This is a genomic window from Pyramidobacter piscolens W5455 (assembly GCF_000177335.1).
In the GTDB taxonomy this organism is placed as follows: domain Bacteria; phylum Synergistota; class Synergistia; order Synergistales; family Dethiosulfovibrionaceae; genus Pyramidobacter; species Pyramidobacter piscolens.
Genome location: NZ_ADFP01000121.1, coordinates 1 through 56,833 on the forward strand (window position 1 = coordinate 1; position 56,833 = coordinate 56,833).

At 55.0% G+C, this 56,833-nt stretch carries 58 protein-coding genes, 1 tRNA gene and 1 pseudogene (1 of these 60 cut by a window edge); 54 read left to right on the forward strand and 6 right to left on the reverse strand.

From position 1 onward, the window contains the following. Both HMPREF7215_RS09945 and HMPREF7215_RS09950 read left to right on the forward strand, forming a co-directional pair. Positions 1–459 (forward strand): annotated as a pseudogene (locus tag HMPREF7215_RS09945) (ferredoxin); the annotation flags it as partial. A 255-nt stretch (positions 460–714) separates the two neighbouring features. Continuing rightward, on the forward strand, positions 715–1,221 hold the full coding sequence (locus tag HMPREF7215_RS09950) for a sigma-70 family RNA polymerase sigma factor (RefSeq protein ID WP_009165736.1): 507 nt from the start codon (positions 715–717) through the stop codon (positions 1,219–1,221). 481 nt (positions 1,222–1,702) lie between these two features. Here HMPREF7215_RS09950 and HMPREF7215_RS09955 read toward each other — a convergent pair whose 3' ends face one another. Further along, entirely contained in the window at positions 1,703–5,104 is a 3,402-nt protein-coding gene (locus HMPREF7215_RS09955; protein WP_009165738.1) for a sulfatase, read from the reverse strand. A 104-nt stretch (positions 5,105–5,208) separates the two neighbouring features. Between HMPREF7215_RS09955 and HMPREF7215_RS09960 the strand changes: the two genes are divergently transcribed. Next, positions 5,209–5,400, forward strand: a complete 192-nt coding sequence (locus tag HMPREF7215_RS09960; RefSeq protein WP_009165739.1) for a hypothetical protein — start codon at positions 5,209–5,211, stop codon at positions 5,398–5,400. Between the two features lie 139 nt (positions 5,401–5,539). Here HMPREF7215_RS09960 and galE read toward each other — a convergent pair whose 3' ends face one another. Continuing rightward, entirely contained in the window at positions 5,540–6,544 is a 1,005-nt protein-coding gene (gene galE, locus HMPREF7215_RS09965; protein WP_009165740.1) for a UDP-glucose 4-epimerase GalE, read from the reverse strand. A 785-nt stretch (positions 6,545–7,329) separates the two neighbouring features. Between galE and HMPREF7215_RS12525 the strand changes: the two genes are divergently transcribed. The 40 genes from HMPREF7215_RS12525 (at position 7,330) to HMPREF7215_RS10175 (ending at position 44,041) form a co-directional block, all read left to right on the forward strand. After that, positions 7,330–9,936: a DNA-directed RNA polymerase gene (locus HMPREF7215_RS12525; protein ID WP_009165742.1), complete on the forward strand. Its 2,607-nt coding sequence runs from the start codon at positions 7,330–7,332 to the stop codon at positions 9,934–9,936. A 513-nt stretch (positions 9,937–10,449) separates the two neighbouring features. Beyond that, on the forward strand, positions 10,450–10,731 hold the full coding sequence (locus HMPREF7215_RS13675; RefSeq protein WP_040551107.1) for a hypothetical protein: 282 nt from the start codon (positions 10,450–10,452) through the stop codon (positions 10,729–10,731). 5 nt (positions 10,732–10,736) lie between these two features. Then, positions 10,737–11,474: a DUF2815 family protein gene (locus tag HMPREF7215_RS09980; RefSeq protein ID WP_009165744.1), complete on the forward strand. Its 738-nt coding sequence runs from the start codon at positions 10,737–10,739 to the stop codon at positions 11,472–11,474. Further along, positions 11,475–11,894: a PDDEXK family nuclease gene (locus tag HMPREF7215_RS09985; protein WP_009165745.1), complete on the forward strand. Its 420-nt coding sequence runs from the start codon at positions 11,475–11,477 to the stop codon at positions 11,892–11,894. After that, on the forward strand, positions 11,878–12,354 hold the full coding sequence (locus HMPREF7215_RS09990) for an N-acetylmuramoyl-L-alanine amidase (protein ID WP_009165746.1): 477 nt from the start codon (positions 11,878–11,880) through the stop codon (positions 12,352–12,354). Before HMPREF7215_RS09985 ends, HMPREF7215_RS09990 begins: the two co-directional genes overlap by 17 nt. Next, positions 12,344–12,640, forward strand: a complete 297-nt coding sequence (locus HMPREF7215_RS09995) for an HU family DNA-binding protein (RefSeq protein WP_009165747.1) — start codon at positions 12,344–12,346, stop codon at positions 12,638–12,640. Before HMPREF7215_RS09990 ends, HMPREF7215_RS09995 begins: the two co-directional genes overlap by 11 nt. A 150-nt stretch (positions 12,641–12,790) precedes the next feature. Then, on the forward strand, positions 12,791–14,404 hold the full coding sequence (locus HMPREF7215_RS10000; RefSeq protein ID WP_009165749.1) for a DnaB-like helicase C-terminal domain-containing protein: 1,614 nt from the start codon (positions 12,791–12,793) through the stop codon (positions 14,402–14,404). Beyond that, on the forward strand, positions 14,404–14,580 hold the full coding sequence (locus HMPREF7215_RS13340; RefSeq protein ID WP_009165750.1) for a hypothetical protein: 177 nt from the start codon (positions 14,404–14,406) through the stop codon (positions 14,578–14,580). Before HMPREF7215_RS10000 ends, HMPREF7215_RS13340 begins: the two co-directional genes overlap by 1 nt. Positions 14,581–14,586: 6 nt before the next feature. Continuing rightward, entirely contained in the window at positions 14,587–16,557 is a 1,971-nt protein-coding gene (locus HMPREF7215_RS10005) for a DNA polymerase (RefSeq protein ID WP_009165751.1), read from the forward strand. 167 nt (positions 16,558–16,724) lie between these two features. After that, on the forward strand, positions 16,725–17,384 hold the full coding sequence (gene thyX, locus HMPREF7215_RS10015) for an FAD-dependent thymidylate synthase (protein ID WP_009165753.1): 660 nt from the start codon (positions 16,725–16,727) through the stop codon (positions 17,382–17,384). Then, positions 17,374–17,868: a hypothetical protein gene (locus HMPREF7215_RS10020; RefSeq protein WP_040551109.1), complete on the forward strand. Its 495-nt coding sequence runs from the start codon at positions 17,374–17,376 to the stop codon at positions 17,866–17,868. The genes thyX and HMPREF7215_RS10020 overlap by 11 nt, the downstream gene beginning before the upstream one ends. An 80-nt stretch (positions 17,869–17,948) precedes the next feature. Further along, complete coding sequence (locus HMPREF7215_RS10025; protein WP_040551110.1) at positions 17,949–18,185, forward strand: hypothetical protein; 237 nt, start codon at positions 17,949–17,951, stop codon at positions 18,183–18,185. A gap of 11 nt (positions 18,186–18,196) precedes the next feature. Continuing rightward, positions 18,197–18,433 carry a hypothetical protein gene (locus tag HMPREF7215_RS10030; RefSeq protein ID WP_009165755.1) on the forward strand — a complete coding sequence of 79 codons (237 nt, stop codon included), beginning with the start codon at positions 18,197–18,199 and terminating at the stop codon, positions 18,431–18,433. After that, entirely contained in the window at positions 18,423–18,782 is a 360-nt protein-coding gene (locus HMPREF7215_RS10035) for a hypothetical protein (RefSeq protein WP_040551111.1), read from the forward strand. The genes HMPREF7215_RS10030 and HMPREF7215_RS10035 overlap by 11 nt, the downstream gene beginning before the upstream one ends. Then, the gene (locus HMPREF7215_RS10040; RefSeq protein ID WP_009165757.1) at positions 18,775–19,533 is read left to right on the forward strand and encodes an exonuclease; all 759 of its coding nucleotides are present in this window, start codon (positions 18,775–18,777) and stop codon (positions 19,531–19,533) included. Before HMPREF7215_RS10035 ends, HMPREF7215_RS10040 begins: the two co-directional genes overlap by 8 nt. Then, positions 19,518–20,147 carry a hypothetical protein gene (locus tag HMPREF7215_RS10045; RefSeq protein WP_009165758.1) on the forward strand — a complete coding sequence of 210 codons (630 nt, stop codon included), beginning with the start codon at positions 19,518–19,520 and terminating at the stop codon, positions 20,145–20,147. Before HMPREF7215_RS10040 ends, HMPREF7215_RS10045 begins: the two co-directional genes overlap by 16 nt. A gap of 230 nt (positions 20,148–20,377) precedes the next feature. Then, positions 20,378–20,737 (forward strand): hypothetical protein, encoded by a 360-nt coding sequence (locus HMPREF7215_RS10050; RefSeq protein ID WP_009165760.1) that lies wholly within the window; start codon positions 20,378–20,380, stop codon positions 20,735–20,737. A gap of 195 nt (positions 20,738–20,932) precedes the next feature. Beyond that, the gene (locus HMPREF7215_RS10060) at positions 20,933–21,148 is read left to right on the forward strand and encodes a hypothetical protein (protein ID WP_009165762.1); all 216 of its coding nucleotides are present in this window, start codon (positions 20,933–20,935) and stop codon (positions 21,146–21,148) included. A 301-nt stretch (positions 21,149–21,449) separates the two neighbouring features. Further along, positions 21,450–23,054 (forward strand): portal protein, encoded by a 1,605-nt coding sequence (locus HMPREF7215_RS10070; protein ID WP_009165764.1) that lies wholly within the window; start codon positions 21,450–21,452, stop codon positions 23,052–23,054. A gap of 160 nt (positions 23,055–23,214) precedes the next feature. Next, the gene (locus HMPREF7215_RS13345; protein ID WP_009165765.1) at positions 23,215–23,367 is read left to right on the forward strand and encodes a hypothetical protein; all 153 of its coding nucleotides are present in this window, start codon (positions 23,215–23,217) and stop codon (positions 23,365–23,367) included. Beyond that, positions 23,367–24,110 (forward strand): capsid assembly protein, encoded by a 744-nt coding sequence (locus HMPREF7215_RS12530; RefSeq protein WP_009165766.1) that lies wholly within the window; start codon positions 23,367–23,369, stop codon positions 24,108–24,110. The genes HMPREF7215_RS13345 and HMPREF7215_RS12530 overlap by 1 nt, the downstream gene beginning before the upstream one ends. A gap of 56 nt (positions 24,111–24,166) precedes the next feature. Then, on the forward strand, positions 24,167–25,162 hold the full coding sequence (locus HMPREF7215_RS10080; RefSeq protein WP_009165767.1) for a phage capsid protein: 996 nt from the start codon (positions 24,167–24,169) through the stop codon (positions 25,160–25,162). Between the two features lie 78 nt (positions 25,163–25,240). Continuing rightward, entirely contained in the window at positions 25,241–26,014 is a 774-nt protein-coding gene (locus HMPREF7215_RS10085; protein ID WP_009165768.1) for a hypothetical protein, read from the forward strand. Positions 26,015–26,028: 14 nt separating this feature from the next. Continuing rightward, positions 26,029–26,616 carry a tail tube A gene (locus HMPREF7215_RS10090; protein WP_009165769.1) on the forward strand — a complete coding sequence of 196 codons (588 nt, stop codon included), beginning with the start codon at positions 26,029–26,031 and terminating at the stop codon, positions 26,614–26,616. Beyond that, positions 26,613–29,210 (forward strand): phage nozzle protein, encoded by a 2,598-nt coding sequence (locus tag HMPREF7215_RS10095; RefSeq protein WP_009165770.1) that lies wholly within the window; start codon positions 26,613–26,615, stop codon positions 29,208–29,210. Before HMPREF7215_RS10090 ends, HMPREF7215_RS10095 begins: the two co-directional genes overlap by 4 nt. Positions 29,211–29,213: 3 nt before the next feature. Next, the gene (locus HMPREF7215_RS12535) at positions 29,214–30,527 is read left to right on the forward strand and encodes a phage tail fiber domain-containing protein (RefSeq protein WP_156797525.1); all 1,314 of its coding nucleotides are present in this window, start codon (positions 29,214–29,216) and stop codon (positions 30,525–30,527) included. Positions 30,528–30,537: 10 nt separating this feature from the next. Next, complete coding sequence (locus HMPREF7215_RS12540) at positions 30,538–31,527, forward strand: collagen-like domain-containing protein (protein WP_009165772.1); 990 nt, start codon at positions 30,538–30,540, stop codon at positions 31,525–31,527. Positions 31,528–31,550: 23 nt separating this feature from the next. Then, positions 31,551–31,829: a hypothetical protein gene (locus HMPREF7215_RS10110; protein WP_009165773.1), complete on the forward strand. Its 279-nt coding sequence runs from the start codon at positions 31,551–31,553 to the stop codon at positions 31,827–31,829. Beyond that, positions 31,819–32,625, forward strand: coding sequence for a hypothetical protein (locus HMPREF7215_RS10115; protein ID WP_009165774.1), 807 nt, complete (start codon positions 31,819–31,821; stop codon positions 32,623–32,625). The genes HMPREF7215_RS10110 and HMPREF7215_RS10115 overlap by 11 nt, the downstream gene beginning before the upstream one ends. After that, the gene (locus HMPREF7215_RS10120; protein WP_040551114.1) at positions 32,626–33,603 is read left to right on the forward strand and encodes a radical SAM protein; all 978 of its coding nucleotides are present in this window, start codon (positions 32,626–32,628) and stop codon (positions 33,601–33,603) included. Then, positions 33,591–34,277 (forward strand): hypothetical protein, encoded by a 687-nt coding sequence (locus HMPREF7215_RS10125; protein WP_009165776.1) that lies wholly within the window; start codon positions 33,591–33,593, stop codon positions 34,275–34,277. Before HMPREF7215_RS10120 ends, HMPREF7215_RS10125 begins: the two co-directional genes overlap by 13 nt. 21 nt (positions 34,278–34,298) lie before the next feature. After that, on the forward strand, positions 34,299–34,613 hold the full coding sequence (locus HMPREF7215_RS10130) for a hypothetical protein (RefSeq protein WP_040551115.1): 315 nt from the start codon (positions 34,299–34,301) through the stop codon (positions 34,611–34,613). A gap of 143 nt (positions 34,614–34,756) precedes the next feature. Further along, positions 34,757–35,194: a hypothetical protein gene (locus HMPREF7215_RS10140; RefSeq protein ID WP_198004599.1), complete on the forward strand. Its 438-nt coding sequence runs from the start codon at positions 34,757–34,759 to the stop codon at positions 35,192–35,194. A 117-nt stretch (positions 35,195–35,311) separates the two neighbouring features. Then, positions 35,312–35,554 carry a putative DNA maturase A gene (locus tag HMPREF7215_RS10145; RefSeq protein ID WP_009165780.1) on the forward strand — a complete coding sequence of 81 codons (243 nt, stop codon included), beginning with the start codon at positions 35,312–35,314 and terminating at the stop codon, positions 35,552–35,554. After that, the gene (locus tag HMPREF7215_RS10150) at positions 35,554–36,042 is read left to right on the forward strand and encodes a hypothetical protein (protein WP_009165781.1); all 489 of its coding nucleotides are present in this window, start codon (positions 35,554–35,556) and stop codon (positions 36,040–36,042) included. Before HMPREF7215_RS10145 ends, HMPREF7215_RS10150 begins: the two co-directional genes overlap by 1 nt. Next, positions 36,011–37,786: a phage terminase large subunit gene (terL, locus tag HMPREF7215_RS10155; RefSeq protein ID WP_009165782.1), complete on the forward strand. Its 1,776-nt coding sequence runs from the start codon at positions 36,011–36,013 to the stop codon at positions 37,784–37,786. The genes HMPREF7215_RS10150 and terL overlap by 32 nt, the downstream gene beginning before the upstream one ends. Beyond that, complete coding sequence (locus tag HMPREF7215_RS14085; RefSeq protein WP_009165783.1) at positions 37,761–37,997, forward strand: HNH endonuclease signature motif containing protein; 237 nt, start codon at positions 37,761–37,763, stop codon at positions 37,995–37,997. Before terL ends, HMPREF7215_RS14085 begins: the two co-directional genes overlap by 26 nt. 11 nt (positions 37,998–38,008) lie before the next feature. After that, entirely contained in the window at positions 38,009–38,629 is a 621-nt protein-coding gene (locus tag HMPREF7215_RS10165; RefSeq protein WP_198004600.1) for a virion core protein, T7 gp14 family, read from the forward strand. Continuing rightward, positions 38,626–40,587 (forward strand): hypothetical protein, encoded by a 1,962-nt coding sequence (locus tag HMPREF7215_RS10170; protein WP_009165785.1) that lies wholly within the window; start codon positions 38,626–38,628, stop codon positions 40,585–40,587. The genes HMPREF7215_RS10165 and HMPREF7215_RS10170 overlap by 4 nt, the downstream gene beginning before the upstream one ends. Further along, the gene (locus tag HMPREF7215_RS10175; protein WP_009165786.1) at positions 40,541–44,041 is read left to right on the forward strand and encodes a hypothetical protein; all 3,501 of its coding nucleotides are present in this window, start codon (positions 40,541–40,543) and stop codon (positions 44,039–44,041) included. Before HMPREF7215_RS10170 ends, HMPREF7215_RS10175 begins: the two co-directional genes overlap by 47 nt. 824 nt (positions 44,042–44,865) lie before the next feature. Here HMPREF7215_RS10175 and HMPREF7215_RS10180 read toward each other — a convergent pair. Together HMPREF7215_RS10180 and HMPREF7215_RS13350 are read right to left on the reverse strand one after the other, a co-directional pair. Next, positions 44,866–45,234 (reverse strand): hypothetical protein, encoded by a 369-nt coding sequence (locus HMPREF7215_RS10180; RefSeq protein ID WP_040551117.1) that lies wholly within the window; start codon positions 45,232–45,234, stop codon positions 44,866–44,868. A gap of 425 nt (positions 45,235–45,659) precedes the next feature. Next, positions 45,660–45,983 carry a hypothetical protein gene (locus tag HMPREF7215_RS13350; protein WP_009165787.1) on the reverse strand — a complete coding sequence of 108 codons (324 nt, stop codon included), beginning with the start codon at positions 45,981–45,983 and terminating at the stop codon, positions 45,660–45,662. 654 nt (positions 45,984–46,637) lie between these two features. Here HMPREF7215_RS13350 and HMPREF7215_RS10185 point away from each other — a divergent pair. The 7 genes from HMPREF7215_RS10185 (at position 46,638) to HMPREF7215_RS10210 (ending at position 50,350) form a co-directional block, all read left to right on the forward strand. Then, complete coding sequence (locus HMPREF7215_RS10185; RefSeq protein ID WP_040551118.1) at positions 46,638–46,958, forward strand: hypothetical protein; 321 nt, start codon at positions 46,638–46,640, stop codon at positions 46,956–46,958. 71 nt (positions 46,959–47,029) lie between these two features. Then, complete coding sequence (locus HMPREF7215_RS10190; RefSeq protein ID WP_040551119.1) at positions 47,030–47,392, forward strand: hypothetical protein; 363 nt, start codon at positions 47,030–47,032, stop codon at positions 47,390–47,392. Positions 47,393–47,405: 13 nt separating this feature from the next. Further along, on the forward strand, positions 47,406–47,663 hold the full coding sequence (locus tag HMPREF7215_RS10195; protein ID WP_009165790.1) for a hypothetical protein: 258 nt from the start codon (positions 47,406–47,408) through the stop codon (positions 47,661–47,663). 330 nt (positions 47,664–47,993) lie between these two features. After that, positions 47,994–48,413 (forward strand): type II toxin-antitoxin system PemK/MazF family toxin, encoded by a 420-nt coding sequence (locus HMPREF7215_RS10200; protein WP_009165791.1) that lies wholly within the window; start codon positions 47,994–47,996, stop codon positions 48,411–48,413. Between the two features lie 145 nt (positions 48,414–48,558). Beyond that, positions 48,559–48,816, forward strand: coding sequence for a hypothetical protein (locus HMPREF7215_RS13355; protein ID WP_009165792.1), 258 nt, complete (start codon positions 48,559–48,561; stop codon positions 48,814–48,816). Positions 48,817–48,893: 77 nt separating this feature from the next. After that, positions 48,894–49,229: a phage antirepressor KilAC domain-containing protein gene (locus tag HMPREF7215_RS14090; RefSeq protein ID WP_415752562.1), complete on the forward strand. Its 336-nt coding sequence runs from the start codon at positions 48,894–48,896 to the stop codon at positions 49,227–49,229. A gap of 110 nt (positions 49,230–49,339) precedes the next feature. Next, positions 49,340–50,350, forward strand: a complete 1,011-nt coding sequence (locus tag HMPREF7215_RS10210) for a tyrosine-type recombinase/integrase (RefSeq protein ID WP_009165793.1) — start codon at positions 49,340–49,342, stop codon at positions 50,348–50,350. 76 nt (positions 50,351–50,426) lie between these two features. On the opposite strand, the gene HMPREF7215_RS10215 is transcribed toward HMPREF7215_RS10210, so the two are convergent. Further along, positions 50,427–50,513: transfer RNA gene (locus tag HMPREF7215_RS10215), tRNA-Leu, on the reverse strand. Between the two features lie 706 nt (positions 50,514–51,219). On the opposite strand from HMPREF7215_RS10215, the gene HMPREF7215_RS12910 reads away from it, so the two are divergent. Both HMPREF7215_RS12910 and HMPREF7215_RS10225 read left to right on the forward strand, forming a co-directional pair. Then, a complete protein-coding gene (locus HMPREF7215_RS12910; protein WP_198004601.1) occupies positions 51,220–52,662 on the forward strand; it encodes a phosphoethanolamine transferase in 1,443 nt (480 codons plus the stop codon). Positions 52,663–52,791: 129 nt separating this feature from the next. Further along, a complete protein-coding gene (locus tag HMPREF7215_RS10225; protein ID WP_040551121.1) occupies positions 52,792–53,142 on the forward strand; it encodes a hypothetical protein in 351 nt (116 codons plus the stop codon). 156 nt (positions 53,143–53,298) lie between these two features. Here HMPREF7215_RS10225 and cysS read toward each other — a convergent pair whose 3' ends face one another. Beyond that, a complete protein-coding gene (cysS, locus tag HMPREF7215_RS10230) occupies positions 53,299–54,723 on the reverse strand; it encodes a cysteine--tRNA ligase (RefSeq protein WP_009165798.1) in 1,425 nt (474 codons plus the stop codon). A gap of 143 nt (positions 54,724–54,866) precedes the next feature. Here cysS and HMPREF7215_RS10235 point away from each other — a divergent pair, with 143 nt between their 5' ends. Both HMPREF7215_RS10235 and ribD read left to right on the forward strand, forming a co-directional pair. Then, positions 54,867–56,594, forward strand: coding sequence for an excinuclease ABC subunit UvrC (locus HMPREF7215_RS10235; RefSeq protein ID WP_009165799.1), 1,728 nt, complete (start codon positions 54,867–54,869; stop codon positions 56,592–56,594). Further along, positions 56,591–56,833, forward strand: partial view of a bifunctional diaminohydroxyphosphoribosylaminopyrimidine deaminase/5-amino-6-(5-phosphoribosylamino)uracil reductase RibD gene (gene ribD, locus HMPREF7215_RS10240; protein ID WP_009165800.1) — the 5' end (the start) only. It continues 852 nt past the right edge of the window; the window shows 243 of its 1,095 coding nt (coding positions 1–243); it begins with the start codon at positions 56,591–56,593; the stop codon falls past the right edge of the window. Before HMPREF7215_RS10235 ends, ribD begins: the two co-directional genes overlap by 4 nt.

Sequence of the window (56,833 nt, forward strand, 5' to 3'; positions counted from 1 at the left end):
GGAGCCCCGCACATGTGTCCCGGCTCGATGGCGCGCGCCATTCAACGCGGCGCGGCGGAAGCGCCCGAGACGGCGGGCGCGCCGGCCGATCTGCGCAGCCTCCTCAGCCAGTGGCCCGTGCAGATCAGGCTGGTCCCCGTCAACGCGCCGTATTTCAAAAACGCCTCGCTGCTGATCGCCGCCGACTGCACGGCTTACGCCTACGGCGCCTTTCACCGCGACTTCATCAAAAACCGCGTCGTGCTGATCGGCTGCCCCAAGCTCGACGAAGGGGATTACAGCGAGAAGCTGACCGAGATCATCAAAAACAACGACGTCAAAAGCGTTACCATCGTGCGCATGGAAGTGCCCTGCTGCGGCGGCCTCGAAAAAGCTGCCCGCGCCGCGCTGATGAACAGCGGCAAGTTCATCCCCTGGCAGGTCGTCACCATCGGCGTGGACGGCCGCGTGATCGAATAGCTTTTCGCGTAAGAAAAAATTTACCGCCGCAAACCAAAGACGGCAGAGACGCCTGAACGAATCGGCGCGTCTCTGCCGTCGTTTTTTTCGACAAATGTTTGCTTTGTAATGACGATGAGTGAATTATCCTTTTTGACTTTGATGAAGTCTAGTTGTATATTTATCACGATTAAAGCACTCTTTGTGATAAAGTCGGAGCAAGCCCCGCAGCTTCCGGCGTTTTGGACCTCACAAGAGGAGAAAGGATAACGATCAGTGGAATGCGAACGATGCGCTGCGAGCAAAGAGCAGCTGAACGAAACCGCTCTGCGCTTTTTGCCGCTGGCGAAAAAGATTGCCTGGCAGTATACAAGGCGCGGCGCCGAATACGAAGATTTGGTACAGGAGGGCATGATCGCGCTTTTCGAACTGGTGCGGCGCTATGACGAGGAACGACCGCCCCAGCGGCTGAGCCTGTTCATCTGGTACCGTCTGCGCGGCCGGGTCCGCGACGCGGCCGCGCGGCTGCGCCGGGATGGCGCCCACGATTCGCTGGAACAAAAATTCGAGGACGACGGTTTCGACGTTCCCTACGAAGAGGGCCGCTACGCCGTCTTCGAACTGCTCGAAAGCCTGCCGCCCCGCGAGCGCGAGCTGGCGCGCGGCCTGGCTTCCGGCCTGACGCAGAAGGAACTGGCCCGCCGCTGCGCCATCAGCCAGCAGGCCGTGAGCAAACGCGTGCGCTGTCTGCGCGACAAGGTGCGGCGCGCTCTGGCAAGCTGAAAATGAAGAGGCGTAACGCCGGCTTTTGATAGGGCTGATTATGAAAAAATCGAGGCTGGCTTTGAGTTTTCATATATTTTGTCTTCCCCGTGAGAATGATTTGACAAAAATTCATAACTTGAGTAATAACACGTAGAAAGAGCGATGCTCTTTTGGCAAGTGCCCTGCCGCTTTGAGAGCAGATCGTCATGAAAGGCGCGCTGCCGCCTGAAGCGCAGCTGCAGTGAAAACGGGAGGGGCTGTGGCCCCTCTCTTTTTATCTCTGACTTTGAGCCCCGCATTGGTGGAGAAACTCAATTTTTACTGCGTGGATTTTGTCTGTACCAACCATTTGAAAATATGTTCGGCAAAAATCCTGGACTTGTGCCCAGCAGCTGCGATTCCCTCTTGCCGGAACAAAAATGCCAGTTGTGGATCACTCTCAACACAGACGGATAAAAAGCGGCGAACCTCGCTTCATTCGAGGTTCGCCGCTTTGCTTTCACCGTTTGAACGCGGGGTCTTTGCGCGAGGCGGAGAGGTCGGCGTAGGTGTTGAAGGCGACGCTGTCGACGACGCGCCGTCGTTTTTTGTCGTAGACGACGATGTTCATGCCCAGCGACTGTGCGGAATACTCCGTGCCGTCGATCCGGACCGACGACTCGGAACCGGCCTCCATTCCCGTGCTGACGAGCCCGATCTTCAGCCCCGCGGCGTCGACGGTTGTGTCGATGCGGCCGGGCGTGCATTCTTCGTAGATCTTTTTGCCGCCGTCGCTGACGGCCGCGTAGCTCCAGCGCCGCTTGCCGGACAGCGACAGGTCGAGCCCCAGCGGCGCGAAGAGCTTGCGGTGCGTTTCCGTCAGGCGGCGCGCGCCTTCGTCGAGCACGGAGATCAGCACGACGTAATCGGGATCGGCCAGCCGCCGCAGATAGCGGCAGAAGTCTGTTTCCAGAAAAAGCGGCGTCAGGTCGACGGACTGCACGCGTTTTTGCCCCTGCGCGTCGATAAATCCGACGTCGGCGCACGGCCCTTGCGCCGTCAGGGCGGAGATCACGCCGTCGAAACCGGCCGACACGGCGCCGTCCAGCGGCGCGGCACCCGCGCTTTCTGGACCGCCGATCAGTTTGATTTTGAAGGCCTGCTCCCACGGCGTCTGGAAGTAAAGCCGGCCGCCGGAGCGCGCGACGTATGGCCCGTCGGGCCATGAGGCGAGAAACGCCCCCTTTTCGATGGGAACGCGATGATCGACGGGGCGGTGGCGCAGTTTGGGCGTTTCGCCGCCGGGATGCCGCGTCGTCGCGGGCGCGCCCGCGAGCAGCGGCGCCAGTTCGTCCAGCGGTACCGGCGCGGCGCTTGCGGCGCGGTCGATCACTTCGCCGCAGGCGGGATCGAAGACGACGAAGTTCGTGCCCTGCTGCGCCCAGGAGTATTCGAGGCCGTTCACGCGGATTGACAGTCGTGCGCGGGTACGCGACTGGGCGGTGGTGGCCTCGTCATACGTGTTGAGGTCGAGGTAAACGCCGCCTTCCTCGCCGTCGAAGTGCAGCGCCGTGCCGGGCTCGCCGCGCTGAAGCGTGAGGATCTGACCGTCCCGCATGGCCAGAAGGCCGGGCTCCCGCCCCGGGGCGTTGACGGCGGCGAGGATCAGCGCCTTCGACCGCGACAGCTTGCGCACATAGGCGTAGAAGTCCTGCTCCTCGCGCAGCGGCGCGCTTTTCGCCGCGGGGAGGAGGCTGAACGGGCGCGCGTTTTCCGCGCCGTCGCGCCGCCACCCCGCTTCCAGATATTCAAAACCGGCTCCGTCCAACGGCGCGGCGGCCCAGCGGAATTTTTGGTCGGATGCGCGGCGCAGCTCGCGCGGCGTCAGTTCGACGGTCTGCCCGCCGCGGCGGGCGCGCAAAATCAGTTCTTTTGCGGACAGGCGCCCGTCCAGCAGCTTGCAGAAGAGCGTGTCCCGATGGCAATAGACTTCCATCGCGCCCGCGAAGGCCACGCAGGGCGCGCCGCCGTCCAGCACGGTGCGTTCGTCCTGCGGCACGCCGCCGTTCCCGGCTGCGTACGGCCACTGCGCCGCCGTCCGCAGCGGCGTTTCATGGGCGGCGACCGGCCGGTCTTTTCCGTCGACGAATTCCAGCCGCAGGCGGTACGTTCCTTCCGGCGGCACGGGGATCGACGCCTGCAGGTATTCGGCGTCCTGCGGCGGCAGGTTGCGCGGCAGCGGGAACGTGCGCGCATATTCCGGCATGTTGCGGCCGTCGGCGGCGCAGACCGACGCGCGGATCCGCAGCGGCGCATCTCCCGCGCTGGACAGCAGGCTGTCGCTTGAATTGAAGACCGCGCACTGAAAATCGCCGCTGCCGCCGGTCCTCATAAACAGTTCCGGTTCGGAAAAGACGATCTTCGGCGCGCCCTTGGAAAAGTCGTTCGTTTTCGGCGGCGCGTGCCGGGCGAAAGAATCTTTGGGACGCTTGAAGAACCGGTTGTAGCGCGCCGACGTCTTGCCCAGTTCGGCGACGTAAGCCTTTTCGCCCAGTTCCTCGATCATCGTCGGGCACGCGCTGAACAGCGACGTGCCGATGCCGAAACGGCGCCCGGGAAGATTTGCGCCGATGGCTTCGAGAATCGTCGGCGCGAAATCCGGCGCGCTGAAAAGCCGTTCGCCCTCGCGCTCCGGGCGCGGGATCGCGTTGATGAACAGGTTGAGCACGGCGCGTCCGTCCCCCAGCGGACGCCCGGCGATGGCGTCGCCCATCCAGAGATGGTCGCCGAGAACGACGATCGTCAGGTCGCGGGCGAACGGCTGCGCCTGTACCCAGTCGATGAACTCGCCCATCATCAGGCTGCTGGCGCGGATCACGTCGCGAAAGTCGTGCCAGCGCGTTTGTGGGCGGACGTCGGGGTCGAGAAAGTAGTATGTGTCCGGCCCGTGCGTGTCGAGCGTCTCGACGAAAAAAGCGTACGGCGCGCCCGAAGCGGCGCGCAGCGCCAGATCTTCCTTGAGCCGCTCGTAGAGATAGCGGTCGCGCAGTCCCCAGCCGTTGCCGCGGTTCTGTTCCACGTCGGAGCGGTATTGGCTGAACCAGCGCAGATCCTTGACGACGGGGCGCTCCGCGTGCGTGCGGATCAGATTTTCGATGCCGCCGAACGAACAATCGCTGGAGAACATAAACTCCAGCGCGTAACCGCTGCGCTCCAGCACCTCGAAGATACTCAGCGCGCCGGGCAAAAACGACTCGTAGTCGCCGTAGTCGTTGTGGCCGATCGGCAGTAGCAGCGGCAGCCCGAAGTCCGAGGCCGTCACGCCCGCCGTCGTCCAGGTCGTGCCGCGCACCTGGCGGAAGCCCGTGAAATGGAGATGGTCCTTCTGCAGCCGCGCCAGCTCCGGCAGCAGCGGCGCGCCCATGACCACGGCGTCGTTGAAGGTGTCCTCGATCGACTCCATGTGGATCACCAGCAGATTGCGCTTGGCGCCGGGGAACGACCAGCGCGTGTCCGCCGGTTCGGGCACGGCGTCGAACAGCGTTGTGCTCTGGAACTGACGCAGTACGAACCCGGCCACGCCGACGCTCTGTTCCGCGTACAGCGCGAAACCCGCCAGCGCCAGCGCCGCGACGAGGCCCGCGCCGCGCCGGCCGCGCCGCAGGCAGAAACGGCAGAACAGCCCGTACAGAATCACGACTGCCGCCGCGCCCGCGCCCGCGGCGAAAATGAGACGGCGCAGATGGGCGTCGACGCCGCCCGTCAGCGGCACGTCCAGATGAAACAGGATCTGTTCCATCGACACCGGCCCCCAGACCCGGCGCATCAGCGCCAGAGCCGCCGTTCCCGCCGCCGCGAGAGCGAAGACGGCGGTCAGCGCCGCACCCTTGAAAAAGCGCGCATGATCTTTTATGAACGACATGAATACGATCTCCTCATTGAATGTGACGTTGCGGAACGGACATAGTTTATCACAGGGAGACAAAGGACGCGGACTTTGGCGCAAAGTCGCCGGAAGTCCGCTTCGTGCCCTTGGCGACGAGCGGCCGCGAAGTGGGGGCGCGGCGTCGGGAAGATCTGGACGAAAAACTGCGGCGCTGCATCGACGGACTGTCCAAGGAAGAGCTTCGGCAGGAGCTTTGCAGCCTTTTGCGCGGCTGCGAAGAGACATGGATATTTGAACGATACGTGCGCGGCCGCCTTGACCTTGACTGGTGAGCTCCCGCATCGAAAGCCGGCGGGGGCTTCGAGTTCCCGCCGGCAGTTCGGGATAGACGACGCCGCGCCCGTCGCGTTTTGAATCATTCCTTCAAAACGCGACGGGCGCGGCGTGTTTTTGATGAGCTCTTTGATGTTTTTATCGCAGCGACTTCTTCGTCCAGTTCCAGGAATCGCGGCACATGTCGTCGAGCGATTTTTGCGCTTTCCAGCCCAGCAGACGCTCGGCCTTGCTTGCGTCGGCCCAGCACGCGGCGATGTCGCCGGCGCGGCGCGGCGCGATCGCGTAAGGGATTTCGACGCCGTTGACCCGCTCGAACGAACGGATCAGATCAAGCACGCTGCTGCCGTGCCCCGTGCCGAGGTTGAACACCTCGGCACCTTGGTGCGAAGCGGCGTAATCCAGCGCCGCCGCGTGCCCTTTGGCCAGATCGACCACGTGGATGTAATCGCGCACCCCCGTGCCGTCGGGCGTGGGGTAGTCGTCGCCGAAGACGCGCAGCTGCGGCAGCTTGCCCGCCGCCACCTGGCACAGATACGGCATCAGATTGTTGGGGATCCCCTGCGGCTGCTCGCCGATCAGCCCCGACTCGTGCGCGCCGATCGGGTTGAAGTAACGCAGCAGCACCGCCGCCATCCCCGCGTCCGCGGCGGCCGCGTCGCGCAGGATCTGTTCGATCATGAACTTCGTCCAGCCGTAGGGATTCGTGCAGCCGCCGGCCGGCATGTCCTCGGTGAACGGAACCGTGTTCGTCATCCCGTACACCGTGGCCGACGAGCTGAAGATGAAGCGCTTGCAGCCGTGCGCCGCCATGACTTCCAGCAGCGCCAGCGTCGTGTCCAGATTGTTGCGGTAGTAGAGCAGCGGCTTGGCCACCGATTCGCCCACCGCCTTGAGCCCCGCGAAGTGGATCACCGCGTCGAGATCGTGCTCCGCAAAGAGACGCGCCAGCGCCGCCTTGTCGGCCACGTCGATCCGGTAAAACGGCACGCGCGCACCCGTAATCCGCGCCAGCCGCTCGATCACCGCCGCCGAGCTGTTGCTCAGATCGTCGGCGATCACCACCCCGTGTCCCGCCGCGATCAATTCGACCGCCGTATGCGACCCGATAAAACCGGCCCCGCCGGTAAGGAGAACGTTCATGGTTGTTTCCTCCAGTGAAAGATTGTCAGCCGCCACACATCACGCGAATTCCGGCCTCTGCCATAAAATTATACACTGAATCGAAACTTTTTCACCGGCGCCGAAGAAAGCGGGCTCATGACGTTCCTTTCAGCTTCGCGCCGAGATCCTTCATGTCCTGGCGCTCGTCCTTCCCGCACCGGTGATCGGTCAAGTTTCTTCGTCCTTTTTCAAAAGGCGGCGGGCTACCCCACAGTCAGAGAGAAAATGACATTTTTCCTGTGGAGCTCAAATCCGAGGCCGACACGGCCGACAAGAGCCTCAAGAAATTTAATGACGACCAGAAGGTACGCCCATCTTTGGCCGGACGATCTCTACGGAATGACGAAATTGTTGGAATAAAGCTTGAGTAAAATGTCGTAAAAAATAAAAGGACTTGTCGTAACTGCATTGACAAGTCCTTTGCAATTTGAAAAAATGGTGCCTAAGGAGGGACTCGAACCCTCACGTGGTTGCCCACGGGGGATTTTGAGTCCCTTTTCGCATTTTTTAGAACAATTTCCACAATAAAAACCTAAGAATTATTGTTTGCTTTTCAATGTGTTAAAACGACATATCGTATTTTTACAACAAAAAACGCCATATTTACAACAAGGGAGACGCCGGTAATAAGGTATCTCCCTTGTTGTTTATCTTAAAAGGCCAACGTATTTCCTGTATTTTGAAGTATCGCATAAAAGCATTGTAATCTATACAAATAGATTCCATAATGCTATACTTCAATTACAGTTTACAAGGAGGTTAAAATGAATACACATAACGAATTCTTATCACTACAACTTCCAGACGAATACGAAAAAGTTTTGGAAAGAGAAAAGACAATACGAAATCAACACATTGCCGATATTGAAGACAACAGCCGGAAAGCCTTCGAAGACGGTGTCTGGTCAAAACACAAACCGCTCCGTAGTCTAATGGCAAGCACGCTCCCCTTTATTACCGACTGTGCGCGCGCTGTCGCGAACAACCTCAAAAATACCGATGGCAAGGCCACCCCGCATAAGAACCATATCTTGAAATTTAGCAAGGAAGACATTGACGCATACTGTTATATCGCGTTGACGGTCATGCTCGATGAGAGCACTAAAGGGCGCTCTCTCACACATGTTTACGCTGCGATCGCGAGCGCCTGCGAAGAAGAAGCCCGAATCAATTTCTGGCAAAAAGCCGCGCCGCGTTTTTTTACAGCCGTCGTGAACCGTCAAAAGGAAAACACATCCGACCCCTTGTGGATCAAGCTTGGTCTTTCAGTCGCCATGAACCGTTATGCGAACGGCGTTTACGGCGGCAAACCGCACAAGGAGGCGCAGTGGGAAAAATGGTCTACCAGCTATCGCTACTGGATGGCGTCAACACTGGCAGCCATCGTTTTGAGCAAAACATCTTTATTTGATGTTATCCGTATTCCCTATTCCGGCAATAAAAACATCTCGGAAACAGGGTACAAACTCATGCCCAGTGCGCAACTACTTCAATGGGTAGGAAACGCCGATGCAGTTCTTGGGCTTAAAGGAGGCTTTTATTTGCCTTTGCCGATCCCTCCAAGACACTGGACAAACACGCAAAACGGCGGCTACTGGACGGTCTACGGCGGTCAACTCCCACTCGTCAAAAACCGCAATGAAGCGTATCAGGAAGAAATTCTCAACCAGCCGGAACAGTTCGCCACCGTCTTTGAGGCCGTCAACGCCGCCCAAGACACAGCGTGGCGTATCAACCAGCGCGTCTACACCGTTTTAACCGAACTCGTACACGAAGGAAAAGCTGTTGCAGGACTGCCGAGCGCTGACAAACTCCCCCTGCCGAACTGCCCTAAATGCGGCGCGAAAATCGTCGAAGGCGTCAAACATGAATGCCTGCAAAGCCCGGAAGTACTCGACAGTTGGAAGGGCCTTGCACGAGCCGTATATCGAAAAAACGCCAAGGCCATAGGCCAGAGGCTCCGCCTCGGCATGTCGATGGAAATCGCCGCACTGCTTCTAAACGACGAACGATTCTATTACGTATATCAAACCGATTTCAGAGGCCGCCTTTACCCGGTCGGCAATTTAACGCCTCAAGGGACTGACTGGGAAAAAGGCATCTTGGAATTTGCGGACGGCGTCCCATTGGGCGCACACGGCGCAAAATGGCTCGCTGTCCACGTCGCTAACTGTTGGGGCAACGACAAAGTAGATTACGACGAGCGCGTTCAATGGGCGAAAGACAACACGCAGTGGATTCGCGACTGTGCCAACGAACCCCTGATCCACAGAGAGTGGACCGAAGCCGATTCTCCGTTCATGTTCCTCGCCGCCTGCATCGAGTGGGACGGCTATTGCAGGGAAGGCGACGGTTACCTGTCCCATACCCCTGTCGGCCTCGACGGCAGCTGTTCAGGAATCCAACACTATTCAGCTATGCTCCGCGACGAAGTGGGCGCAATCGCGACAAACGTCAAATGCCTCCCCAATCAACATAAAAAGTCCGACATCTACGGCCTTGTCGCCGAAGAGGCCGTCAAACAATTCCGGGAAGACGCAACGGGGGCCGACGCAGACAAGGCCAAGTACGCCATGTTCCTTCTCGCCCATAACTTAATGGACCGAAAGATCACCAAACGCGCTGTCATGACACTCCCTTACGGTTCGACGTTTCAGACCGCCCGCGAGTACGTCTGCGAAGCTCTCAGCGAACGCACGGAAATCGAACAATATGACACCAAAGAAGTAAAAAGCCTGCTTATGTACGCGGCGACGACCGTTTGGCATGCTATCCCCAAAGTCGTAAAAGGCGCGCGGGAAGGCATGAAGTTCCTCAAGACCGTCGCCAACCTCGTTGCGAAAGCCAGCACCCCCGTCGCATGGGTAGCGCCGAGCGGTTTCGTCGTGCAGCAAAGTTACTATTTGACCGACATGAAGCGCATCAAGACACGGCTCCAAGGCAGCATCATCGTCAAAAACAAAATGCCATGTTGGGTAGCTTCGGGAGGTGCGGTTCTGTTGAAGGACAGCCACGATAGCCCTTACATCAACAAAGCCAAGCAGGTATCGGGGATTGCGCCAAATTTCATCCATTCTCTTGACGCTTCGCACCTGATGTTTTCTGTTTGCGCAGCTAAAAAATCCAGAATAACTTCTTTCGCTTTAGTTCACGACAGCCTTGGTGTTCATGCCGGTAAAACCGAAGAATTTGCTCAGATTCTCCGTGAACAATTCTGGCAATTATACACAAAACACAAACCTCTGGAAGATTTTGTCGAGCATATTAAACCATTGTTAATTTCTGGTGATGAGCGCAAACTCCCCAAAATACCGATGATTAACACATTTTGTCCCGACGATATTTTGAAAGCCAAGTTTCTGTTTTCGTAATCGCATATATAGTGCACCTTTTGCAAATGGCAAAGTTATTTTGACCAAAACACCGCCGTTCCTGAAAAAGGTGCACTAGTGAGAGAAGCAGTTTCACGAACGGACTTTGGAAAATGGTTTCCAAAGTGCTGCTTAAATTCTCATCTTCCTCGCCTGCAACCTTGCGTTACGAATTGGGGGGCCGTAATGCACGAGACGGGGAAGACGCCCGTGGGGGGTAGGGGGGGGCAATAACTTATATCTTAATAATTCAACAGGAATTACTAAGAATGAGTTAAAGCTCTTTCAATATTACCTATTTCTCCGACAAAAACCGTCTACTCGGATCGCTACCGCGATCCTCGTAACCAGACGGTTTTTGTAAAACCCTTGGTAACGACACCTTGGAGGTTATAAACCTAGGTATAAATTAAACCGTCTTAAACAATAACTTAACGGTTCATCGATAACGAAGATTGTTTAAGGATTGGTTTAATTATATTTAACATATCTCATTGTGTTGGGGGTGATGAAGTGATTCCGGTTCCCGTCGATCTTTATGCAAAATGTGCCAATGCGTCGATGCACAATGTGTCCTTAACGGTCATGCAGATTTTGAACAATATCCAAGACCTGTCGCATGACACGCAGTTGATGTCGTCGTGCGCCCTCTTCCTGTGTCTGGCCGAGCGCTATTCTATCCGGCCAACGGAGTTGATGAACCTCGCGTCGAATCTCATCAAAAAAGCAGGCGGTTATCCCAAGGCGACATTCGAAGCCTTGAAAGCGTATATGAAAAACGAATTGGAGGATTGACAACAGTGTTGAAAGAAAAAGTGGACAAGAACGGATTCAAACGGTTGGTCGGTACGACTCCCGCGGGCAAGGCGTTGTTTTGTCGCGTGTTCGAACCGGATTATCAGTTCGACGAGCGTGGCGATTACTCCGCGACAATTCTGCTATCGAAGGACAACCCCGAGGTCGCCGAACTGGAACGGCAGTTCGAAGCCCTGATGGCCGAAGCGGAAGCCATGGCGCAAGAGAACGCCGCCAAGAACAAAAACCCGAGAAAGCGCAATGAACTCCCGCCCCGTAAAGACGAGAACCACGGCGACTGGTTCGACAAGAACGGCGAGCCTACCGGCGAATACGCCATCCGGGCGAAAGCGAAAGCTTCCGGCACCAGCAAACAGGGCAAAGACTGGACATTCAGCCCGTTCGTCTGCGACGCGCAGGGCGTGCCTTTCCCCGAAGAGCCCAAGCGCCTTATCGGCAACGGCTCGACAATCAAGCTCGCCGTCACGGCGTTCCCGTACGCCAGCCCGATCGGCTATGGCATCTCCATCCGTCTCGACGCGCTGCAAGTTCTTGACCTCGTGGAATACAACAAGCGCGACGCCAAGACGTATGGCTTCGGAGAAGAAGAAGGGTATAGTGTCGCCAGTGCCGATGAGCACGATGAGACAGCGCAGTTTGCGGATGAGGACAAATACGAAGGCACTACTGCACAGCCTGTATCGTATCGCGAGCGCGCATCGCAGGAAACGGGGGATTTTTAAGTGATCCTGTTCCCTAAAAAACGCGGGCGGCGTCCGCACGAAGGCGCGGGCACTTCGCGCTTTCAGACTGAGGTCGGCGCGCAACTTGAATCATATGGTTTTTTCGGCTGCGATAAACCACCCAAGATCGAATACGCCGAGAAACACACGTATACGCCAGATTTTATCCTTCCGAACGAGACTATCATCGAAGTAAAAGGGTACTTCCCGCCCGAAGACCGGTCGAAGATGCTCCATGTCAAAGAATCCAACCCAAATCTCGACATTCGGTTTATCTTTTCCTCCCCGCGAAAAACACTTACCAAAACGTCTAAGACAACCTATGGCGAGTGGGCAACGAAGAACGGCTTTAAATGGGCCGAGAAAAAAATCCCGGTTGAGTGGCTGTACGAAGAGAAAGGAGATGTACACACTGCGTAAAATCGACTTGATCGTTATCCATTGCGCCGCGACGAAACCGTCCATGAACGTCGGCGCGAAAGAAATCAACATCTGGCACCGCCAGCGCGGCTTTTACAATCCCGCGAGCGGCCTTTCCATCGGTTATCACTATGTAATCCGCCGCGACGGCACGGTCGAAACCGGACGCCCCGTCAATCAGCCCGGAGCGCACGCCAAAGGTTACAACGCCAACAGTATTGGAATCTGCCTGATTGGCGGCCTCAATCAAGACACCGGCAAGCCCGAAGCGAACTACACTGAAAAACAATGGGAGGCGTTGTTGGCGCTGGTCGTCTCACTTTGCAAAGAATACGGCGTCACGAAAGTCGTCGGGCACAACCAGCTCGCCGTAAAAGACTGCCCGTGCTTCCGTGTGCCCGAGTGGCTGGACGGAAACAGCACGGCGTTCGAAGAAGGAGGAATCGAGATTGAATACTGACGAACTTATCAGGCAGTACCGCAAAAACAGCCGTTACCCCAAACCGCGCGCGCAGGCGCTCGCCGACATCGAGAATTTCCTCGCCGTCGTCGCCAAGGCGCTCACGGACGAAGAACGCGTAAACCTTCGCGGCGTCGGCATTCTGACGACGACACTCTCGGAAGTGGGAGACAAGACCTATAAAAACCCGCGTACAGGTGAGAGCTTCGTCAAAGAAGGGCATAAGACTCTCCGAGCAAAGTTCAAGCCTTCCAAGGCCATCTATGGGGCCTATGGATTGGCTTAAATGTCAAACAGCGCGACCGTTCAAGCGCACATTGCCTGTCCTGTCTGCGGGAGCCACGACGCGGCGGCATTATACTCGGACGGCCATTTGTACTGCTTCTCCTGCCAGAGCAACATAGCCGGAGAAGCGACGGGAGCGAAACGGACGCACATGCCCGCCGAACTGATCAAAGACATCGAATATCTGCCGCTGACAGCCCGCGATCTGACCATCGACACCTGTCGCAAATTCAGCTACGGCGTCGCTGATGACGGTACTAACGTCTGGCAAGTCGCGACCTACTATGACCAGAACGGGGAACCTGTAGCACAGCACCTCCGCGGAAAAGACAAAACATTCCGATGGCGCGGTTCTCCGCAGAACGTGAAGCTTTACGGCCAGCAGTTGTGGAACGACCACGGAAAAATGGTTATCGTCACCGAAGGCGAGATCGACTGCCTCAGCGTGTCGCAAGTACAGGGCAACCGGTGGCCGGTTGTTTCAGTGCCCAACGGCGTGACAAGCGCTGTGCGTGCATTCAAAGACAACCTTGAATGGCTTGAGTCTTTCGAAAAAGTCGTCATTTGCTTTGACATGGACGAACCGGGACGGAAAGCGGCGAACGAAGCCGCGCAGGTACTCAGCCCCGGCAAAGCCTTCATCATGTACTTGCCGCTGAAAGACCCTAACGACATGCTTAAAGCAGGCAAGACCGCCGAACTGATCAGCGCGATCTGGTCAGCCGCCCCTTATCGTCCGGACGGAATCGTTTCCGGAATCGAATTGTGGGATGAGTTGACGAAAGCGCCGGAGAAAGGCTACGCGACGCCGTTTCCCAAACTCAACACGATGACGGACGGCATCCGTAAAAAAGAACTGTGGCTCTTCACCGCCGGTTCCGGAATAGGCAAGTCAACCGTCGTCCATGAAATAGCGTACCATTTCATGACGCAGCACAAGCTGACCATCGGCGTTATGGCGTTGGAGGAGAGCAAACGTCGAGCTGCGGAAAGATATCTGTCGATCTACCTGAACAAACCGCTCCACTTGACCCGTGAAGGCGTCAGCGAAGAAGCATTGAAAGACGCTTACGACCACACCATCGGCCAAGAGGGGCGGTTTTATTTGTACGATCATTTTGGCTCCACCGACATTGACACGCTCATGAGCCGCATCCGCTATATGGCTGTTTCCTGCGCCATCGATTTCCTCGTCCTCGATCACATCAGTATCGTCGTGTCGGGATTAAGAGACGCCGGGGAGAGCGAGCGCAAACAGATCGACATGCTGATGACGGCGCTGCGCAGTTTGGTGGAAGACACAGGCATCGGCGTCCTCGGCGTCGTCCATCTCAAGCGCCCCGCACAGGGAGCTTCATGGAACGATGGCAAAAAACCGGCGCTGACCGATCTCCGCGGTTCAGGCGGCCTCGAACAGCTGTCCGATATGGTCGTCTCCCTGTCCCGCAACCAGCAGGATGAAGAGACAGGCAATTACAGCCGCCTGAACGTGTTGAAGAACCGCTTCACAGGCGTTGTCGGTACTGCCGACACCCTGCTGTATGACAACCGCACGGGCCGTCTCCTTGCAGTACAGGACAAAGACGACCCGTTCAGGGAGGAAAATCGAGGCAATGTTTTCGAAAACAACGTTAAAGAACAAGATACGCAGTGGCCGCTACGAGTTTCGGAACAGCGACGGGCGTCTGCGCCTGCACAAACTGACGCTGGGCGAAAGACTGAAAAAAGCGTTGAACAGCCTTTGGAAGGGGAGGTAGATTTCTGATGTTGCTTACTATTGTTGAAAAAGTGCTGGCGGCCGTGCAGCCGTTGATTCAGGCAAAAGCGGAAGTGATGGTATTCAACGCGCGCTGGGCGCCGGTGTTGTGGTGTTCTTGTTTTGCGTTTCTTGCTGTGTCCGTCATTTGCGCGGTTGCTTTTGCCGCCAGGCGTTTATCTTGATACGAAATGCTCATCTTCGACATTGAAACGGACGGCCTTCTCGACGCGACCACAAAAGTCCACTGCCTGACGATCTACGATACAGAGACTGACGAGTCTCGCCTTTACTCGTCGCGTGGGGATTACCCGCAAATTCCTGTTGGAGTAGAACGGCTGGCCGCTGCGGACTGTGTTTGCGGGCATAATGTTCTGGCGTTTGATATCCCCGCGCTGACAAAGGTTTACCCCTCTTTCGCGCCTAAAGGCGAAGTCGTCGACACTTTGACGATCTCCCGCCTTATCTGGACGAACCTTGCCGATTTGGATTTTACGGAGATACGTCGTGCCAAAACACCAGCTCAGCCCATGTTTTTCTTTCCGAAAAAGCTAGTTGGTTCCCATTCCCTCAAAGCGTGGGGGTACCGCCTCGGCGTGCTGAAGGGCGAGTTCGGCGAGACGACCGACTGGCAGGAATGGTCCGAGGAAATGTGCGCGTACAATAGGCAAGACGTTGTTGTGACCAGGGCGCTGTGGGAGCGGATACAGGAGCAGGACTACAGTCAGACGGCCATCGACCTTGAACACCAGTTCCAGAAAATCATCCTGCAACAAGAGCAGAACGGCTTTCCTTTCAACCAAGAGAAAGCCGTTCTTTATTATTCCCAACTCGCCAAGCGCCGCGAGGAACTGACGCAGGAATTGCAGCGCATTTTTCCTCCGGAAGATAAAGGCGACTGGTTTGTCCCAAAAGTCAACAACGCCAAGCGCGGCTACGTCAAAGGCGAGCGCGTTTGGAGAGCGCGCATCACCGCCTTCAACCCCGGCAGCCGCAAGGATATCGCCGAACGGTTGAGAGAGACGCGCGGCTGGGAACCGCAGGAGTACACCGAACGTGGCACTCCGAAAGTCGATGAAGAAGTTCTTTCGGCCCTCGACTGGCCGGAAGCAAAAGCCCTGAGCGAGTATTTCCTTGTGCAGAAACGTATCGGACAGCTCGCCGAGGGCAACAACGCGTGGCTCAAGCTGGTGGGGAGAGACGGCCGTATCCACGGCCACGTCATCACCAACGGAGCCGTTACAGGGAGGTGCACACATGTCAGTCCGAACATGGCTCAGGTGCCTGCCGTGGGCGTTCCTTGGGGCGCTGAGTTTCGCAGTCTGTTCTATGCTCCCCCCGGCTGGTCGGTTCTGGGCGCTGACGCTTCTGGCCTTGAACTGCGGTGTCTTGCTCATTTTATGGCTCGGTACGATGGTGGCGCTTACGCGAGAAAAATCCTCGAAGGCGACATCCACTGGGCCAACGCGCAGGCGCTGGGATTGGTAGCGGAAGGCGAAAAGAAAGACCCCGAGAACCCCTACCACATGTGGGCGCGAAACAAAGTCGCGAAACGATTTATTTACGCTCTGAATTACGGCGCGGGCGACCATAAGCTCGGCGAACTCGTCGAACTGACCGACGATCAGGCGAAAGCGCTGCTCGCCGCCGCGCCGAAGAGCAAGATCGACCAGACCAGCGCTCGACTTGCCAAACAGTTTCAGTATAAAACTATCACGTTCAAGGACATTGCGCAGAGTTTGAAAGGCGCAGAGCTTCGCGCAACATTCATGAAGAACCTCCCGGCGCTAGCGTCGCTGATCGAAGACGTGAAACGCGTTGCCAAAAAGCGCGGTTATCTCATCGGCCTCGACAAGCGCCGTTTGAACGTCCGTTCGATACACAGTGCTTTCAACACGCTGCTGCAATCGGCCGGAGCTATCGCCGTCAAGAAAGCCACCTGCGTTCTGTGGGACGACCTGACCACTGCTGGCCTCGCCGACAAAGTCCAGCAAGTCGCGCACGTTCACGACGAATATCAATTATTGGTGAAAGAAGGAGAGGAAGAACATGTTGGACAAATCGCCACCGCTGCGTTTGGAAAAGCCGGCTTATTCTTTGAATTCAGAATCCCTCTTGCGGGAGAGTTCAAATTTGGAAGAAATTGGGCTGAAACTCATTAGGGCGAGCGTTAAGGCTGCTACTCGATTTCTGACGGAAGATGTCGCGCGATACGACGCCATTCCCGAAGACGAATTATTCCGCGATCTTGTCGTCGTCCTCGGACTGCTCAGCTGTTTGAATAACGCTTTGAGCGGGGATGCCGTTGCGCCCGCGGAGGGCGATTGAAATGTTCGTCGTGCCAGTCGACAGCAGCAACCTCAGCGTACCTCGCTTGGCGAGGATTGCCCGCGTCTGCACGACGCCGTTAGAATGCCAGCCGGCGAGCGGCGCGGAAGAGGACGACGCGCGCCTTGTCCGCACACTGTATGAAAACGGCCATTGGAGCGTTTTCGAGCATGCCACAATGACCTTTTACATTGACGGCATCAGCCGCGCCTGTTCCTTGCAGCTCGCCCGTCACAGACATATTTCGCGTACCGAAATGAGCCAACGGTATGTCACGTTCACTCGAGTAAAAGACGAGACAGACCGCATGTTCCTCAATCGCGTCTGCGTCTTGCCGGAAGCGTACGACAGCCCCAAAGAACAGGCGTTGTGCGAAAGGGCTTTGCTTCGCCCGCTCGAAGCGTACCGGGAAGCGCTCGAAAAATATGGGATGAAACCCGAAGACGCGCGCATGCTGCTTCCGGAAGCAGCCAAGACGCGCATGTACGTTACGTTCAATTTGCGTACATTGTTGGAGCTTATGGAAAAACGCGGGACGAACAGATACGCGCAAAAAGAAATACGGGATTTGGTAAACGCCATGTGGGCGCAGGTGCCTTTGGACGTGTGGCAGATACTTGACCCGCTTGTACGGGAAGGGAGCAAGAAAAATGACCAGTGAAGAATACGTGAAGATGCAGAAAATGTGGCTCGAAGCTACCGGCGTCAAGAAGGGCAGCTGGGTAAGGGTGACACGAAATGCAGTAAGCGGTGAAAGCGGTTGGAACAATTTGTGGGACGCGGAGATGACTAAGAGCGTAGGGAAGGTTCTGCGTGTAACGGGGGCATGCGTTAGTTCTCTTGGAATCGAACTAGCGGAGCCCAAGACTGTCTCTTTCAGATTCCCATTCTTCGTCCTCGACCTCGCAGAAGCGCCGAAGCCGGAGAAGTACCAATTCAAGCCGTTCGAGCAGGTGCTTGTGAGAAACAACGATAATGAGGTATGGTGCGCCAACGTGTTTAGCAGATACGTCAGGGGCAGTAGTTATCCTTACGAGTGCGTAAATTGTGTGTGGGAGCAGTGCATCCCTTACGCCTGGCACGAGCATCTGCTCGGTACGACAAACGCGCCCGTGGACTTGACGAAGGATTATGACAAAGAGTAACGGTATGGACGCAAAATGAGAAACGTCGCGTACATCTACGACAGATTCCTCAATAAGGCCAATAAGTCCGAACAGGAGGGATGATGGTGTTTTCGTCACGTGATTTTGTTTGTGAAATAACCGCTGATTTACTCGCAGAAATCGACAGACTCGTCGAGCGCTTGAACACATTAAAAAACGCATGCAGCGAAAAGCCCCGCAACGATTATGATTTTGTCAATGTGAGTTACGCCGCAGCTGCAAAGCGCGCTTCGATCGACGTTTGGCGGGCGCTCAGCGAATGGCGGCGCAAGATGCGGAACACTGCGCCGTTTTAGGAGGCCGCGAAATGGTATGCCACGACAGCGCCGCCCGTTTGGGCAAGATCGCCGACGACATCTCCGACGCTCTGGTCGGACTTGGTGTTTCCAAAAGCCAGTTTGCTTGGTACATGCGCGTCCCATTCAGTACGGTCGCGCGCTGGTGCGGTTATGGGATTTCTCCACAGTCTCGTTATTTCAAGCGTGTCTGCAAAGAACTCGGGCTGGAACCGGAAGATTACGGATGGTATGAATATGGCGAATGATTTGAAGTGGCTCCCGCAGTTCACCGACGAAGAGCTGGTGGTGCTGCATCGAAAGTGCTTCGGCGACAACGTAGACAGCTTGGCTTCCCGAGACGACGAACATGGAGATTACACATTCTTCGAAGACGGCTGGGGAGGAGACGAAGAACCTGATCTTCTGTTGGAGACGGCGTACTATTACAACGACTTCGATTGCCCCAGGCCTGTTGATTGGTCCGGCAGTGACGTCGGTCTTCACGCGCGCTTTGTCGAATACATGTACAAACGTTTCGGCGCGCCTTATATCGTTGACTTTGCGCGTTACATGACAAACGGCGCTGATGTTAGGGAGTATCTTGAGTATGCCTGATGGCAAGTTGACGCTTCTTATCGACGGCGACATTATTGCCTACAAAGTCGCTTGCGCTTGCGAACACGCTATCGAATGGTCGGAAGGCGTTTGGACCCTCCATTCCGATCTCAAGGAAGCTAAAGCGCTGTTTCAGGAGCAGTACGAACAGATACGGGACAAGATCACGGCCGACGACGCGGTCTTCGCGCTGAGTCCCAAGCGCAATTTCCGTTACCGTATCTGGCCGGAATACAAGGCTAATCGAAAAGACAAGCGCCGCCCCTTGGTGCTGGAACAGCTCAAAGCATGGATGACGGAAGAGTACGAAACCTTCCTGCGCCCCGGTCTTGAAGCCGACGACTCACTCGGCATTCTCGCCACGTCGCCGTACATTATTGAAGGCGAGAAAATCATCGTCAGCGCGGACAAAGACTTCAAGACAGTCCCGGCTAAATTCTGCGACATTCGCGATTGGGAAGTCCGCGAGACGACAGAAGCGCAGGCCGATTACAATCATATGTTCCAGACCCTCACGGGCGACGCCTGCGACGGGTATAAAGGCTGCCCGGATTGCGGGCCGGTAAAGGCCCGGAAAGTTCTGGACGGCCTTTCGTCGTATCGGGAGATGTGGCCCGCCGTCGTCGAGGCTTACGCCAAAAAAGGTCTGGGAGAAGAATACGCGCTCGTCATGGCGCGGCTCGCTCGTATCTGCCGCCGCGGGGATTATGACTTCAAAAGAAAGGAAGTTATTTTATGGACTCCAATGTAGGTACTGTGCCTTTTGTGAAAAAGACATCGCCGTTCATTGTCGCTATCGCCGGTAACGGGCACGACGCTGGCAAAACCACCGTCGGTGATTTTATCGCCGATGTTTTGACGCGCGTTTACAGCCTCGACTCAATCCGCCTGCCGCTCGCTGCGCCGCTGAAAGAGTTCTGTACCAACTTGTACGGTGTGCCATTCAACTGGGTAAACAAAGACGAGTACAACAAAGAGATCGGCACTGTCCCGCGCAGTGTACTTATCGACGTCGGGCAGGCCCTCACCAGCCATTACCCGGCCATTTTCGTCGAAGCCCTATGCCGGCGCGTTAAAAGAGACTTTGCCAACGAAAATTTTTACACTCCGTCCATTGTTATTGTCGACGACCTGCGCTTTCAGGTCGAATTGGAAACGCTGAAGAAGTCCTTTCCCAATGCTGTCCTTTCGTGCTTTGTTGAGCGTAAAAAAGCAAAGAACGAGTTTAAAAACACGAGCATGGACGCAGACTTAGTGCATGAGACATCAGTACGCTTCTCCAATAATTCTGACTTGGGCAGGCTGTACACGTGCGCGTGCGATATCGCTAAGGAAATAGCTGGATGCGTTGGGGCCGTACTATAAAGCGCCGATTTGGAGGGATTGTATTGCTGTTACAGGACGAGTTTTATGACAAACTTCTCAGTTTTCGCGCGGATATCGAAGAACTTTACATAAAGACCACCGAAGGAAAGTTGGCCTATGCGTTGCGTTGCCTGTTCGACGCTATGGACGACGTTTTGGATATTATCAAGAGGGTAAACGAATAATGCAGCGCGATTTTGTCGGTACGTTTGTTGAAGGAGATGCCAAAAATGCTTGACACAGAGGTTTTAGAACTGCTGCCTACCAACAGGCTTGTTTCGCGTGTTGCTATTTATAGCGATCGTTTTTGGTGCGCTTACGAAAAAGTTATGGAAACACTGTCTAGATTCTGCAATGTTGCCGACGCGGCATTCGAACATAAGAAAAGCCTTATCAGCGAGATGGCACATTCCCCAAAAAAAGAGAAGGAGTGGTGTTCCGCTAAAAACGCACTTGTCGAGAATCTCAAAAATATGGCCGCTTGTTCGGGAGCCTTATTGATCGCGTTCGGGAAAGATACTCCGGAGAATATGGCGGCTGTTTGCACGGCTTTTTTGTCAACGTGGGATCCCAACAGATACAAAAAATGACGCATCCTTATATCTCTTTTTCGTACATGACGCGCGCCGAGAAGGAACGACTGTCGAAGTTGTTCCTCTCGGCGCGCGCTCAGCTGGAAGACATCTATTGCAGCCCTTACACGGATTCATCGTGTTTCGCCCTTATGATGCAGCGTCTTCTGAACAACGTGGACGACGTTATCGATGCTTTTGAGGAGGCTGAAATTGCCGGTGAATAACCAGTACAGCGCCGCGTTTTTGGAGCGGCAGTATCGTCGTGTGAATTATGCGCTCTCGTTTATAGAGTCTGTGAGCGACTCTATGAACAACCACAACGGCCCGGTCGACGAATTGTTCAAGCAGGTCGACACCGTTTACTCCGAAGCTTTGTGCCTCTTGAATATGCTGGCGAAAGCGACAAACCGCGTTGTGCGTACATAGCCGTCTATTCCGTTGTAAAAACAACGGATTACATAATTTCGTTGTTTTTACAACGGAATGCATTAATGAGGTAATTATTTAAAGGAGGGCATAATCGTGTGTTTTTCTAAGCCAAAGGAAATTCAGCCAGCGCCCGCGCCTCCGGCGCCCGAACCCGTGCCTGAAAGCGTCGCCCCGGCGAATACGGAAACGACGTCGACACGGGCACAGACAAAGATCAGGCGTAAAGGGCTGAGTTCGTACCGCACCGATCTCAACGTTTCGGGAGTTTCAGGCGGCGCGTCTTCCGGCAGTGGTCTGAATGTCCCGAGATAAAACGCTCGCCGCGCTCCGGCGAAGCGCGCGAACTACGTTCAAGGCGCGCTTCGAACTGCTCGCCGGTATCCGCGAAAGCTACTGCCAACGCGCCGAACAATGCTCGGCGCTGACGGACCCTTATTTATTCCCCAAAGATGGCGTGACGGGCGAGAAGGTCGCGTCTCCATACCAGTCCGTAGGCGCGGAAGGCGTGACCAACCTCAGTTCGCGCATTCTCAATATCATCCTTCCGCCGAACCGCCCGCCCTTCCGCCTCCGCGTCGAGAAAAACCCGGCGCTGCCGGAAGAGAAACGAAATTGGCAACAGATCGAAGAAGGCTTGGCACAGCTTGAAAAAATGGTGTGCGACCACATCGAAACGCTCGAAGACCGCGTCGTGATCGCCGAAGCCATCCCTCACCTGCTGGTGACGGGGAACGTCCTGCTGCACGTCCGCAAAGACGGCATTCGTCTGCACAGTCTCAGGAATTACGTCGTCAGCCGCGACCCCCGCGGTAACGTCGCCGAGATCATCGTCCGGGAAAAAGTCGATCCGCGTTTCCTTGCGCTGCCGTTAGCAACGTCCACGACGGACGCGCCGGAAAACGACCGCCGCCCCGAGGACAAAGCCAGCTACAAGGAACTGTTCACGCAGATCAAACGCACCGAAAACGGTTGGTCGCTGCAACAGGAAGTCGATGGTAAGTTTGTTAGCAAACACGGTCATTACAAGAAAGATGAATGTCCTTGGCTTCCGCTGCGCATGTATCGCGTTTCCGGCGAAAGCTACGGTCGCGGTTATGTCGAGAAGTATCTTGGCGACCACAAGTCCCTTGAAGCTTTGACCAAGGCCATCGTCGAAGGCGCGGCAGCGTGTGCCAAGGTCGTTTTTCTTGTTTCTCCCAACGGCACGCTCAAGGCCAAACAGCTTGAAGAGGCGGGTAACCTTGCCATTCTCACCGGCAGCGCCGCGGAAGTTTCGACCGTACAGGTACAGAAAGCCAACGATTTCCAAATCGCCAAAGCCATGGCCGATAACCTTCAACAGCGCCTCAGCCGCGCGTATCTGTTGAACTCGGCCATTCAACGCAACGCAGAGCGCGTTACGGCAGAAGAGATCAGGTATATGGCGCAGGAACTCGAAACGGCGCTGGGCGGGCTGTACTCGATGCTTTCGATGGAGTTCCAGCATCCTTATGTGAAACTCCGCATGAAGTATATGAAGGAAGACGCTCTTCTTCCTGATCTTGATCAACAGTATCAGGAAGGAAAAGTCGGCGTAAAGATCGTCACGGGCATCGACGCTTTGGGCCGGGGACAAGACGCCAGCCGCCTCACCGAATGGGCGGGGATCGTCTTCAAGACCATCGGGCCTCAGGTCGCCTTGCCCTACATCAACGCGTCGGCCTTTATGAAAGCCCTCGCCAACAGCATGGGTATCGACGGCGTGAGTCTGCTCAAGTCGCAGGAAGAGATCGAAGCCGAACAGGAACAGTCTCAGCAGAACCAGCTCCTTCAAAACGTCGCCCCCAACGCCGTCAACCAGATCGGCGCTTTGCTGGGCAAGCGCATGGACGCGGAGAATCAAGAACAGTCCCCAATCTCTTAACAGTTCAACTGTTCATTGGTTGGGCCGTTCATTAGGGCTGCGTCGTTCGTGGAGGGGCAGCATGCACCCGAAACGGAACCGCAACACGACGCCCCACTTCCCTGCCTCTCCTTTAAGGAGGGGCGGGGATTCTATTTTTATTCTACGGAGGAAAGATCAGATGGCGAACACGAAAAAAGCGGCAACGGTAGTGGCCGGCAACCCCGCCGAACTGGCGATCCAGCCTAACGTCCACGAGTACGAACGACGCGAAGACGATATGGGCAACGGCATCAAGCGTGTTACGTATTACGTCAAGAAAGACGAAGAATAATGGCGGAAGAGCAGATCGACGTTGCTGTCGAAGAGAACACGGGCGGTAACGCGTTCGGTTTCGACGACGGCGCGCAGGCCGAACAAAGCGAAGAGCAGTTCGAAGAAGGTCTCGGCGTCCCCGAGGACGAACCGGAAGAAGGTGCCGCGCAAGAAGAACAGAGCGAAGAAGAGCTTGTCGAGAAGCTGGCTGAAAATGCGGCTGAGGCGCAGTCTGTAGTCTCTTTCCTTGCGTCCAAAGGCATTGACTACGACAGCCTCGTTGCCGAGTACAGCCGTGACGGTAAACTCTCGGAGCAGACCTACAGGCAGTTCGATAAAGCGGGGCTGCCGCGCTCCATGGTCGACGCCTATTGTGCTGGCCAGCAGGCCCTGTACGAGTCCTGGGTAGATCACGTTAAGGGCATTGCAGGCGGCGAAGAGAACTATGCCGAGCTGATGAAATTCGCCAGCGCCACGCTGAGCGACAAGGAAAAAGAAGCCTACGACCTCGCCGTCAATTCCGGCGACATGGGAACGGCCCGCATGGCCGTCGAAGCGCTCTTGTACCGCTACAATCATGAGTATCCAGACGACGGCTACGATTATGAGGGGAACGACAGTGATTCTGCCGTCGCCGTCACGGGCTTCAAGACCCTCGACGAAGCTGTCGCCGCGCAGGAAGACCCGCGCATGTACACTGACCCCGAATACGCCAAAGTGTTCAATATGCGTTTAATGAAAACGCCGTTTTTGAAGCAGTAAAAATTTCCTAAAGGAGACTGATATCCATACCCGCAACCAACGTCCTCGCTAATCCGATGTGGCTCGGTGCAAACAACGGCACCATCCCCGCCAACGAAAACGCCGCCGAAGCGCGCGCCCTGTTCATCACCAACTACAAACTCGACGTGATGAAAGCCTTCGCGCGCAAGTGCATCTTCAAAGACCTGCACCGTATCCACACCATCGACCACGGCAGTTCCAGCACCTTCTACTACACCGGCACCGCCTCGGCGCACTACCACGACAAGGGCAAGATGATTCTCGGTACGAACAACCCCCCGATCAGCAAGACTATCATCAACATCGATGGGCTGCTGCTGGCCGACATCATGATCGACGACCTCGAAGACGCCATGATGCACCTCGACGTCCGTTCCGAGTTTTCGCATCAGCAGGGAGTGGCCCTCGCCAACGCCTTCGACGAACGGATCGCCCGCCTGTTCTACCTGTCGGCGCGCTCCGGCCCCAAGAACAAAGACCACCCCGGCGGCTCCGTGATCAGCGCCAAGGACGCCGAAACCAACGGCTCCGTTCTGGCCGACTGCATCTTCGCCGCCGCGCAGACCCTCGACGAGAAGGACGTCCCCGACGACGAGCGCTTCATTGTCGTCAAGCCCGCCCAGTATTACCTGCTGTGCAAGGTCAAAGACCTCATCAACCGTGATTACGGCGGCTCCGGCTCCATCAAGGACGTAGCTTTGCAGAGCATTGCCAACATGTCTCTCAAAAAGAGCATGAACCTGCCTAACGGTAAAAACATTACTACTGCCGACCCGCACGAGCATAACGACTACCGTGGCGACTTTACGAAATCTGTTGCTGTCGTGGGCAACCGCAACGCCGTGGGCACCGTCAAACTCAAGGACCTGACCACGCGCATGTCCGGCTCCGAAGTGAAGACCCTCTTCGAAGCGACCCTCATCACCGCGTCTTATGCCATGGGGCACGGAATTCTCGACCCTCGCGGCGCGGTCGAAATCGCCACCGGCGGCGCGGGCGCGACGCCCGTCGTCACTCCGAGCAATCCGTAGTAAAGCGCAGCGTAAAGGGGGCCTGATTCATTCCGGGCTCCCTTTTTTATTCAGACGAAGGGGGAGTTACTCATAGGATTGGCAACCAAGATTAAAGCCAATAATATCAACCGCGAAGAGCGCTTGAACAAGATTATCCGCAATAACCGGGAGCGTGCGTACCAAACCCTCAAAAAAGAAAAAGAACGAGCGGATGCCGCCCGTAAAGAATATAGAGAGCACGCCCGCCGCCTCGCCGCCAAGAAAGCTGTGCAAGCGCGCGAAAAGGAAAAGCCTCAGGAAGAGCATAAAATTGTTCAGCCCGTTTCCGTCGATCGCGAAACCGGAGCCGTAACGGCCAGTAAAACCCCGCGGCGGCTTGGGTTGAACGAAATCGAAAAGCGGGCTGTGCAGAAAGAGCTTGAAAAACGTTACGGCAAGCAGGAACAAAAGTTCCAGACAGTAAGAATGCAAGAACTCAATCGCGGTTACCGTCCGCAGCCCCAAGAACCCGGAGAGATCAGAAAGGGCCTGTCCAACAGGGCTGCTCTAGCCGCATCGTATAGGAGAGAGCATGAAACCTTGAAGAGAGGCGTGCCGCTTGTCGCGGCCGGTGCCCTTGCCGCAGGAGCGGGATTTGCTGGAGCTGGGGCTGCGTCCGCCGCCAAAGCTGCCGCCATAGGCAAGCTCAAGCGCGCTTCAACTGCCATGAGCGGGCGTATGGGCGAACAGGCGCAGAGAGTGGCCTCTCGCACTCACAAGTCTGTGGAGAAGCTTTCCAAGCCCAAACTTGCGGAAGTTGCGCGGCGCGTTCGCGTGGACGATAAAAGCGGCGTCATGAAAAGAATCTTCAAGAAAGCCATCCGCAACTAAACAAGGAGGAAGACATGCCCAATACCGCTACGGAACTCAGCGCCGTCAACATCATGCTCGAAACCATCGGGGCCGCTCCCGTAGCGAGCTTGGCCGGCGTGCAAAACCAAGATGTCATCGTCGCCAAGTCCGTTCTCGATCAGGTGGTCCGTGAAGTACAGGGAGAGGAATTCTATTTCAACACGGAAAAAGGCTTTCCTTTTGTCCCCGAGAACGACGGCACGGTACGTGTCCCTAACAACGTGACGCGCATCTATCCTTGCGCGGCTTTTTACGGGCCGAAGGATGTCGTCGTGCGTGGCAATAAACTCTACGACAAAGAAAATCATACCTATCGTTTCGAACACCCGTTCGAAGCCGACATAACGCTGTGCCTTGATTTCGACGCGCTGCCGAGCGAAGTGAAAACCTACATTACCATCAGAGCCGCCCGTAAGTTCGCTGTAACGTCCCTTGGTGACGATAACGTCGAACAGTGGACGGCGCAGGACGAAGCCCGCGCCAGAGCCACTATGATCGCCGCTGACACGGCGCAAGGCACGGCGCATATGGGCGTGCGCATGAAACTGGACCCGCTGATCGGAGTAGAACTCTCACGATGAACGTCGTCAAAACAATCCCCAACCTGATCGGCGGCATCTCGCAACAGCCCGCCGCATTACGCCTGAACAACCAGCTGGAAGATCAACTTAACTTTGTCAGCTCTCCCGCCGCCGGTTTGCAGAACAGACCGGCGCTCAAATACGTCAGTTCTTCCCCGTACACGGGGGGAGGCGCGTTTTTCACACTTGACCGGGACGAGCAGGTACGTCATAACTTGTGGATCGGCCCTGATGGTCTCAGAATCGAGGATTTACAGGGAAATGTAAAAACCGTCCAGTATCAAGGAAACGCCTTGGCATACCTGAGTCTTCCGGCAGGCGCTGACAAAAAAAACAGTTATCGCATTCTCAACATTGCCGACTCTTGCTTTATCGTTAACCGGACGAAAACGCCTCAGATAGATCAGAACAGCATTACGGAGAGCAAAAACCATGCGTTGATTCACATCAAACAAGTGGCGCTCGGAACCACGTGGTCCGTTACGCTCCAGGGAAAAAGCGTCAGTTACGGCTATTCGTCCGACACAAGCCTGTCCGTTTCGACGGAGCAGGTCGCCAACGAACTTGCGAACGCGTTGCTCGGCGATTCGACGATCAGTGCAGCTTTCAATATCGTCCACGCTTCGTCCGTCATTTCGATCGAAAGGAAAGACGGCGGCAGTTTCAGCATTGGCTTAAGCGACTCGCGCGGCAACACATACAGCTCTTTGACGACGTGGAAGAACAAGAACTTCACCGATCTCCCAACGATCGCCCCAGAGGGTTTCGCGTGTTGTATCAGCGGTTCTACCGGGAGCGCGGCGGATGATTATTATGTCCGGTTCGTCGCTTCCGGGGCAGCTTCCCGGCTGACGTGGCAGAACGCCGAATATCCTGTGGGCGGCGTCAAGAAACGTATTTACGTGCGCAGTTCGGAAGAGCCCTTGTTTACTGAGAACAGACTTGTCTCATGCACGAATTTGCACGGATTCACCACGCGGATCAAAAACGTCGGCGTGCAGGTTGTCACACCCACTGGGGGCACGCCCCAATATCGTTATTTGGTGGAATTTGAAACGAAATTCCCGGATAACGCGGGCAATCTTCGCTTCAACACTGGAACACAGACGATAACCGGCCTGTCCCGCGGTACGTGGGAAGAATGCGTTGCGCCGGACATTCCCAACAAGTTCGTTAACGCGACGATGCCACACCTCCTTGTTCACGATCTCGAAGAAGACATGTGGGTGTTCAAACCTGTCAACTGGGCGGCGCGTTCTTCCGGAGACGCTGAGTCAGCGCCGTGGCCGAGCTTCATCGGCAAAAAGATTACAGCGCTCTTCCTTTATCGGAATCGTCTTGGTTTCGTGGCGGGGGATTCCGTCTCGCTGTCCGCGGCGGGGGACCTTGAGCGCTTTTTCCCTGAAACCGTGCAGACGTTGACGGACGCCGATCCCATCGACCTTTCCGTGTCTGTCGATGACTATTCGGACATTCGCGCCACCGTCACCGTGCAGGATAAACTATTCTTTTTCAGCAACCGTCGTCAGTACACGTTCTCTTCGCCGGACGCGCTCAGCCCCAAAACAGCCGCTGTCCTGCCGTCCACGGCGTACTCGTGCCTCCCGGATATCGGCCTCCCAGTCGTCGGAGACAGGCTCTATTTCGCCACCGCCTACAGCGCGAAGATGCAGGTCAGGGAGTACGGCGTTGATCCTTATACCGACAACAAAACAGCCAACCCCGTTACCGCCCATGTCGCCCAGCTCATTCCCAAAGGCGCTAACATGTGCCTTGTTGCCTCCCCGACAGCGGATTGTCTGGCCTTTTTCAGCTCGGTTTACCCCAACACGCTGTTCCTGTACCAGTGCTATATCTCGGGCGGCAACAAGCTCCAAAGCGCGTGGAGCAGACAGACCTTCAACGCGACAATCCTGAACATGGCGTTCAGAGACAACGTTCTCTGGCTCGAACTACTGAAAAACAATCAGAGGATCATGTGCACGCTCGACCTTTCCACGCAGCAGACAAAACACAAGTTGCTTTACGAACCAGCGCTCGACTTCCAGACGACGTACGCGAACGTCGCGACAGTGACCCTCCCTTACACGCCCGACGCAGACAAACTGGTTGTCCTTGCGAAAGACGCAAAGAACCGTCTGATGCGTCTGACAACCACGCAGATCGACGGCAGGGCGGTCAACTTAGACAAAGAGTACTCCTATGTGGTTATCGGCGAAACATACACAAGGAAGGCCGTTTTCAGCGAAATCTGGCCAACAAAACAAGATGCTTCGGGCGCGACCGCCACACTCACCGACGGGCGTTTGCAGCTGCGTCGCTGGACGCTCAGTTACTTCATGACCGGGCCGTTCGTCGTAAGAGTGAAGAGTAAAGTCAACGACCGCTTTGTATTGTACAGGAGCAACCAGATCGTCGGCCGCCGTTCTTCCGTGCTTGACAGCTTGCCGATCGCCACGAACAGTTTCACGGTGCCGTGCCGCGGGCGCAACACCGAAGTGGAAGTCAGCGTCGAGAGCGACAATTACTTCCCTCACGATTTCCTCTCCATGGACGTCGAAGGGAATTACACCAAGAAAAACAAGAACATCTAAGAGGTGAGACGGATAGCAAGCACCCCATACAGCTACGCTATGTATAAGGGCGACGGCGCGAACAAGACGTTCAACGTTTCGTTCCCTTACATATCGAAAGCACACGTACATGCATGCCTTTACAGAGCCAATGCCGAAGACACACCCTTAACGATCGTGGAATGGTTGAGCAACGGCGCATTACGCCTTGGAACGGCCCCGCCCAAGGACGCTGACGTCAAGATATACCGCGACACGCCCAAAGACCACCCGCTGGTCGATTTCGAGGACGGCAACGTCATCCTCGCCGAAGACCTCGACCTGAGCGTCATCCAGAATCTTTTCATCACGCAGGAAGCCTACGATTATTTATCCCAGTCGGTAGACCCATACGTCAAGCAGGTCAACGGCCTCGTCGACGAGTTCAAGGTGACGTACAACGACTTTCTCGGCAAGTTCCAGATCGTCAAAGAATACGCAGCGTTCCTCGAAGACTGTTCGTCTGGAGTGCCCATCGGCGCGACCGTCATGTTCAAGAAAGGACAGCAGGAACCCGGCTATCTCCTCGCCAATGGCGCGCCGTATGACACGGCGAAGTACCCGTATCTCGCCGACTGCCTCGGCGCGGCCAACCTGCCCGACATGAGCCACACGCCCGTGCTTATCCCCGGCTGGGCGTGGTATGTCAAGGCGTATCACCGCCCCAACGTCAGAGGTGACCTCAAACGCTTGCAAATACTCGTCCACCAGCTCCCGTCGGACCAAGCCGCGTACGGCGCGTACAATTCCAGCGAGGACATACTCAACCTCTATATACCTCAAGGCATCCAAGGCATTCAGGGCCCCATGGGTCCCACTGGTCCGGCCGGGCCTCAAGGGCCGCAAGGCGAGCAAGGCCCGCGCGGCATTCAAGGCCCGCAGGGCGAGCAGGGGCTCCGCGGCCCCGAAGGCGCGCAGGGCGTCAAGGGCGATACGGGCGAGCAGGGGCCGAGAGGCTTTCAGGGCGAGCGAGGCCCTCAAGGCATCGCCGGTCCGCAGGGGCCTACGGGGCTGCAAGGCCCGCGAGGTCCGCAGGGCGAAGTCGGCCCCAGAGGCCCGCAGGGCATCAAAGGCGACAAGGGCGACCGCGGCGACCCCGGCCCGGAAGGACTGAAAGGCCCCACCGGCGATAAAGGCCCTACCGGCGACGCCCCTGTGGGGCTGTGCTTCGGGAATTTCCAGTACAACAACGACGGGCACCTGCTGTTTTCCGTTTACGGGCTCGAAGAAGGCAGCAACATCGTCGCCAGCTTCGACCACCGCGGGCACGTGATCATGGCGATCACGTCCGACATCTAGGAGGTAACGCATGTCTATTGTCAAAACCATCGATCTCGGCCCCGCGCGGGCCGTCTACAAAGGCGCGTGGGACGCAGAGGCCATCTACGAGTACAACAACATGGTGCGCCATCAGGGGAGCCTGTGGTGCTACGTCTCCACCGACGAAATCGCCGGGGACGAACCCCGTCCCTCTGCGGCCGACGAAACGACTTCCGCTTCCGGGCGCTGGATCGTCGTCGGCGGCACGGGCGAAAAAGGCGACAAGGGCGAACAAGGCATTCAAGGCGTTCCCGGCGTCAACGGCCTCGACGGCGCGCAAGGCCCCCGCGGCGAAATCGGCCTGACCGGCCCGCAAGGCCCAGCCGGCCCGCAAGGCCCAGCCGGTATCCAGGGGCCAAGGGGCACCGCTCCCGACCACGAGTGGAACGGGGCGAAACTGCGCTGGAAGAACCCTGACGGCACGTGGGCCGCATGGGCTGACCTCAGAGGCCCCCAAGGCGTCACCGGCCCCGAAGGCCCCGTCGGCGTACAGGGCCCCGTAGGCCCCAAAGGTAATACCGGGCCGACCGGACCGCAGGGCCCCAAGGGGGATACTGGCGCGACCGGACCCGCCGGCCCGAAGGGCCCCAAGGGGGATACTGGCGCAACCGGAGCCGCCGCCACCATCAAGATCGGCACCGTATCCACCGGAGCCGCGGGCAGCACCGCCGCGGTCAGCAACTCCGGCAACACCCAGAACGCCGTGCTGAATTTCACCATTCCCCGCGGCGCGACCGGGGCAAAAGGCACGCAGGGCCCAAAGGGCGCTACGGGGGCGCAAGGGCCTGTCGGCGTCTTCCGCATCGGTTCGGTGACGACGCTTGCCCCCGGAGCCAACGCTACCGTAGCGCTTTCCGGAAACGGCACAAACGGTTCTCCGTACTACTTCGCGTTCGGCATTCCCCGCGGCGCGACAGGAGTTTCGAGCGGCTCGGGCTGCACGGGTTACCACGAGTCATGTAATTGTGATGACCATTAAAAGCACAGAGGAGCGTTGGAAAAATGAGATGTGAAGTCCGACTTTCAAGTTACACCGACTGGGTGGGCGAAACAGTACGTTGCCTGCGCGACGGACAGAGCGTCGCCATTATCCCCGACGACGCGGAAACGCCGAATTGGGGGTACCGAGAAATTCTCAACCTTGGATTGGGACTGTACCATTTGGATCGCTCGTGCCCTGAATGGCGTAACAGCGTCTCTTTCGGTGAGATCAAGTGCGACGAAGAGGCGGTTTTAAACCTGTACCGTTCGATGACAGGAGGTGCCGCCCATGGCGCTTAGTTTTATTGAACTCTTGAACCGCAACAATTACCCCAAGACCATTGCAAAATTCGAGAACATCGAAGCATACCAGAGCGGCGAGTACACGGCCGTTCTGTGTGAAGGCACCATCGAACCCGACGTCCTTACGCACGACGGCCAGTTCGTCTACGACAAGATCAATACCGCCGTCGCGCACTACCACAACGGCGTCTACGTCAGCCTGTACTACTGGGGGCTGGGGATCAACGCCGAGTATCTCGACACCCCCATTGAGGGCAAGGTCGTCTACGCGCCGCTTCTCGGCTCCGGCCGCTACCTCTACACAGGCGCGAGGAAATACATCGTCGCAGACGCCCCCCTGCCCGCGGAACAGCCCGCGAACTACGGACTGCTTTACAAACGCGTCGTCTTCGGCGCGGAAAAGACGCTCGCCGACCTCTACAAAAACGCTTTCAAATACCGATACATGCGCGACGGTGACGCCTACATGGCGCTCAACGAAGTGGGCGCGGTCGAGAACATGCTCGAAGTCGTGAAAGAGACGGTGACATTGCGCGAGGTCGGTTCGATCTATTCGCGCCTCGACAGCCTGAACCTGCTGCTCTGCTACGTGCTCCAACGCATCCAGACGCTCCTCCCCGAGAACGAAAGGACGCTGCTGGCCGACGCCCTCGCGTCTTCTGCGCCTCTCGACGACGTCGCCCTCGCCGGGCACGAGCTGAAAGAGGTTCGCGACATTGCGCTGGCGGCGAGACAGGGCGTCGACGCGCTGCGGGCGTACACAGTCTACAACGGCGCGCATCTCGTCGTATAAATGCGCACCTATATCGTCCTCACGAACTCGGACTGTAACCTGGGGTGCTCCTACTGCTGCGAGTATCGTAAATGTACGGCGGTGTTCGACGTTGAAAATAATATCGACTATCTTTCACGGCGTCTGGAAGAGGACGCTCCGCAGGCGGGCGAAAAGGTGCTGCTGTACTGCATCGGCGGGGAATCGCTGCTCCATCCGCAAAAACTCGACGCCTTCTTTTCGCGCGTGAAAAAGCGCGTTGACCCGCGGTTTGCCATCGACACGAGATTCATGATCCAGACCAACGGCACGTTGGTGGCGCACTCCGAGCAGTCCGCGTTTTTGGAGAAGTGGCGGGACGTCGTCCGCCTCGGCTTTTCCATCGACGGCATGAAATACAAGCACGACCGCGACCGCTGCGGGAGTTTCGACGCCTGCATCAAGGGGCTGGAACACGCGAAGGCGCTCCTTTCGCCCGAACAGATCACGATCAAGGGCACGTTCACCGTCGAAGACATTCCCCGCTTCGCCGAAAACGTGAAGTACCTTTTGAGCCTCGGCGTGTCCAGCGTCAAGTCTAACTTCGACACCGGTGCGGTCATACCCGAATGTCTCACGCTGCTTCTGGCCGAGCAGATGTGCTCCGTCGTGGACTGGATCGCGGAAACGAAATGCCCAACGTGGTGGTCGGAGTTGAACGACCCCAGCGCGTTCGCCGATCTCGGCTGCGGCGTTGGGGACGGCAGCCGGTGCCTTGGACTGGACGGGCACGAGTACCCGTGCTTCGTTTTCGCCTCGAACAAAAACCGCCGCGCCCCCGTTTACAAGGAAGCCGACGAGTGCGCGACATGCGTTTTGAAGTGCTGCTGCGTGCCCTGCGCCGCCGCCATGGTGGCCGGAGGGCACGCCAAGCGCCCGTGGTGTGCCTATACGTGGGCGCGGACGATAACGAGAATGTACGCGAAATTGAGAAAGGTGGAAAAACCATGGCATACGTAACCTACAAGGACAGCTACGGCAACGACATCAAAGCCTACGCGCGCGTCAAGGTGGCGGGGCACGAAGTTGAAAATAACTCTAGGGAATGGCTGTTCGACATTTTTCTTGGCATGGACGAGCTGACAGGGACAGGCGCGCCCTACCGCTGCGCTTCGGGGTATTACCCCGTCTGCGTGCGCATCAACTCCGCGGGCGAACTCGACCTGCCCGCCGCGCGGCTGGAAGCCCTGAAAACGCAGCGCATCCAGCTGATCGAAAGCCACGCGGCGCGACAAGCGACAGAGATCGACGAGATGCTTCTGATGCTTACCCACGGTCCCGACACTTCCCCCGAAGTAACCGCCAGCGCCGTCGCGTCGCTGCGCTCGCACCTGAACGACGGCCCCCAGACGCCCGAGGAACAGGCCGCGCTCGTCAATCTGGTTGCAAACTACAACCAGCTCTCCGGCACAACCCATCCCCAGAGCTGCGGGATGAACCTCTTTATTTTCATGCTAAATCTAATCGATTTCCAACGTGCCCAGATCGCCGCCGACAAAGCGCTGCACATAGCCGCCGTGCAGGCCGCGACGACGGAAGAGGAAGTGAACGCCGTACCTTATATCTGGACAGCCCACGACACCCCCGTCTTCGACCCCGCCGTGACGTACACTTACACGCCGCAGGAGCCGTAAAACAAAAGGAGTACGCAATGTATGATCGAATCCGAAAAGCTTCAAGATTTGATTCCTTTTTTTGTCCTCGGTGGCTTGGGAGGAGCCGTAAGAGCGCTGAATGAGAACGAATCCTTGCGCACTGTCAGCATCCGGATTATTACCGGCTCATTCTTCGCCACCTTAGGCGGGTTATTGTCGGAAGTAACGGGCTTCCCCATGTCCGTACAATACGCATTCGCCGGTGGAATCGGCTGCTGCGCCAGCGAGATCATGCGCATGCTCCAAAAAAAGCTGCCCAAAGCCATCGGCAAGAAGATCGACAAAAAAGATGATTGCAAATATCTTTACGAATAACAAGAAGGCCTGCATCGTGCTCGGTGTAGGCCTTCTCGTCTATACGCTCGTCGGTCTCTGGGCGTGGTTCTTTTACCGCCCCTCGGCACCGGCGAAACACATCGGAGCCGTCGTCGAACAGCATAAGAGCGAGGTGAAAGAACTTGAACGAAGCGTGGCGGAAACGCGCAAAGAAACGGACGAAAAAGCGCCTCAGACTGAGCGCCTTGATATCGACGCTCTTGTTGATTGGTTTAACGACTGGCTGCTACGCCAAAGCTATTAAGCTGAATGACAACGAAGCATCGTTGACTCAAGAGGATTTGAACAATGTCAGAAACGCGCTCAGAGAAGCGGAACATATCAAACGATCTCTCCAACGCGAGCGCGAAGCCTATGACCGCCTCGCAGCTTCAAGAGCTTATCTCGACGCTGAGAGAGACGCCGAAACAGCTACCCTCAGAGAACAGATCAAGGCAATGCAGAGGCAGAAGAAACAGGACGCGCTTCCGCACTTATACGCTTTCGCCGAAGGCTTCGCGTCCCGGGAACGAAACAGTGACTACCGCATCGGGCTTCGTATGGAATGGAAGCTGTTCTGACGAAGACACCCCTTAAAACGCGCGCCAATGCCTATAACTTTGCTTCAGGCATACCCAATTGCCTTTAAAACAAGTTAGGGCCATTGGCATGCGAATTTCAGGCTCACGGAGGATTTCATGAGCAAAGCGACTTCGAAACAGATGGGGGACTTGCATGGCCTGACCGCCGCCGTCCTCTCCGAACAGATACAACAGATGAAACGCGGGGAAATCCCGCTTGACACCAAAGTGCTCGCCGCCGCCATCAAGTTCCTTAAAGACAACAACATTGAATGCACCGACGAGGACATGAAAAAACTCTTCGACATCAAAGAGCCGCTCCCTACTTTTGTCAGCGACCTTATGGACGGGGAAGCGTGATGCACAAATATTTCGCTACAATCCCCAACGAAGAGTTGAAGTATATCTCTTCCCATATCAGCAAGGCGAACAGAGACGAGATCGCCGTCTGGCTCGACAAGCACCCGGAAGAAATGAATTCGGCCGCCGTCAGTTTAGCCCTGCGCCTTACCGCGATCGACAGTCTAACGATGTTCGTCCTGTACGACGCCAAAGACCGCCCCGGGGCGTTCGGCTGCGTCTCTCCCAGAGGGGCCATGTCCTTCGTCATCTGCGAAGGCATCGACCGCAAGACTTACGTAAGGTGGCTCAGGCACAGCCGCGAGATCGTCGATCACTGCGCCCGCCTCGCCGGAGGCGAGATCGGCTGTCTCGCCGATTCCCGCAACGAGCTCGCCAAAAAATGGTTCGCCTTTGCGGGCCTCGAACGGCATGAAGAAACGACCGTGACCAAGGCGGGGGTGACATTCGTTTATTATGACCACAGAATACCCTTGGCAGAACAGTAAGCTCAAAGACTTTCGCGCGTTCCTGTACGTCGTCTGGAAGCACCTCAACCTTCCCGAACCGACCCCGCTTCAATACGATATCGCCAACTACCTGCAAACCGGGCCGAAGCGTAAGATCATCGAAGCGTTCCGGGGCGTCGGTAAAAGCTGGATAACGTCGGCCTACGCCTTATGGCGGCTCTATTGGAACCCACAGCTCAATATTTTGGTCGTGTCAGCGTCCAAGGAACGCGCTGATTCTTTCAGCACCTTCACGTTACGCCTCATTGATGAAATGGGCATTCTTAGCCCTCTCAAACCCGATTTCAACAAAGGACAACGCAACTCCAAGATTGCCTTCGACGTAGGCCCCGCCAGAGCCTCGCACGCGCCATCGGTAAAATCCGTAGGTATTTACGGACAGCTCACGGGAAGCCGCGCCGATGTTATTATCGCGGACGACATCGAAATATCGAATAACTCGTATACACAGATGATGCGCGACAAACTCAGCGAAGCCGTCAAGGAATTCGACGCCATCCTCAAACCGGCCGACGACGCCGAAATCACTTACTTGGGGACGCCGCAGGTCGAGATGAGCCTGTACAACGCCTTGCGAGACCGCGGATACAGTACGCGCATCTGGCCCGCCCGCGTCCCTTCGGCGGAAAAGCGGATCGGCTACGGCGACCGTCTCGCGCCATACGTGGCCAAGATGGAGGACGTCGGGCGTACTACCGACCCAGCACGGTTCAGCGACAACGACTTGCGTGAGCGCGAAGCGTCTTACGGCCGTTCCGGATTCGCGCTGCAATTCATGCTCGATACCACATTGAGCGACGCCGAACGCTTCCCCCTGCGGCTGAACGACCTTATCATTCTCCCGCTCGATAAGGACATGGCACCGGAAAAAGTCGTGTGGTCGAGCGGCCCGGAGCTGCTCATCAAAGATCTCGCCAGCACGGGCTTCGCCGGAGACAGCTTTCACCGCCCCATGGGCATACAGGGCGAGTTCCGAGAGTACACCGGCTCGGTCATGTTCGTCGATCCGTCCGGAAGAGGCATGGACGAAACCGCTTACGCCGTTGTAAAAACGCTCAACGGGCAACTTTTCCTCACCGCCTGCTGCGGGCATATCGAAGGGTACAGTTCAAGCGGCATGTCGAAACTCGTTAAGGTCGCTAAGGAAAACAAAGTCAACAAAATCCTCATCGAATCGAACTTCGGCGACGGCATGTTCGCCGAACTGTTCAAACCGTACCTGAACGACGAATACCCGTGCGCCCTCGAAGAAGTGCGCAGCACAAAGCAGAAGGAAGCGCGCATCATCGACACGCTCGAGCCCGTGCTCAACCAGCACCGCCTGATCGTAGACCGTTCCGTAATCGAGGAAGATTTCCACTCCATCGAGCGCTACCCGGAAGAACGCGCTAGGGAATACCTGCTCTTCTACCAAATGACACGCATCACGCGCGAGCGGGGGAGCCTTAACCACGACGACCGTCTTGACGCTCTCGCGGGCGCGGTCGCCTACTGGACGCAGGTCATGGGCGTCGACCGCGAAGCCAACATCAGGGAGCGCAATGAAGAAGAACTCAAAGCGACGATCGACATCATGACTGAACTCGACCGCGACGCGACGGCGTTCGACCTGTTCGTCATTTCAGGTGACGCCGTGAAAGCGCTGAAAGCAAAAGGAGGGAATGTTCGTCATTGGGTAGAACCCATGGCCGTCACATATGAAAAAAAGCGTCAAAATACGTGATTACGAGAAAGAATATAGGGAATACCACGGAAAGCCCGAGCAAATCCACAAACGCAGCCTGCGCAATCAGGCGCGGCGCGTCCTCGGGCTCAAAAAAGGCGACCCAAGGGAAGCCGACCATATCCGGCCGCTCGCCCGGGGTGGTTCGAACACGCGTTCCAATCTGCGGGCCGTTTCTTTACGGACCAATCGCAAAAAATACGACAAGTGAGGTGATTCAGCGTGTGTCTCGCAGTATCGGCCCTCTTGGGCATAGCCCAGACAGCGACGCAATTTATCGCTGAATCGCAAGCGGCCAATGCCCAGAACGAATACGCGGCGCTCAACGCGCAGTCGGCCAACGAAGCCGCCATTCTCAAATACACGCAAGAATTGAGCCGCCAGCGTGAAGAAGCGGCGAACGCGGCGCGGCAGCGCCAGAACGCGTATCTTACCGCGCTGAACAATCAGGGCACGGCGCTGGCTTCGTCGCAGAACGAAGGCAATAGCACCAACCTCACGCTGTTGGATTTGGCGCGCCAAGGTGCAAGGGAAATGTCTCTGATCGACGAAAACCAAAAGATTCAGAAACAGCAAGGAAAAGACAACCTTTACTCCATTCAACAGGAAGCGCAGTCCCGCATCAACGGCGTCCAGCAAACGTCCGGGCCGAGCATCCTCGGTGCGGCCATTTCCGGGCTGGGAGCCGTACTCAGCGCCAAAACAGGCAACGGCAAACACCCGTACAGCACACCGATGGGGAAAAAAGGCGAGAACGCTTCGCTCAGCATCACTTCTCATGCGAAAGGGACGCCCCGTCCTACGCTGAACGCTTTCTCTTCATGGACGGACCTGTATAAATGACACGAATTGTAAAAGACCTCGATCAGCGCGTCGTCACCTCCGCTTCCCGGAGCGTCACCGACAGCTACGCACGCCCTTATTACCACAACGATACGCGCTTGCAGTCCCTCGCGGGCGCGCTCGGCCGGTTCCTGCCCGCCTTCGTCGATTACGACCGTCAAAAGAAAGACGAGCAATACCGCAAAGAAGTGGCCGAAGGCTGGGCCTTGGCACAGAAGTACTCCGGCCGCGGCTACTCCGTCGAGGAGTTCCGTAGCATCGTCGAGAACGACGGAGCCGAGAAGTTCCGCCGTCTCACCAAAGCGCGCGAACACGGCGTCAACCAATTCCAAATGATGGAAATGACCGGCAGTCTCGCCGCCGACATGGACGACTGGTTCAAACACAAAACGTTCGTCGACCAGAACGGCAACGAGCTTCCAATCGCGGACGTGCAGGACCCAGCGGTTTTCGACCGCCTTTTCAACCAAGAAGTCTCCCGTAGAGTGCAGGAAAAGACGGGCGGCCAATACGACGCCCGCCTGTTTCAGGAGTACTTCACGCCGAGACTCGCCAGCATCCACAACCAAGTCACGCAGCAGTTCCTCCAAAAAAGGGCTTCGGCGCTTCTTTTCGAAACGCAGCAGAAATTTACCGAAGCCATGAACGCCGTGCTCGAACCGAACATGAACAGCAAAGCGTTTTACGGCAGCCCTTCTCAATGGATCAAAGACAATTCGCCAGTTTTGAACCACGCCCTCGACGTGTTCGCCTCGCAATCGAGCCGCGAAGAAGCGGCGGCCATGGGCGCGGCTTACCTCATCAGCCATTTCCACGAGGGCATGAGCGATCAGGCTAAAGAAACGTGGCGGTCATTTTACAAGAGCATCCCTTTGCTCCGGAACGACCCTCGGAACGTTGAAAAAATCGAAGACGCCCTCAATACGGCTAATTGGCAATGGAACCAAAAGCAGGAACGTTTGCGGTCAGAAGCACGCTACAACCAGCTGCAAGCGCAGAAGGCGCAAGAAGACGCCGTCCTCAAGGCCTTCTGGGAGAAAAACTTCAACCTCAATACCGAAGAAGGACGGCAAGGAGCCCTAGGCTTCATGCAGGCTTTTCCGAAACAAGCAGGGGCACTCAGCGCCGCTTTGCACACGCAGGCGTACATCTCACAAGCCAAACGGGAAGGGATCGCTTCTACAGGCAAAGCGGGCCTGCTAAGTGACGCCGAAACGGCCGATTTGCTGAGAACAGGGCAGATCACCGCCGAAGACAAAGAACTGTACGATCTCGCCCGCAACACGCTCAACGCCAAGATCGATGCAGAGATCGACAAGAACCCGAACTACCGAGGTTACCTCGGTGATCAGTACTTCGAAGTACAGGCCAACGGACAGATCAAACGCCTGTCGGCTGGTGAGGCGTACGTCGCCTCGTGCGTCAAGAACGGCGTCAAAGAGCATATCGCCAAAGAGATAGAAAAAACAGGCGTCAGGCAGCTGGCTCTCGACCCGGAAAAGAGGCGTGCCGTTATCGACCGCGCCATCATCGATTTTGTCCAGCATCGCCCCATCAACGCCGTCGTCGACGAAGAGATGAAGAAAGAGGGGTTCAAGTACCCTGTCGCCGACGCGCAGCGCTTATTCCGAGCGTCGGGCCTCGTCGCTACGTCGTGCGAACCGTTGAACGCCGTCGTGAGGGAAGTGGCCCTGGAAATCAAAAATAACCCGAACAGCGTGTTCGTAACTTACCCAGTCGCACTCGATCGCGGCTGCCTCCGGGAAACCGCGGGCGCCATCGACACGATCAACGAGTTCCTTCGGGAAAACGAATACTACATTGGCGATCAACGTGCGTGGAGTGTGGCAGACGTTTACGATCTCGTTCGCAACGCGAACCTGAGCCGTGCATTAGGAGAACAGAAGACCAATGTCAATAGAAACAGCGCAGAATCAAAACCAAATACTACAGAGTAACCCTGATGAAGATTTTGACGCATTCTTCGACCGCCTCACTTCGGAAGCACCTTCGGCAGTTAACGAGAAAGACGTTGTGAAAAACGCGCAGCCCGGCTTCGGCGATTACCTCGTCGATGCCGGGAAAGGCCTTGTTTCCGGTCCGTTCAAATTTGTCGAGAATACGACCGAAGGCATTGCCGCCCTCGGCGACGCCATTGTCGACAGGCCGCTCAATTACATGTTCGGCGAGGGCTCGGTTGATCTCTTCGCCGACAACGCCGATTTCGACTTTGTCCCCGACTGGCTCAAGCCGCAAACGGGAGTAGGCAACACCGCTCAAGCGATCGCTTCGTTCGTTTCCGGCTACATGACCGTAGGAGCCGCCATGAAAGGTGCGCAAGCCGGGGCGAAAATGGTCGGGGGAGGCTTGGAGGTCGCTGATAAAATCCTCGGTACGGACCTCGCCACGCTCTTTAACTCCAGCGAAAAGGCCAAGGCTTTCGCCGAGGTCGCCGCGGCGGGCGGCGCTATCGACTTCTTTGTCGACGGCAACAAAGGCGAGCGTCTTTCCAATGTCCTCGTCGACAACGATATCCTGCGCAACGGGCTGACGGAAGCGTTAATGTCCAAGGACGACGACACCGTCTTCGAAGCCCGCGTCAAGAACATGGTTGAAGGCTTCGTCATGTCCGGAGTGGCAGAGATGTTCGCGCGAACGTGGAAATGGGTGCGGAAAAGTTCTCACGCAGCGACGACGGCTGAAAAAGCTGCTATTCGCGCGGAAGCCGCGGACGATCTGCAGAAGCTCGCCAAAAGCATTGACGAAAGCGCCTACGTCCCCAAGGCAGGGGCATATCCCAGTGATGGCACTTTCGCCAAAGAAATCCTCGGCGAGCAAAACGCCGACAAAATCCTCAAACAGGCGCAGGGACTCAAACTCACCAAAAGCACCGCCATCAACCCGCGCACGCTGAACAGTGTTTCCGGAAAGCTCGCCGTTGATCTCGATGAAGATATTGTGGCGCACGCCAGCAAGTATAAATACCCAACTAAAGAACTACGGGAAAACGCCATGAACACAGCCATGGAAATACTGAACAGCGCTGACGAAGACGGCTATGGGACTCTCGCCAAAGAGGCCGCAGCAGCGGGGAAGAGGCTGACGGATAACATGGTCGCCATGTGCGCCGTCGTGCAGCAGGACTACACGCCCAAAACGCTTTTGTCCTTGGAAATCTGGAAAGACGACATCGGAAACGTCGCCAAGAAAGAGCAGTACGTCAACCAGCTGGCGCGCCTCATAGACAGCTTCGCCAAGCTCCACGACGTGAAGTACTGGACAGGGTATAGCCTGCAAGCCAACAAGCGTGGCATTTTCGAAGCAAAGAGTGTTACGAATGTTGGTAAAACATTCGGCATGAAAGAGATCAAAGACGCCTTGCTGGAAAAGGTTGACGACAAAAGTTTGATGGAACTCGGCAATTGTCTCAACGGCTGTCGGGATGTAGGACTGAGCGACGCCAAGACCAGCACGTTTATTATCCAGCAAGCCAAGAGAGCCCTCGGCGACAAGGAACCTTTGACGCCCTTGAAGATTCTCAATAGCTGGGTAAAGTTTTATTTCTACAACTCCGTTCTGTCCGGCCCTTCGACCCTTACGGCCAACGTTGTAGGCAACGCCATAAATGTCGGCCTGATCGACGGCTCCGATATTTTCTGGTCGGGACTTTACGGAAAGAAAGGCGCTTTCGGGCGCACGGCCGCCTATTACAAAGGTCTGGGTGAAGCGTGGGAACAGGCCAGTAAATGTTTCTGGGCGACCTTGAAAACCGGCAACCCCATTCTCGACGGCGCGACGCGCATCGACGGAGCCGGAAAGAACCTGTTCAAGGCGAATGCTGACAATATTGCGCTTAAAGTCCTAGACTCGCCGACGCGTGCCCTCGCCGCCCTTGACGAGATCACCAAGCAACTCAGCTATCGCGGGCATTTGAGCGTACAGTTCTACGACGCCGTCCGAGGCGACCCGATACGCCGTCAGTGGCTCAAAAACGGCAACAGGAAAGCTCTCGGCGCCTTCAAGGAGAAGTTCTTCAAGGAAGCGTACAAAGACAGCCTTTACAGCACGACAGGCATCATGCGCGGCGGCGAAGCCTCCCTCGCCAACATTGCCGAAATCGGACTCAATTCGTCCAAAGCGCTCGAAGCGGCACGAAGAACGTCGTTCCAAGCGCCGTTGAAGGGATGGATGGCTCCTATCGCCCAGGGTCTTAACGCCTGTCCATTCGGTTATCTTATTGCGCCTTTCATTAAAACGCCCGTGAATATTTTTAAAGACGCCATGATCGAACACAACCCAATCACGCTGTTGTTCAAGCTGTCCCGGGCGGAAACGCCTGAAATGGCACAAAAATATTTCGGGCAATTCATGACGGGCCTGATGGTTTGGGGTACAGCGGGGACTCTCGTCGCAAACGGTGCGCTTACCGGCAGCGGCCCCTCCAACCCGGCTGCTCGTAAACTTTGGCTCGAATCCGGCATGCAGCCGTACTCGATCAAGATCGGGGATGTCTACGTTTCGTATAATCAGTTCGAACCTCTGGCGACGCCGTTTGCTCTTATCGCCGACATACACGATAAGTTGAAAGAGTGCGACCCGAAGAACCCGGCCGAGCAGGCCAATCTTGTCGCGGCGGCTTTCAACACTCTGACGAGGAGCACGATGGACAAAACGTTTATGAAAGGTATCGCAAACTTTGTCAGCATGCTTGACAATGCCCGCGGGGGCGGCGCTGATGCGCATGCTAAAGCTTACGCCAACCAGCTTATGAGCTCTTTTGTCCCGTCGCTGGCCAATACCGCAGCACGTCTTATCGACAGCACGAGGAAAGAACAGAAAGACTGGTTCGCTCCGGCATTAGCGCGTATCCCCGGAGTGAGCAAGACCGTACCGACACAGTTTTCATGGCTCACCGGTCTCCCCGTCGAATACAGCACCAACGGAGGGCTTGGCCCCATGCTGAACACATTCCTTCGCACCAGCGTCAAGAAAGATAACGATGTCGTGTTTGCGACACTGACCCAGACGACAAGGAACAGGACTCCCAGTCATGCAGTCGTCGGTGTGACAATGAACGACGCTATGTACAGCGAATTCTGCGAGACGATGGGGAATACGCGCATCAATGGGAAAAATCTATACCAAGCTCTTGACGCTCTGATTCGCTCTTCAACGTGGGCGAGGGCGGTCCCGAATCCTTCGGAAGGAACCCTCTCCGAACAGAAAGAACAATTGATCGACACTGTTGTAAACCGTTACAAAACACGGGCTGTGAAAGAGTACATCAAACGCTATCCCGATATTGCCGAACATCAGGCAGCCCTATACCGTTTCGACAGAGACGTTGCGAGAGGCAAAGAAGTGGGGACGCGACCTGTCTATGAAGGACTTGCTTCCGTGGGCAGACGATAAAGGCACAAATGCCCTAGAAGGCCCCTAGGATCGACGACAAGGCCCATAACTTGTTCCAGGCATACAAGATTATCTGACGACATAAGTTATGGGCCTTATCGTTTGTTTTTGAGCAATGCTTCTATTAGGGGCCTACGCCCCTACGGCATAAAGGAATAATAGAAAATAAATAGAGATACGTATGAGGATAAATAAAGACATAGCTATAATAATACCACCATGTAGGTAACCTAAATATTAATGCTATTAGACCTACATATAATTATTACATAGGCACTGATTATAAATACCTACTACGTAGTTACCTATAATACTTCCTATTACATAATTATATTCATACCTAATACAAGAGTCTTAATAATACCTATACATAAATAATAAATATCTAGGTATATTTAATACATACCTAGATACACAATCCTAATACTATATTTATCTCGCCCTTGCTTGCCGCAGATTGTACACTACATTTAGCGTTTTGTCAAGAGGTATTTAGTGTCTTATATTGCAATCAAGGTTCTCTGTGTCGTTACCCCTCGGTCTTTGCGTCGTAATCTGCTCTCTGTGTCGTTACCCTTACCTTTGCGTCGTAATCTGCTCTCTGTGTCGTTACCCTTACCTTTGTGTCGTCGTTCTTGTTTCTGTGTCATTGCTTTGGATGCTGTGTCGTCGTGTTGCTTTAACCACGCGTCGATGTGGGACACGGCGAAAAACGCGTCATGATGTCCCTAACTTGTGTCGAGGTATACTCAGTTACCTTTAAAACAAGTTTGCCCCCTTGGCGTTCGAACTTGGGGCATATTTGGATGGTTGCACGTTACAGCCTACCGGTATAGACGGTATTGTGCAGGGATATTATTGGCTGAAATAAATCTGTCAGTTGCGCAGTCCTCAGTTGATTGGAGCGCCCACATAAAACGTGTGCCAATTAAAAAATAGAAGAGGATTTGGCGCCCCAGCGCAAGAGGTCCCTCGCTGGTTAATGAATAAGGAATGTAACCAGCCAGCATAAGAGCGAGTGGGATAACAATACCGGGTAAGAGCCATCCAGCAATGCCGCAGGTAAGGAGTCCTTCAAAGAACATTTTGGCGTTCACAACCCTAATATTCATGTAACCATAAAGAAGCCCGCAAATGACGAGAATGGCGACTGCAATCTGTTTATCTGAAAAATCTGGGGTTTCGTTGAACATTGCGTCCTCCGTTTAAAAATAAAAGCGAAAGGTGCCCGATGAAATTTTGGAGAAAAAATCTGAGGCGTTTGAACGTTATATTGAACTTGCGTTTTCCCCCATATGGCCTCCCGCCCCTGTTATCATTAAAAAGTAGGGGATTACACATCCCATGGGTTTTATCCGCAAAGTTTGTGATTGCAAGGGTTTTTATGCAGGCTGTTGTAGTGGGCTGTCGTAAACCTGTTGATCGTGCCACGATTGCGCATAGAGTAGTAGCACAAAAGGCGTCATTTGTCGATTATCATGCTACTAGTAGAAGTGTAGCACGGTTTAAACAAAATCCATAAAAACGTAACACGAATGTGTTATTTTATATACATATATATTTTTTGTCACCTTGCGTCACATCACAGCACGCCAAAAGCCGCCGTGATAGTCCTCACCTAGCTCTGCGCGTTCTCTTCACCGCTTTGAATACGTCTATATAAGGAAGAGCCTTTTGATGATAAGGAATAAATTTGTCGAACTAATGCACTTCTATTCTTATCGTCTTTGTCATCGACTGAATTAACAAGTCCTTTTATTTTCATCTGTGATAGCACGTTTCGCATATATGAACCATGCGCACCAATTTTCTTATATGCTTCATTGCTTGTCAAAGAGCCTTTTTCAGCCATTAATAGAAAGGCCATGAGTTCCGTTAAACCTGAAAACGCCTTTGACTTTAATAAATAATCTATTTGTTTTACTGTTTTATAATCAATCACACTATCACCTTTCTTTCGGAAGCAGTAATGTCAATCATACGGCAATATCTATTGATGCGCTTGACATATCGAGCAGCAAGGTGTATCATACAGCCATCGTCACAGGGGACGCAACCGACAAAGCACATCCCTTGAGACAATCAGAGCCACCGCCTACGCCTCACTGCTCTAGCTGGCAGTCGTGAGTACAGGCACAGTCTACACAGCACACATATGAGGCCTCATAGATAGGCGCTCACCCGCTAGTGTATCGACGGCCATAGCTCACAGCCTAGGCGCTCTCTGACACAGCAGCACGCGCTCATACATCATATAGACGCTACACTGACCATAGTCTGGCGTACTCTATCCGCCGTCCCTACTGCTACAGCATCAGGTGTATAGGCTATAAAAATATCGTGCTATATGGGCGGCAACCCTAGCACGATACTCCGTAACTTGACAATCGAATAGTCGGCGAAAGGTATTGCGCCTATCCCTGCGCGCATATCGTCTATAAGTGGCGTAGCCAGCTACTCCAAACTGTAAGACGTTGGCGAGCATATAGTAACAATACGATAGCGACAACTGATTATCAGGTCATGAGCATTTTAACATGACTAGATAATCTCTGCAAGAGTACTAAAAATACATAAAAGAAAGGCGTGTCTACAAATGTCTAGCAACGAATTAATAGATATGTTGAAACGTGTGTCCAATGAGCTAAATACTCTCGTCGTTGATTTTGAGGGATACGGCGACGAATTTTATACGTATTTTGGCGATGTATTAGACGTTGATTATCGCGTAAGCCGCAATAAAACTTATAAGGGCGTGTGCCTGCTGCTTGCATGCGGCGGCCCAACGATTTGGCTTGATACGTACGAGCGCAAACTCAAAGGGCACTGGGGCGGCGATGAAGAGGTGCTGCACGTAAACTCTGATGTATGCGAAATGATTAACCAATATTTTGAGGAAATTTATAACAGTTTTTAACTGTAAATTGTGAGGTGGCTAGACTGTTGCGTCTAGCCACATATTTTATCTCCCAAGAAAGGAAAACCAATATGGCATACGTTGAAAACAATCAGTGCATCGAGCGGCTTTACCTTAGAGACGGGACTACAGTGGCGACAATGCGGGACATGGTGTCCGCAGTCGAAACGACGCTAGGAGCAGACGCTGCGGACTATGTCACGCAGATGTTTAACACGCTAAATGAACTAAAACCTGGACAGAAACGCCAAGATTTGTACGCGCAGCGCAGCGACGATTACGAGGCTATCTCCGATGGCTATTACAATCAGCTGCAAGAAATCAAACGATACGTAGATGAAAAGCTGCGCGAACTCAAAGACGCAAAGCGACTCAACCGCGAAAAAATCTACAATCAGTTCAAAGAAATTTTGAACCTTACATCTAATTATTAACGAGGACGCGAAAATGATTGAAAACCGTGAACTGAGCATTGCCTGCAACGAGATCGGCGCGGACTTGGACACCGTGGAAAGTCTACTCCGTACTACGTTGCGTAAGCAGAATATTACACGCGAACGGATTGAAGAGCTTTTATCAGAAGCGCTTGAGTATCTCATTTTAGCGCGAGAAAGCCTTGACTATCTTGCAAGTGAACACTGCTACAACAATGCGTCGCTTTTTGGATACGACGATGGCGAATGTGTAATTACATATCATGAGTGAAGAGGTGTGCCTATGCGCGAAAAGATATTCAAAGTCAAGAAATTTTATCTGTTCGGATTTGAGGTTACACTCATTATTAAAAACACGATGTAATATCCCTGTTGCGTTTTTAAAAATGAAGCGTTAATATAACATGTAGACGTAACCGACAAAACAAGAGAGGTGACAGCGTATGCTTACCAAAAGGAAAGAGCTAAACGCACTACAGTTTCGCGCAGCACAGCGAAAGCGGTATTACCATAATGCCGTGCCTGTTGGAGCGTGCGCTGAAAACGAAAACGCGCGCGAACTTGCCCCGCTTATGTACAAGCAGATTGGAGAAAGCGGAGAATGAACCTTCGTCGTGGAGAAATTTATTACATCACATTCCCGTATACCCTTGATCCCAAATATCCGAACGGTAAACCTAAATTCGTCCTCGTGCTCCAAGAGGGCGAATATTTCAAGAAATATAACACCGTAGAAATAATGCTCATTACATCCGATAAGCAATACAAGCACAATGAACGGTATGTAACGAACGTTGTTATAGAACCGGGAACGACAAAGCTAAAAGAAAAGTCATGGGTATTATGCGCACAGCCGTATCCGATTGAAAAGAAGCTGTTTGAAGAACCATCCGTATGGTGTGCGGGCATGCTGTCGCCTGAAAAAATGGATGAGATTGACGAAGCGACTTACATAGGGCTGTGTATGGGACTGCAACACGAACTGGCAATTGAACCAGCGGAAACACAAGAAAAAGAATAAACATACTAACAACAAGGAGCCACCTACAAATGAAAGTAGGTGGTTCTTTTTATTTCAGCGCCCTATTATGAATAGACACAACAAAGAATGGCATAACGAAAAAGGGCACTAACTTTTCTATTTAAAGATTGGAGTAAAAACAAAAATGAATAATTATATTAAAGATAAGCTGCTACGGCGTAATAACATCACAAGTAACTTGCTAAGCGAAATGGTACGCACAGCAACACGGCTGGAAAACATAATCAACGATACCAAGAAACAACTTGATTGGCTGCGCGAAAATCCTGAAGAAAAAGTTTGGATGTGTCCAAATAATATTCGCGTCATTCCCGCAGCATACCGTGCGACGCTTGACCTTTCACAGGCCTTGGTGGAATGGAGAAAGGAGATTAAAAGCTGATGGAGTAGAACGCATTACAGATTTTCAATAGCACAACGTTCGGTACAATTCGAACCTATCTTGAACCGAATGGAGCAATTCTCTACGGCGCGAGTACGGCAACGAAAAACCTGCTGTATGTCAGAGAATTCGCAAAACTGCTCAACAAAGCCGGTTACCCGACAGGTCAACGCCGTCTTTTTGAAGACCTTCGCAAACTAGGCTATCTCTGTAAAAACGGCAGAAACAACGAACCAACGCAAGAATCCATTAACAACGGCTGGCTTGTCGCAAGCGAGTTTATCAAAACCAATCCATGGACCGGACAAAAGATCGTGCAGATTACGCCCCTGATTACAGGTAAAGGTCAAAAATACTTTTTTGACTTGTTTGTGAAAAATAGAGGCGTCAAAAACGCACGACAAGGGGCATAACTTAGTCTAAGGCATACTCATATACCTAAAAATAAAGTTTGATGCCTTAGCGACGATCCTCGACGATTCTGAGCAATTTAGGCTACTTAACGCTTAAAAAGGAGCACGGAATGAACAGAGACTTGCCCAAGGGCATTAGAAAGGTAGGCAACCGATATAAATGGGAAATTATGTACAACGGCGTCAGGCGTGCTGGCTATACCGTCACGCTGGAAGAAGCTATACAGCTAAGGAAGGATATACCGAAGATGTTGAGCGCACGCGCCAGCGACACCAGCCCTAAATGTTTGGGCGGCGCGATCGCCCACCTGCTGGCAACCGACTGGTCGGAAGACCAGTGTAAAAGCCACGCGTGGTTTGTCAGAAACACGAACCTCATCATGCGGTATTTCAACCCGGTCATGCTGCTGTCCGAAATCACAGCAGAAAAGATTGATGAATACGTACTCCATTTGAAAAACGTCGAACGCAACTCAGGCGGTACCATCAACAGGAAACTGTCTGCGTTGAGCAAAATCCTGTCGTGGGGAGCAGAGAAAGGATATATCGCCAAAAAGCCCAAAGTCCCGCGACTAAAAGAAAGCGTTGGGAGGCTCCGCTTCTTGAGTGAAGCCGAAGAAATCCGTGTCCTCAACTATTTCAAAGACAACGGTTATCGTGTTGAATACCTGTCATGTATCGTGTTGGTCGATACCGGCATCCGAACGGGGGAGTTGTTCAAGGCCTCTGTGAAAGACGTAGATTGGAACGCCGGCGATCATGGCATTATCATTCTGCGCGACACGAAGAACAACGACACGCGTTCCGTTCCGCTGACCAAGCGCGCGGCTGACGCGCTGAAAGAACTAAGCGGACTATCACCGAATCACGAACAGTTTGTGCCGAAAGAAGACTGGCTCCGTTCAGCGTGGCTGAAAATGCGTGAAACGCTTGGCTACGCTGACGATAAATTCATGGTGCCTCATATCCTGCGCCACACCTGCGCCAGCCGCCTCGTTCAGAAAGGTGCCCCGTTGTATTCAGTTGCGAAATGGCTTGGACATCGGAATTTAATGACGACCAGAAGGTATGCTCATCTCCGGCCGGACGATCTCTACGGAATGACGAAATTGTTGGAATAAAGCTTGAGTAAAATGTCGTAAAAAATAAAAGGACTTGTCGTAACTGCATTGACAAGTCCTTTGCAATTTGAAAAAATGGTGCCTAAGGAGGGACTCGAACCCTCACGTGGTTGCCCACGGGGGATTTTGAGTCCCCTGCGTCTACCGATTCCGCCACTCAGGCATGGTCACAACGATGAACGGTAGAATGATAACACGGACAGTCCATCCCTGCAAGTGTGTCTAAACTTATACGGCAAGGGGTGATGTCATAATATTCCGAAAAAAATGTACGAGAAATTCAGAATCTGGGAATCCCTGTTTTCGACCGGAGCACATGGCCCTTTGGAGGAAAAGATGAATTGCTTCCTGGGACAAATTTTTTTAGGAAATAAATATGAAAGTCGTGTATAATTCTACAATATGACTTGTAATTGATAATAAATTTTAGGCAAGAAAGTAGGATGTAGTGTGCGGCAGGAATGCGGAGAGGAAAATTGGCGCGCTTCACTGATTTGCGGCTGGGTTTTTAGTTCGGCTCTTTCGGTGCTTATTGTAGCGTTTTTTAGGCTGAACTGGTTCCCTGAAAATTCTTTTTATAGCGGACTTGCTTTAAAAAGCGCGGTTCAATATCATGCCATTTTATTCCTTCTTACATGGGGAATGTCGGCATTTTGCTTTTATTTGGGTAAAAGTTTTATCGTGATCTATGCGTTCTTTTTGCTCTCGAAACGGTGATTGCTCTTTTGTGCAAAATGTCTTGGTATAGGTATGAATGTATCTGCCTTGTGTGCTTCCCTGCGGTATATGCCACTTCTGCGTTTTTATTTCGTTGCCGCTACCAGCGCGGAGCCTGGTTGATAAAATTGTCTGCGGGAGCGGTACTGCTATTGGCGGCTCTTCAATATGGGATCTATATTTCCTATATTCTGCGTTTCGGCGGTCGGCCAAGCGCATCGGCCGTGATGACCGTACTTGGCACTCACACTGCGGAGGTGCAGGGATTTCTGCTTGACCAATTTGGTTTAAGGTATATGGTCCTAGCGGTGGGCATTGCGATAATGTCTTGGGCAGTTCCATGTTTTATATCTGAGCGAATAGTTTCTTCGCGGCGCCGAAAGTATGCGGCGTTTTTGCTTGTTTTGTCCTTGGGGCTGGCGTTGGCGTACAGATATAAGGCGGAAAGCTACAGCAATCTGTTTTTCGATTTCAGAAGCGGTGTGCGTCAATATCGGCTGGCTGTTAAGAGCATGAGTCTGCGCAGGGCAGACCGTTCTCATGAAGCGGGAACGTTGCATACTGTTAAGCGCGGAACAGGTGAAGTCTGTCTCGTGGTGGTCGGCGAATCCGCCAATCGGACGCATATGGCTTGTTATGGATATGATCGTCCTACAACGCCATGGTTGAGTGACGATTCTCGAGCGATCTGTCTTGAACGGAGTTATTCCTGTATGACTCATACTGAGCCCGCGGTGACAATGGCATTGAGTCGTTTGAATAATTACGCGCCAGGGCTGAATGAACGCACGGCGATGATGCCCATGATCGCAGACTCTTTGTCTTTGATTGATTTTCTGCGCTCCGTGGGGGTAAAAACATATTGGTTGAGCGGGCAAGAGCGGATTGGCAACTATAATAATTTCTTGACGGGAAAGCTGGCTGTCTGCGCTGACAAAATGAAATTTCTCTGCGACGAACCTATTGTTTCCGGCAGCGGACATTTTGACGGGGAATTGGCGGGTTATCTTCAAGAAATTCTTCAACAAGCTTCGCTCCAGGAGAATCTGGTAATCTTTTTGCATCTGCAGGGGAGCCACTGGGTGTATCTTCACAATGTTCCCACGGATTGGCCGTGGCTGCAGGAAAAAGCGGGTATTGCTGAAGAACTCCACGATGTATGGAATGCTTACGATCGAACCATCTTTTACACCGATTCAGTGCTGAGAGCATTTATTCAGGAGCTTGAAAAATGTAAATTTACTGTAAGTAGCATGATTTATTTTTCCGACCATGGCGAAAAAGTTCCCGGCGGACATAATTTCGATAACTTTGTTCCCGATATGGCTAAAATTCCTGTGGTGTTCTGGGGATCAAATGGCTATCAGCGGCGCTATCCTGAAACGGTGGCGCAAATCAGGAAGAACAGAAAGAATATTTTTACAAGCGACTTGATGTTCGAATTTATTCTTGGCGTTAATCATGTGACCTTTGACGGGCTTGAATACAAACGCCAGTTTACGTCTCCTCTGTATCATATTGATGCGGACAATGCCCGTTTCTGGCAGGGAAGAATGCTGAAAGATATGATTCCCGATCTGCGAGAACCGTCGTAACGGAGCGGAGCGTTCGTTTCCATCTTGCAGGGTAAGTCACGTCAGTCATGTAAACAAAGTGAATTCTTGAAATTGTGCTATGATTGGAATTAGAATCAAGATGCTAGTTGTGAAAGGGGTGGAATGAGTATGGACAAAAATGCGATGATCGCCAAAGTGAAGGAAGTTGTTGCGGCCGGAAGCTGCTGTGCCGAATTGAAAGCCGCGGGACAGGCGTGGCTCGACGCGGTCGGCACGCCCAAGCAGAAGGAAGCGGCGGAAAAGCTCGTGCGGGAACTGAAAGAAGACGTGCAGAGTCTCGACGCGACGATGGACTTCCTGAAAAGTCAGGCCGCCGTCGATTTCTTGGGCGCGGAAACGGTCGCCCGGATGACGGAACAGGGCAAGAAGGTCAAGGCGGCCGGCGGCAAATACTGTTTTTGCCCCGCCTGTCAGGGCGGCGTGGAAGTCCTCGCCCACAAAGAAGAGCTTTTTGCGTAGGATCTGTTTTAAAGAAGGCAGCCGCACCGGCAGCCACGTTGAAGTGAAATCCGCCGTGAAATATTTACCGACTGTGAGTGTTCCACGTAGAACATTTTGAAATGAAAAAAGTCCCGATGATCAAGTGACCATCGGGACTTTTCGTTATCGGGCGCGCTAAATTTTTTTCTTCCACTTGGTGCCCTGCGGCGTGTCTTCGAGGATGATGCCCTGGGCGGCCAGCTCGTCGCGGATGGCGTCGGAACGTTTGAAATCCCTTGCCTTTCTGGCGGCGTTGCGCTCGGCGATCAGGGGCTCGATCCGGGCGGCTTCGTCGCCGCTTTCTTCTTTCTTTTCCTGTTCGATGCCGATGATGCCCATGACGCTGTCGATGTCGCCGAAAAACTTTTCGGCGGCCGCCACGGCGGCGGGGTCGAGTTTTTCGTTGCCCTTCAGGTATTTGTTGACCTCGGTGACGGCTTCGAAGATCACGCCGATGGCGGCGGCGGTGTTGAAGTCGTCGTCCATGGCGGCGGTGAAATCGGCGCGGAATGTGTCCAGCGCGGCCATGAGGGCGGCGCCGGCGGCGGACGTTTCGCCGAGGCGGCCGCCCTTGGCGAACTGCAGGTCGCTCCAGCAGTTGCGCAGGCGCTCTACGGCCGCGGCGGCCTGTTCGAGCCCTTCGGGGGTGAAGTTGATGGGCGAGCGGTAATGGGCGCCGAGCATGAACATGCGGATGGCCAGCGGCGGGAACTTCTGGCGCGCGGCGCGGGCGGTGAGGAAATTGCCCAGCGACTTGGACATTTTTTCGGCGTTGATGAGGATGTACTCGTTGTGCAGCCAGTATTTGACGAACGGTTTGCCCGTGGCGGCCTCGGTCTGGGCGATCTCGTTCTCGTGGTGGGGGAAGACCAGGTCGATGCCGCCGGTGTGAATGTCGACGGTGTCGCCGAGCAGATCGGTGGACATGGCGCTGCACTCGATGTGCCAGCCCGGGCGGCCGAGGCCCCAGGGGCTTTCCCAGGCGGGTTCGCCGGGCTTCTGCGGCTTCCAGAGCACAAAATCGAGCGGGCTGCGCTTGACATCGTCCACTTCGATGCGCGCGCCCGACTGCAGGTCGTCGAGGTTCTGATGGCTCAGTTTGCCGTACGCGGGGAAGCTTTTCACGTCGAAAAACACGGTGCCGTCGGCCACGTAGGCGTGGCCGTTGTCGATGATGCGCTGGATCATCGCGATGATCTTGGGGATGTACTCGGTGGCGCGGGGATAGAAAGAGGCGCGCTTGATGCCCAGCGCGTCGGCGTCTTCGTAATAATCGGCGATGGTTTTCTCGGCCAGTTGCTGCACGGTGACGCCGTCGCGGTTGGCGCGGGCGATCATCTTGTCGTCGATGTCGGTGAAGTTCTGCACGAAGGTGACTTCGTAGCCGCGGAACTCGAGATAGCGGCGCAGCACGTCGAAGACGATGAAGGGACGGGCGTTGCCGATGTGGAAATAGTCGTATACGGTGGGGCCGCAGCTGTAAAAAGCGACCTTTCCTTCGTGCAGCGGGACGAACGGCTCCTTTTTACGCGTCAAATCGTTATAAAGCGCGAGTGCCATAAACAGTTCCTCCGTTCTGGTGTAAAATTGTACCTGTCCAGTCGCTCTATTATAGCCGAGAAAGCGAGAAAAGGAACTCCGAAAAACGTCCATGGAATTTAGGGTTTCGAATCGAAAAATCGCGACGAAGGGAGGCGCGGCGAATGGATGAAAAGGAACGCATGGGACGGATCCGCGCCATTCTCAGGACTTTGCCGCTCAAGCCCGGCGTCTATCTGATGCACGACGAAACGGGCAAGGTGATCTACGTCGGCAAGGCGAAAAAGCTGAAGCGCCGCGTTTCGTCCTATTTCAACCATCGGGATTTCGCCATCCCACGCCTGCGCAAGCTGGTGCAGACGGTGCAGGACATCAGCTTCATCCGCACGGAAACGGAGTCGGAGGCGTTTATCGTCGAGAGCCGCCTGATCAAGGCGATCCAACCGTTTTTCAACGTGGAACTGAAAATGGGCTCGCGCTATCCGTTCATCGTCGTCACGGCCGAAAAATTCCCGCGCGTGCTGGTCACGCACACGCGCCCGAAAACGGGGCGCGTCTTCGGCCCCTACACCAGCGCCGGCGCGATGCGCAGCATGCTGAATATGATCAAGAATTTCTTTCCGGCGCGAAACTGCTCGATGAATCTGGAAAAGGAAAAGCTGGCGCGCCCGTGTATAATGTACGATATCGGCAAGTGCCTCGGCCCGTGCGCGGGCAAGTGCACCGAGAAGGAATACGGCGAGACCGTCGACGACATCCTCATGCTGCTGAGCGGTCAGACCGCCGATCTGGTGGCGCGGCTGCGGCCGCGCATGGAACGTTTGGCGAAGGAGATGCGCTTCGAAGAAGCGGCCAAAGCGCGCGACACGATCCGCGACCTGTGGAAGTTCTCGCGTCAGAAGCTGTCGGTGACGCTCGCCGACGACCTCGACGAGGATACGTGGTTCGCGATGACGCGCCTGCGCGACCTTTGCGGACTGCCCGTGGTGCCATGGCGCATCGACGGCTTCGACATCTCCCATTCGGCGGGGCGCGAGACGTACGGCGTGGCCGTGGTTTTCGAACAGGGCTATCCCAACCAGTCGCTGTACCGCCGCTACGCCATCAAAACGGTGGAGGGGATCGACGACTTCCGTTCCATGCGCGAGACGGTGCTGCGCCGTTACCGCGGAATGATCGAAAGCCAGCTGCCGCTGCCGCAGCTGATTCTCATCGACGGCGGCCCCGAGCAGCTGGCGTTCGCCCGCCAGGCGCTGGCCGAAGTGCCCGTGGCGATCCGCACGATCGCGCTGGCAAAACGCGACGAACTGATCTTCACCGAGCCGGACAAACCGCCGTTGCGGCTCGACTGGAACGATCCGGCGCTGCGTCTTCTGCAGCGCGTGCGCGACGAGTCGCACCGCTTCGCCATCACCACGCACCGCCGCAAGCGCGTTTCGCGCCTCAGCCGCTCGGCGCTGGAAGACGTCCCCGGCATCGGCAAGCATAAAGCGGCGCTGTTGCTGTCGACCTTCGGCAGCGTGCAGCGCATCGCCGCGCTCTCCGCGGAAGAACTGCAAAAAGCGCCCGGCATCGGCCCCGTTCAGGCCGCGAAGATCCTCGGTTTTTTGACCGAAACTCCCGAGCCGGAAGCGCCGGAGACGAAAAAAACGGTGGAACTTGTCCGCGCGGAGCGTCCGCCTCAGGCCGTCGCGCCGGAGACGGCCCGGTATCGTTGGGACGAAACGATAGACGTGCCTTATCGTGAAATGCCTCCCGAGCGGCGCGACGCCTCCGGCGGCGTTCACCCGGCGGAAGCCGCCGGGGCGCCTGCCGAAGAAGCGCCGGGCGACGGACGCGCGGTGCGCAAAACGTACGATCCCAAACGAAAGCGAGGCATCCATCGCGCATGAGACAGCAATGGACCGATGAGCATCACATGCGTCAGGCTCTTGATCTGGCGCTGCGCGGCCTAGGCAAAACGACGCCCAACCCTATGGTCGGCTGCGTGATCGTCAAAGACGGCGAAGTGGTCGGCCGCGGCTGGCACGACCATCTCGGCGGACTCCACGCCGAGGCGGCGGCCCTACGCGACGCGGGAGACAAGGCGCGCGGCGCCACGGTCTATGTGACGTTGGAGCCATGCAGCCAT

Bases quoted from the DNA above. Each gene is read 5' to 3' on its own strand.
- HMPREF7215_RS09955 (WP_009165738.1), bottom strand. From the start codon at position 5,104: ATGTCGTTCATAAAAGATCATGCGCGCTTTTTCAAGGGTGCGGCGCTG.
- galE (WP_009165740.1), bottom strand. From the start codon at position 6,544: ATGAACGTTCTCCTTACCGGCGGGGCCGGTTTTATCGGGTCGCATACG.
- HMPREF7215_RS12525 (WP_009165742.1), top strand. From the start codon at position 7,330: ATGAATACACATAACGAATTCTTATCACTACAACTTCCAGACGAATAC.
- HMPREF7215_RS09990 (WP_009165746.1), top strand. From the start codon at position 11,878: ATGTACACACTGCGTAAAATCGACTTGATCGTTATCCATTGCGCCGCG.
- HMPREF7215_RS10000 (WP_009165749.1), top strand. From the start codon at position 12,791: ATGCCCGCCGAACTGATCAAAGACATCGAATATCTGCCGCTGACAGCC.
- HMPREF7215_RS13340 (WP_009165750.1), top strand. From the start codon at position 14,404: ATGTTGCTTACTATTGTTGAAAAAGTGCTGGCGGCCGTGCAGCCGTTG.
- HMPREF7215_RS10005 (WP_009165751.1), top strand. From the start codon at position 14,587: ATGCTCATCTTCGACATTGAAACGGACGGCCTTCTCGACGCGACCACA.
- thyX (WP_009165753.1), top strand. From the start codon at position 16,725: ATGTTCGTCGTGCCAGTCGACAGCAGCAACCTCAGCGTACCTCGCTTG.
- HMPREF7215_RS10020 (WP_040551109.1), top strand. From the start codon at position 17,374: ATGACCAGTGAAGAATACGTGAAGATGCAGAAAATGTGGCTCGAAGCT.
- HMPREF7215_RS10025 (WP_040551110.1), top strand. From the start codon at position 17,949: ATGATGGTGTTTTCGTCACGTGATTTTGTTTGTGAAATAACCGCTGAT.
- HMPREF7215_RS10030 (WP_009165755.1), top strand. From the start codon at position 18,197: ATGGTATGCCACGACAGCGCCGCCCGTTTGGGCAAGATCGCCGACGAC.
- HMPREF7215_RS10035 (WP_040551111.1), top strand. From the start codon at position 18,423: ATGGCGAATGATTTGAAGTGGCTCCCGCAGTTCACCGACGAAGAGCTG.
- HMPREF7215_RS10040 (WP_009165757.1), top strand. From the start codon at position 18,775: ATGCCTGATGGCAAGTTGACGCTTCTTATCGACGGCGACATTATTGCC.
- HMPREF7215_RS10045 (WP_009165758.1), top strand. From the start codon at position 19,518: ATGGACTCCAATGTAGGTACTGTGCCTTTTGTGAAAAAGACATCGCCG.
- HMPREF7215_RS10050 (WP_009165760.1), top strand. From the start codon at position 20,378: ATGCTTGACACAGAGGTTTTAGAACTGCTGCCTACCAACAGGCTTGTT.
- HMPREF7215_RS10070 (WP_009165764.1), top strand. From the start codon at position 21,450: ATGTCCCGAGATAAAACGCTCGCCGCGCTCCGGCGAAGCGCGCGAACT.
- HMPREF7215_RS13345 (WP_009165765.1), top strand. From the start codon at position 23,215: ATGGCGAACACGAAAAAAGCGGCAACGGTAGTGGCCGGCAACCCCGCC.
- HMPREF7215_RS12530 (WP_009165766.1), top strand. From the start codon at position 23,367: ATGGCGGAAGAGCAGATCGACGTTGCTGTCGAAGAGAACACGGGCGGT.
- HMPREF7215_RS10080 (WP_009165767.1), top strand. From the start codon at position 24,167: ATGTGGCTCGGTGCAAACAACGGCACCATCCCCGCCAACGAAAACGCC.
- HMPREF7215_RS10090 (WP_009165769.1), top strand. From the start codon at position 26,029: ATGCCCAATACCGCTACGGAACTCAGCGCCGTCAACATCATGCTCGAA.
- HMPREF7215_RS10095 (WP_009165770.1), top strand. From the start codon at position 26,613: ATGAACGTCGTCAAAACAATCCCCAACCTGATCGGCGGCATCTCGCAA.
- HMPREF7215_RS12540 (WP_009165772.1), top strand. From the start codon at position 30,538: ATGTCTATTGTCAAAACCATCGATCTCGGCCCCGCGCGGGCCGTCTAC.
- HMPREF7215_RS10110 (WP_009165773.1), top strand. From the start codon at position 31,551: ATGAGATGTGAAGTCCGACTTTCAAGTTACACCGACTGGGTGGGCGAA.
- HMPREF7215_RS10115 (WP_009165774.1), top strand. From the start codon at position 31,819: ATGGCGCTTAGTTTTATTGAACTCTTGAACCGCAACAATTACCCCAAG.
- HMPREF7215_RS10120 (WP_040551114.1), top strand. From the start codon at position 32,626: ATGCGCACCTATATCGTCCTCACGAACTCGGACTGTAACCTGGGGTGC.
- HMPREF7215_RS10125 (WP_009165776.1), top strand. From the start codon at position 33,591: ATGGCATACGTAACCTACAAGGACAGCTACGGCAACGACATCAAAGCC.
- HMPREF7215_RS10130 (WP_040551115.1), top strand. From the start codon at position 34,299: ATGATCGAATCCGAAAAGCTTCAAGATTTGATTCCTTTTTTTGTCCTC.
- HMPREF7215_RS10145 (WP_009165780.1), top strand. From the start codon at position 35,312: ATGAGCAAAGCGACTTCGAAACAGATGGGGGACTTGCATGGCCTGACC.
- HMPREF7215_RS10150 (WP_009165781.1), top strand. From the start codon at position 35,554: ATGCACAAATATTTCGCTACAATCCCCAACGAAGAGTTGAAGTATATC.
- terL (WP_009165782.1), top strand. From the start codon at position 36,011: ATGACCACAGAATACCCTTGGCAGAACAGTAAGCTCAAAGACTTTCGC.
- HMPREF7215_RS14085 (WP_009165783.1), top strand. From the start codon at position 37,761: ATGAAAAAAAGCGTCAAAATACGTGATTACGAGAAAGAATATAGGGAA.
- HMPREF7215_RS10170 (WP_009165785.1), top strand. From the start codon at position 38,626: ATGACACGAATTGTAAAAGACCTCGATCAGCGCGTCGTCACCTCCGCT.
- HMPREF7215_RS10175 (WP_009165786.1), top strand. From the start codon at position 40,541: ATGTCAATAGAAACAGCGCAGAATCAAAACCAAATACTACAGAGTAAC.
- HMPREF7215_RS10180 (WP_040551117.1), bottom strand. From the start codon at position 45,234: ATGTTCAACGAAACCCCAGATTTTTCAGATAAACAGATTGCAGTCGCC.
- HMPREF7215_RS10185 (WP_040551118.1), top strand. From the start codon at position 46,638: ATGTCTAGCAACGAATTAATAGATATGTTGAAACGTGTGTCCAATGAG.
- HMPREF7215_RS10190 (WP_040551119.1), top strand. From the start codon at position 47,030: ATGGCATACGTTGAAAACAATCAGTGCATCGAGCGGCTTTACCTTAGA.
- HMPREF7215_RS10195 (WP_009165790.1), top strand. From the start codon at position 47,406: ATGATTGAAAACCGTGAACTGAGCATTGCCTGCAACGAGATCGGCGCG.
- HMPREF7215_RS10200 (WP_009165791.1), top strand. From the start codon at position 47,994: ATGAACCTTCGTCGTGGAGAAATTTATTACATCACATTCCCGTATACC.
- HMPREF7215_RS13355 (WP_009165792.1), top strand. From the start codon at position 48,559: ATGAATAATTATATTAAAGATAAGCTGCTACGGCGTAATAACATCACA.
- HMPREF7215_RS10210 (WP_009165793.1), top strand. From the start codon at position 49,340: ATGAACAGAGACTTGCCCAAGGGCATTAGAAAGGTAGGCAACCGATAT.
- HMPREF7215_RS10225 (WP_040551121.1), top strand. From the start codon at position 52,792: ATGGACAAAAATGCGATGATCGCCAAAGTGAAGGAAGTTGTTGCGGCC.
- cysS (WP_009165798.1), bottom strand. From the start codon at position 54,723: ATGGCACTCGCGCTTTATAACGATTTGACGCGTAAAAAGGAGCCGTTC.
- HMPREF7215_RS10235 (WP_009165799.1), top strand. From the start codon at position 54,867: ATGGATGAAAAGGAACGCATGGGACGGATCCGCGCCATTCTCAGGACT.